Source organism: Rhodanobacter sp. TND4EL1 (assembly GCF_054061035.1).
Genome location: NZ_JBSSDT010000001.1, coordinates 1187120 through 1243232 on the forward strand (window position 1 = coordinate 1187120; position 56113 = coordinate 1243232).

The 56113-nt window shown below is 64.7% G+C and carries 56 protein-coding genes and 1 tRNA gene (2 of these 57 cut by a window edge); 16 read left to right on the top strand and 41 right to left on the bottom strand.

The genetic code is table 11. From position 1 onward, the window contains the following. The 32 genes from fliR to ACVWWQ_RS05780 all read right to left on the bottom strand — a co-directional run. Window positions 1–377: the start of a flagellar biosynthetic protein FliR gene (gene fliR, locus ACVWWQ_RS05625; RefSeq protein ID WP_133951085.1), read on the bottom strand. It extends 394 nt beyond the left edge of the window; only the first 377 of its 771 coding nucleotides appear in the window; its start codon is at window positions 375–377; its stop codon lies beyond the left edge, outside the window. Next, a complete protein-coding gene (gene fliQ / locus ACVWWQ_RS05630) occupies window positions 374–643 on the bottom strand; it encodes a flagellar biosynthesis protein FliQ (RefSeq protein WP_099654165.1) in 270 nt (89 codons plus the stop codon). The genes fliR and fliQ overlap by 4 nt, the downstream gene beginning before the upstream one ends. A 208-nt stretch (window positions 644–851) precedes the next feature. Continuing rightward, window positions 852–1598: a flagellar type III secretion system pore protein FliP gene (fliP, locus tag ACVWWQ_RS05635; protein ID WP_133951087.1), complete on the bottom strand. Its 747-nt coding sequence runs from the start codon at window positions 1596–1598 to the stop codon at window positions 852–854. Then, a complete protein-coding gene (locus ACVWWQ_RS05640) occupies window positions 1595–1987 on the bottom strand; it encodes a flagellar biosynthetic protein FliO (RefSeq protein WP_133951089.1) in 393 nt (130 codons plus the stop codon). The genes fliP and ACVWWQ_RS05640 overlap by 4 nt, the downstream gene beginning before the upstream one ends. Then, window positions 1987–2331, bottom strand: a complete 345-nt coding sequence (fliN, locus tag ACVWWQ_RS05645; RefSeq protein ID WP_099654162.1) for a flagellar motor switch protein FliN — start codon at window positions 2329–2331, stop codon at window positions 1987–1989. The genes ACVWWQ_RS05640 and fliN overlap by 1 nt, the downstream gene beginning before the upstream one ends. After that, entirely contained in the window at window positions 2328–3344 is a 1017-nt protein-coding gene (fliM, locus tag ACVWWQ_RS05650; RefSeq protein ID WP_099654161.1) for a flagellar motor switch protein FliM, read from the bottom strand. Before fliM ends, fliN begins: the two co-directional genes overlap by 4 nt. 14 nt (window positions 3345–3358) lie before the next feature. Continuing rightward, the gene (locus tag ACVWWQ_RS05655) at window positions 3359–3859 is read right to left on the bottom strand and encodes a flagellar basal body-associated FliL family protein (protein WP_133951091.1); all 501 of its coding nucleotides are present in this window, start codon (window positions 3857–3859) and stop codon (window positions 3359–3361) included. 234 nt (window positions 3860–4093) lie between these two features. Continuing rightward, complete coding sequence (locus ACVWWQ_RS05660) at window positions 4094–5257, bottom strand: flagellar hook-length control protein FliK (protein ID WP_133951093.1); 1164 nt, start codon at window positions 5255–5257, stop codon at window positions 4094–4096. Between the two features lie 97 nt (window positions 5258–5354). Continuing rightward, window positions 5355–5777, bottom strand: a complete 423-nt coding sequence (gene fliJ / locus ACVWWQ_RS05665) for a flagellar export protein FliJ (protein ID WP_133951095.1) — start codon at window positions 5775–5777, stop codon at window positions 5355–5357. Then, window positions 5774–7102: a flagellar protein export ATPase FliI gene (gene fliI / locus ACVWWQ_RS05670; protein WP_457383336.1), complete on the bottom strand. Its 1329-nt coding sequence runs from the start codon at window positions 7100–7102 to the stop codon at window positions 5774–5776. The genes fliJ and fliI overlap by 4 nt, the downstream gene beginning before the upstream one ends. Window positions 7103–7137: 35 nt before the next feature. Then, on the bottom strand, window positions 7138–7767 hold the full coding sequence (locus ACVWWQ_RS05675) for a flagellar assembly protein FliH (RefSeq protein ID WP_133951099.1): 630 nt from the start codon (window positions 7765–7767) through the stop codon (window positions 7138–7140). Beyond that, window positions 7767–8756, bottom strand: a complete 990-nt coding sequence (fliG, locus tag ACVWWQ_RS05680; protein WP_199107531.1) for a flagellar motor switch protein FliG — start codon at window positions 8754–8756, stop codon at window positions 7767–7769. The genes ACVWWQ_RS05675 and fliG overlap by 1 nt, the downstream gene beginning before the upstream one ends. Window positions 8757–8772: 16 nt before the next feature. Next, the gene (gene fliF, locus ACVWWQ_RS05685; RefSeq protein WP_133951101.1) at window positions 8773–10491 is read right to left on the bottom strand and encodes a flagellar basal-body MS-ring/collar protein FliF; all 1719 of its coding nucleotides are present in this window, start codon (window positions 10489–10491) and stop codon (window positions 8773–8775) included. A 46-nt stretch (window positions 10492–10537) separates the two neighbouring features. After that, window positions 10538–10879, bottom strand: a complete 342-nt coding sequence (gene fliE / locus ACVWWQ_RS05690) for a flagellar hook-basal body complex protein FliE (protein ID WP_099654153.1) — start codon at window positions 10877–10879, stop codon at window positions 10538–10540. Between the two features lie 140 nt (window positions 10880–11019). After that, complete coding sequence (locus ACVWWQ_RS05695) at window positions 11020–12444, bottom strand: sigma-54-dependent Fis family transcriptional regulator (RefSeq protein WP_133951103.1); 1425 nt, start codon at window positions 12442–12444, stop codon at window positions 11020–11022. A 369-nt stretch (window positions 12445–12813) separates the two neighbouring features. After that, window positions 12814–13368, bottom strand: coding sequence for a PilZ domain-containing protein (locus ACVWWQ_RS05700; RefSeq protein ID WP_133951105.1), 555 nt, complete (start codon window positions 13366–13368; stop codon window positions 12814–12816). A gap of 123 nt (window positions 13369–13491) precedes the next feature. Then, on the bottom strand, window positions 13492–13791 hold the full coding sequence (locus ACVWWQ_RS05705) for a flagellar protein FliT (RefSeq protein ID WP_099654150.1): 300 nt from the start codon (window positions 13789–13791) through the stop codon (window positions 13492–13494). Then, the gene (gene fliS, locus ACVWWQ_RS05710; RefSeq protein WP_099654149.1) at window positions 13791–14204 is read right to left on the bottom strand and encodes a flagellar export chaperone FliS; all 414 of its coding nucleotides are present in this window, start codon (window positions 14202–14204) and stop codon (window positions 13791–13793) included. Before fliS ends, ACVWWQ_RS05705 begins: the two co-directional genes overlap by 1 nt. A gap of 12 nt (window positions 14205–14216) precedes the next feature. Beyond that, window positions 14217–15608 (bottom strand): flagellar filament capping protein FliD, encoded by a 1392-nt coding sequence (gene fliD, locus ACVWWQ_RS05715; RefSeq protein WP_133951107.1) that lies wholly within the window; start codon window positions 15606–15608, stop codon window positions 14217–14219. Window positions 15609–15669: 61 nt separating this feature from the next. Beyond that, window positions 15670–17151: a flagellin N-terminal helical domain-containing protein gene (locus ACVWWQ_RS05720; RefSeq protein ID WP_457383324.1), complete on the bottom strand. Its 1482-nt coding sequence runs from the start codon at window positions 17149–17151 to the stop codon at window positions 15670–15672. Between the two features lie 131 nt (window positions 17152–17282). Then, a complete protein-coding gene (flgL, locus tag ACVWWQ_RS05725) occupies window positions 17283–18485 on the bottom strand; it encodes a flagellar hook-associated protein FlgL (protein WP_133951109.1) in 1203 nt (400 codons plus the stop codon). 3 nt (window positions 18486–18488) lie between these two features. Beyond that, on the bottom strand, window positions 18489–20363 hold the full coding sequence (flgK, locus tag ACVWWQ_RS05730; protein ID WP_133951111.1) for a flagellar hook-associated protein FlgK: 1875 nt from the start codon (window positions 20361–20363) through the stop codon (window positions 18489–18491). Between the two features lie 117 nt (window positions 20364–20480). Then, a complete protein-coding gene (gene flgJ / locus ACVWWQ_RS05735) occupies window positions 20481–21551 on the bottom strand; it encodes a flagellar assembly peptidoglycan hydrolase FlgJ (RefSeq protein ID WP_133951114.1) in 1071 nt (356 codons plus the stop codon). 15 nt (window positions 21552–21566) lie between these two features. Next, window positions 21567–22688: a flagellar basal body P-ring protein FlgI gene (locus ACVWWQ_RS05740; protein WP_133951116.1), complete on the bottom strand. Its 1122-nt coding sequence runs from the start codon at window positions 22686–22688 to the stop codon at window positions 21567–21569. After that, the gene (gene flgH, locus ACVWWQ_RS05745) at window positions 22688–23371 is read right to left on the bottom strand and encodes a flagellar basal body L-ring protein FlgH (RefSeq protein ID WP_133951118.1); all 684 of its coding nucleotides are present in this window, start codon (window positions 23369–23371) and stop codon (window positions 22688–22690) included. The genes ACVWWQ_RS05740 and flgH overlap by 1 nt, the downstream gene beginning before the upstream one ends. Before the next feature lie 11 nt (window positions 23372–23382). Next, window positions 23383–24168: a flagellar basal-body rod protein FlgG gene (gene flgG, locus ACVWWQ_RS05750; RefSeq protein ID WP_099654142.1), complete on the bottom strand. Its 786-nt coding sequence runs from the start codon at window positions 24166–24168 to the stop codon at window positions 23383–23385. Window positions 24169–24235: 67 nt separating this feature from the next. Further along, window positions 24236–24976, bottom strand: a complete 741-nt coding sequence (flgF, locus tag ACVWWQ_RS05755) for a flagellar basal-body rod protein FlgF (RefSeq protein ID WP_099654141.1) — start codon at window positions 24974–24976, stop codon at window positions 24236–24238. A gap of 73 nt (window positions 24977–25049) precedes the next feature. Further along, window positions 25050–26270 (bottom strand): flagellar hook protein FlgE, encoded by a 1221-nt coding sequence (flgE, locus tag ACVWWQ_RS05760; protein WP_099654140.1) that lies wholly within the window; start codon window positions 26268–26270, stop codon window positions 25050–25052. 36 nt (window positions 26271–26306) lie between these two features. After that, window positions 26307–26954, bottom strand: a complete 648-nt coding sequence (locus tag ACVWWQ_RS05765; RefSeq protein WP_133951120.1) for a flagellar hook capping FlgD N-terminal domain-containing protein — start codon at window positions 26952–26954, stop codon at window positions 26307–26309. 40 nt (window positions 26955–26994) lie between these two features. Beyond that, window positions 26995–27414: a flagellar basal body rod protein FlgC gene (gene flgC / locus ACVWWQ_RS05770; protein WP_099654138.1), complete on the bottom strand. Its 420-nt coding sequence runs from the start codon at window positions 27412–27414 to the stop codon at window positions 26995–26997. Further along, entirely contained in the window at window positions 27414–27815 is a 402-nt protein-coding gene (gene flgB / locus ACVWWQ_RS05775; RefSeq protein WP_133951122.1) for a flagellar basal body rod protein FlgB, read from the bottom strand. Before flgB ends, flgC begins: the two co-directional genes overlap by 1 nt. A 167-nt stretch (window positions 27816–27982) precedes the next feature. Beyond that, on the bottom strand, window positions 27983–28924 hold the full coding sequence (locus ACVWWQ_RS05780; protein WP_133951125.1) for a chemotaxis protein: 942 nt from the start codon (window positions 28922–28924) through the stop codon (window positions 27983–27985). Window positions 28925–29092: 168 nt separating this feature from the next. On the opposite strand from ACVWWQ_RS05780, the gene ACVWWQ_RS05785 reads away from it, so the two are divergent. The 5 genes from ACVWWQ_RS05785 (at window position 29093) to ACVWWQ_RS05805 (ending at window position 33391) form a co-directional block, all read left to right on the top strand. Next, the gene (locus ACVWWQ_RS05785) at window positions 29093–30397 is read left to right on the top strand and encodes a methyl-accepting chemotaxis protein (RefSeq protein WP_133951127.1); all 1305 of its coding nucleotides are present in this window, start codon (window positions 29093–29095) and stop codon (window positions 30395–30397) included. Next, complete coding sequence (gene flgA / locus ACVWWQ_RS05790; protein WP_133951130.1) at window positions 30394–31119, top strand: flagellar basal body P-ring formation chaperone FlgA; 726 nt, start codon at window positions 30394–30396, stop codon at window positions 31117–31119. Before ACVWWQ_RS05785 ends, flgA begins: the two co-directional genes overlap by 4 nt. Window positions 31120–31228: 109 nt before the next feature. Continuing rightward, entirely contained in the window at window positions 31229–31552 is a 324-nt protein-coding gene (flgM, locus tag ACVWWQ_RS05795; RefSeq protein WP_099654133.1) for a flagellar biosynthesis anti-sigma factor FlgM, read from the top strand. Continuing rightward, window positions 31549–31995, top strand: coding sequence for a flagellar export chaperone FlgN (locus tag ACVWWQ_RS05800; RefSeq protein ID WP_133951132.1), 447 nt, complete (start codon window positions 31549–31551; stop codon window positions 31993–31995). Before flgM ends, ACVWWQ_RS05800 begins: the two co-directional genes overlap by 4 nt. Window positions 31996–32092: 97 nt before the next feature. Continuing rightward, window positions 32093–33391, top strand: a complete 1299-nt coding sequence (locus ACVWWQ_RS05805) for an HDOD domain-containing protein (RefSeq protein ID WP_133951134.1) — start codon at window positions 32093–32095, stop codon at window positions 33389–33391. A gap of 97 nt (window positions 33392–33488) precedes the next feature. On the opposite strand, the gene ACVWWQ_RS05810 is transcribed toward ACVWWQ_RS05805, so the two are convergent. The 6 genes from ACVWWQ_RS05810 to rsmD all read right to left on the bottom strand — a co-directional run bounded on the left by ACVWWQ_RS05810 (window position 33489) and on the right by rsmD (window position 38407). Continuing rightward, window positions 33489–34520, bottom strand: coding sequence for a TMEM43 family protein (locus tag ACVWWQ_RS05810; protein ID WP_133951136.1), 1032 nt, complete (start codon window positions 34518–34520; stop codon window positions 33489–33491). A gap of 101 nt (window positions 34521–34621) precedes the next feature. Next, window positions 34622–36346 carry a gamma-glutamyltransferase gene (gene ggt / locus ACVWWQ_RS05815; RefSeq protein WP_133951138.1) on the bottom strand — a complete coding sequence of 575 codons (1725 nt, stop codon included), beginning with the start codon at window positions 36344–36346 and terminating at the stop codon, window positions 34622–34624. Next, entirely contained in the window at window positions 36343–36603 is a 261-nt protein-coding gene (locus ACVWWQ_RS05820) for a YfhL family 4Fe-4S dicluster ferredoxin (RefSeq protein WP_133951140.1), read from the bottom strand. Before ACVWWQ_RS05820 ends, ggt begins: the two co-directional genes overlap by 4 nt. 147 nt (window positions 36604–36750) lie before the next feature. Continuing rightward, entirely contained in the window at window positions 36751–37254 is a 504-nt protein-coding gene (locus ACVWWQ_RS05825) for a hypothetical protein (protein ID WP_133951142.1), read from the bottom strand. Next, window positions 37247–37786 (bottom strand): pantetheine-phosphate adenylyltransferase, encoded by a 540-nt coding sequence (gene coaD / locus ACVWWQ_RS05830; RefSeq protein WP_099654126.1) that lies wholly within the window; start codon window positions 37784–37786, stop codon window positions 37247–37249. The genes ACVWWQ_RS05825 and coaD overlap by 8 nt, the downstream gene beginning before the upstream one ends. 39 nt (window positions 37787–37825) lie before the next feature. Continuing rightward, window positions 37826–38407, bottom strand: a complete 582-nt coding sequence (gene rsmD, locus ACVWWQ_RS05835; RefSeq protein ID WP_133951144.1) for a 16S rRNA (guanine(966)-N(2))-methyltransferase RsmD — start codon at window positions 38405–38407, stop codon at window positions 37826–37828. A gap of 89 nt (window positions 38408–38496) precedes the next feature. Between rsmD and ftsY the strand changes: the two genes are divergently transcribed. Genes ftsY through ACVWWQ_RS05855 form a run of 4 tightly spaced genes read left to right on the top strand, consistent with a single transcriptional unit; the run spans window position 38497 to window position 42093 of the window. Next, the gene (gene ftsY / locus ACVWWQ_RS05840; RefSeq protein ID WP_133951146.1) at window positions 38497–39636 is read left to right on the top strand and encodes a signal recognition particle-docking protein FtsY; all 1140 of its coding nucleotides are present in this window, start codon (window positions 38497–38499) and stop codon (window positions 39634–39636) included. A 27-nt stretch (window positions 39637–39663) separates the two neighbouring features. Then, entirely contained in the window at window positions 39664–40734 is a 1071-nt protein-coding gene (locus tag ACVWWQ_RS05845; RefSeq protein WP_133951148.1) for an AsmA family protein, read from the top strand. Continuing rightward, window positions 40731–41783, top strand: coding sequence for an A/G-specific adenine glycosylase (gene mutY / locus ACVWWQ_RS05850; RefSeq protein ID WP_133951150.1), 1053 nt, complete (start codon window positions 40731–40733; stop codon window positions 41781–41783). Before ACVWWQ_RS05845 ends, mutY begins: the two co-directional genes overlap by 4 nt. Window positions 41784–41814: 31 nt before the next feature. Next, window positions 41815–42093, top strand: coding sequence for an oxidative damage protection protein (locus ACVWWQ_RS05855; RefSeq protein WP_099654121.1), 279 nt, complete (start codon window positions 41815–41817; stop codon window positions 42091–42093). A 171-nt stretch (window positions 42094–42264) separates the two neighbouring features. Here ACVWWQ_RS05855 and ACVWWQ_RS05860 read toward each other — a convergent pair whose 3' ends face one another. After that, window positions 42265–44379, bottom strand: a complete 2115-nt coding sequence (locus tag ACVWWQ_RS05860; RefSeq protein WP_133951508.1) for a TonB-dependent receptor — start codon at window positions 44377–44379, stop codon at window positions 42265–42267. Between the two features lie 409 nt (window positions 44380–44788). Here ACVWWQ_RS05860 and ACVWWQ_RS05865 point away from each other — a divergent pair. The 4 genes from ACVWWQ_RS05865 to ACVWWQ_RS05880 all read left to right on the top strand — a co-directional run bounded on the left by ACVWWQ_RS05865 (window position 44789) and on the right by ACVWWQ_RS05880 (window position 47732). Continuing rightward, a tRNA-Phe gene (locus ACVWWQ_RS05865) sits at window positions 44789–44864 on the top strand. A 317-nt stretch (window positions 44865–45181) separates the two neighbouring features. Then, window positions 45182–45547, top strand: a complete 366-nt coding sequence (locus tag ACVWWQ_RS05870) for a hypothetical protein (RefSeq protein WP_133951152.1) — start codon at window positions 45182–45184, stop codon at window positions 45545–45547. A 129-nt stretch (window positions 45548–45676) separates the two neighbouring features. Beyond that, complete coding sequence (locus ACVWWQ_RS05875; protein ID WP_099654110.1) at window positions 45677–45967, top strand: hypothetical protein; 291 nt, start codon at window positions 45677–45679, stop codon at window positions 45965–45967. Window positions 45968–46079: 112 nt separating this feature from the next. After that, a complete protein-coding gene (locus tag ACVWWQ_RS05880) occupies window positions 46080–47732 on the top strand; it encodes a M28 family metallopeptidase (protein ID WP_133951154.1) in 1653 nt (550 codons plus the stop codon). Window positions 47733–47812: 80 nt separating this feature from the next. Here the strand turns inward: ACVWWQ_RS05880 and ACVWWQ_RS05885 are convergent, their stop codons facing one another. Continuing rightward, window positions 47813–48799: an alpha/beta hydrolase gene (locus ACVWWQ_RS05885; RefSeq protein WP_457383325.1), complete on the bottom strand. Its 987-nt coding sequence runs from the start codon at window positions 48797–48799 to the stop codon at window positions 47813–47815. Beyond that, complete coding sequence (locus tag ACVWWQ_RS05890; protein ID WP_133951158.1) at window positions 48796–50415, bottom strand: alpha-glucosidase family protein; 1620 nt, start codon at window positions 50413–50415, stop codon at window positions 48796–48798. The genes ACVWWQ_RS05885 and ACVWWQ_RS05890 overlap by 4 nt, the downstream gene beginning before the upstream one ends. 432 nt (window positions 50416–50847) lie before the next feature. On the opposite strand from ACVWWQ_RS05890, the gene ACVWWQ_RS05895 reads away from it, so the two are divergent. The 3 genes from ACVWWQ_RS05895 to ACVWWQ_RS05905 all read left to right on the top strand — a co-directional run. Continuing rightward, a complete protein-coding gene (locus tag ACVWWQ_RS05895; protein WP_133951160.1) occupies window positions 50848–53736 on the top strand; it encodes a TonB-dependent receptor in 2889 nt (962 codons plus the stop codon). 124 nt (window positions 53737–53860) lie between these two features. Beyond that, window positions 53861–55417 carry a tryptophan halogenase family protein gene (locus ACVWWQ_RS05900; protein ID WP_133951162.1) on the top strand — a complete coding sequence of 519 codons (1557 nt, stop codon included), beginning with the start codon at window positions 53861–53863 and terminating at the stop codon, window positions 55415–55417. Between the two features lie 9 nt (window positions 55418–55426). Further along, window positions 55427–56113: the start of an alpha-amylase family glycosyl hydrolase gene (locus tag ACVWWQ_RS05905; RefSeq protein ID WP_133951164.1), read on the top strand. The gene runs 873 nt beyond the window's last position; only the first 687 of its 1560 coding nucleotides appear in the window; its start codon is at window positions 55427–55429; its stop codon lies off the right edge, out of view.

The window sequence follows — 56113 nt, forward strand, 5'->3', positions numbered from 1 at the left end:
TGGCTCAGCACGGTGGAGCTGCCGCCGGCTTGCGGATTGACCACCTCGGCAAAACCCAGACTCATGCTCTGCGCCACCAGCTCACCGCCGAACGACACTGCTTCAAACACCAGCTTCAGCACGAATCCGACCGCCGCGCCGATCAGCACCTGACCGGCCAATGTAGCCACGCCCGCGCCGCTGCCCGGATCGATGGTTGCCGGTGCCAGCGGCGCCAGCACCATGGTCACCACCACGACCAGACCCACACGAACCCGCGCGGGGATCACCGTCGCGCTGAAGATCGGCGCAATCAGGAACAGCCCGCTGACCCGGCCCAACGCCCAGAACAGGCTGCCCAGCCAAGTCTGCAGTTGTGCCAGATCCAGCGCTGTCATCTGACCGCGCCGGGAAGACTTTCAATCAGCTGGGTGGTGTATTGCACCAGCATGCGCAACATCCACGGACCGGCGATCAGGCCCACCAGCGCCATCGAGATCAGCTTGGGAATGAAGCTCAGCGTCATCTCGTTGATTTGCGTCGCCGCCTGGATCACGCCCACCAGCAAACCCACCGCCAGCGCGGTGAGTAGCAACGGGGCGGCCACCATCATCGCCACGTACAGCGCGTGCTGGCCGATCTCCATGATGGATTCGGGGGTCATGCGAAGTCTCCCGCGCGGTGAGCAACGGAGAGGTTCCGTCCCCTTGGGTCCGCGGGAGCGCACCCTGTGCGCGATGCTCCGGCACTTGCCGCATGCAAGGCGAAAACGGCATGGCGCACAGGAAGCGTTCCCAGGGGCGCAAGAAGGCAAAAGGCCTTGGTCTTCAGGTCCGCAGGAGGAAAACCCGAGATGGCGCGCGAGAGCGTATTCACAAGTAGAAGCTCCCGGCCAGGGTGCCCAGCAGCAACGTCCACCCGTCCACCAGCACGAACAGCATGATCTTGAACGGCAGCGAGATGATCATCGGCGACACCATCATCATGCCCATCGACATCAGCACGCTGGCCACGACCAGATCAATGATGAGAAACGGGATGAACAGCAGGAAGCCCATCTGGAAGGCCGTTTTCAGCTCGCTGGTGAGAAACGCCGGCATCGCCACCTTGAACGGCACGTCCGCCTTGCCGGCATACGGCTTTTCCTTGGCCAGACGCGTGAACAACTGCAGATCGGCCTCGCGCGTCTGGTCCAGCATGAACTGCTTGAACGGGTCCGAGGCCGCGGGCAATGCCTGCTCGGCGGTGATCTGGCCATCCATGTACGGTTTCACGCCGTCCTGGTAGGAGCGAGTGAGCACTGGCGACATCACGAACAGGGTGAGGAACAGGGCCAGCCCCAGCAACACCTGGTTCGGCGGGGTGGACTGGGTGCCCAGCGCCTGGCGCAGAAAACCCAGCACGATGATGATGCGGGTGAACGAGGTCATCATCAGGACGACTGCCGGCAGCAGGGTCAACGCCGTCATCAACGCCAGCATCTGCAGCGACAACGTCCAGCTCTGTCCGCCGCCGGGCGCGGATTGCACGTTCACCAGTGGAATGCCCGGCGGTCCGGCCAGCGCCGCCAACGGCAAGACAAGCAACAGCAAGGCAATGATCCAGCGCCAGGTCTTCATGCGCGTGACGTCCAGCGGGCCAGCAGCTCGGCGAAGGCCGGCTTGGCCGGTTCGGCCTCGGGCGTCGTGGCAAATTCTTCAGGGACGGCACCTTCGTACACGTGCAGGGTACGCATGCCGCCAGGACCAAGGCCGATCAACAGACGCTTGCCGTCGGCATCCAGCAGCAACAGGCGTTCGCGCGTACCCAACGCGAACGATTCCACGCAACGGATCTTTCGGCCACCCGCGCCCGGCCGGCGCTGCATGCGGCGGGTCAGCCAGCCGGCGGCCACGATCATCGCGATGATGCCGACCAGGCTGAGGACCACGCGCAGCAGTTCACCGGCGGCATTGAATTCGGGCGCGGCCATTGGCGCGACGGCGAACATGAGGGCAACGGTAGTCATCAGCGCAGCTTTCGCACCCGTTCGGCCGGACTGATCACGTCAGTCAGACGGATGCCGAATTTTTCATTGATGACCACCACCTCACCGTGGGCCACCAGGGTGCCGTTGACGAAGACGTCCAGCGGTTCACCGGCGGCGCGGTCCAGCTCGACCACCGAACCCTGGTTCAGTTGCAGCAGGTTGCGGATGCTGATGCGGGTGCGCCCGACTTCCATCGCCAGGGTCACCGGCACGTCGAGAATCATGTCGAGATTGACGTCGCCGCCATCGACCGGCGCGCCACGCAGGGCGTCGAACTGAACGCGTTCGCCTTCGGCGACCGCACTGTCTGAGGGCTGGTTCATGCTGGGATCTTCTCTCTGGAGTGGTCGCTGGCCGGCGCGTTGTCGCGACGTCCGGTCTGGGCAAGAAAGCGCACCGCATTGCGACCGTTGGACTGGCCATAGCGCGCGCGGAAAACAGGTACGTCCTCGGCATAGACCACCGCCGACTCGGGCAACTGCACCGGAATCACGTCACCCGGACGCAGGTGCAGGAATTCGCCAAGGCTGAGTCGCGCTTCGAGCAGCAAGGTGCTCAGGTCAACCTCGGCATCGAGCACTTCGTCGCGCAGCAATTCGGCGAAACGGTCGTCGCCATCCATGCGGTCACTTTGCACACCGGCATCGAGCAGGGTGCGAATCGGTTCCACCATGGCGTACGGCATGGTCAGGTGGATTTCGCCGCCACCGCCATCGAGTTCGACGTTGAAACGCGACACCACCACCGTTTCGGTGGGGCTGACGATATTGGCGAACTGGGGATTGATCTCGGAGTTGAGGTATTCGAACTGCAGTGCGAGCACCGGTGCCCAGGCTTCCGCCATCGAGGCGAACAACTCGGCCAGCATGATCTGGATGACGCGATTCTCGGTGGCGCTGAAATCACGCCCTTCGATGCGTGCGTGATAGCGACCATCGCCGCCGAAGAAGTTGTCGATCACGGTGAACACCAGGCGGGGCTCGAACACCGCCAGCGCCGTGCCGCGCAACGGCTTGATGCGCACCAGGTTCAGGTTGCTGGGAAGCGCCAGGCCGTGCACGTACTCGGCGAACTTCACCATTTTCACGCCCAGCACCGAGACTTCGCAGGTCTTGCGCAGCACTCCGAACAACGCGCTGCGAAAGAACCGGGCAAACCGGTCGTTGACCATCTCCAGCGTGGGCAGCCGGCCACGCACGATGCGATCCTGCTGAGTGAAGTCAAAAGTGATCACCGAGCCGGGCGGCAACGGCTCATCGCTGCCGGTGGCCACGGCGCCGCCGGTGACGCCGTCCATCAGCGCATCGATTTCATCCTGGGAAAGCAGGTCGCTCATGCGTGTGGCCTCGGTTACTGGATCACGAAGCTGGTGAAATACAACGCGTCGATGCCGGGGCGACCGAGGCGTTTCCGGACGATCTTGCGCACCGCATCCAGAGCGTCCGCCTGCAGCTTTTCGCGACCAGCCGTCTGGGTGACCACGTCAAATTTCTGGCTGCTGAGCAGCGAAACCAGACCGTCACGCAGAACCGGATCGGCACCCTTGGCGATGTTGATGGCCGCCTGGTCGTGAGCCATCAGGGTGATGCCCACCTGCAGGTAGCGCAGTGCATCGGAATCACCCTCGCGAAACGTCACCACGAAGGCCGGCTCCAGGGCCAGATAGATCTCCGGCTTGGCGTCTTCGATCGCGACGGACTTTCCGTCCCTGGCATGGGTGGCCATACGGGACTGCCAGACATAGCCGCCACCCGCGAGGCCCAGCACCAGCAGCACGGCTCCGATCAGCAGCGGCGCGCGACTGCGCTTTGCTGTAGCGGCGGCTTCGTCTGGCTGCACATCGTTGTCCATGAAAACCTCTTGTCGCGTTGAGCCGAATAGGAACGCCAGTACTGGCACAAGCGATCAATGCAATCCGCGTGCCACAAGAAAATAATGTTTTTCATCAGACGTTTGGGCCGCGATCAACGAGGCAACGTACACGCGGCGGCGCTTTCTTGACGCGCGTCGGTTTGCCGTTGCCGGCGTTCCCGCGGCGTCTTTCCGGTCGCCCGGGCGGCAACGGCACGGGTGGTTCAATCGCGGTCAGGCAAACGCGTCGAGCAGACCCATGGGCGTGAGCGCGATGACCGCCTGCGCCGGACCTTCCACCCCGTCGGGCGCAGCGGACTCCTGTCCGGCCTGACCCGACGGATCGCCGCGACCATGCTGACCCACCTCGGCATGGCCCAGCGACAGTCCGTGCTGGGCCAGCATGTGTTCGAGTTGCGGCAAGCTCTGCTGCACCGCATTGACGGCGCCGGGGTGCTGGACGTGAAACACCACGTCGACCCGTCCGTGATTCACGCTGATCTTCAGGTCCAGCGAACCGAGTTCCTCGGGATGCAGGCGGATGCGCGCCTGTTTCACGTCGTGACTGACAAACCACGCCACTTGCTGGCCGAGCTCCTGCGAAAACGCATGGCTTCCCACCGGCGACGTTGTCGTCACGACCAACGGTGCCTGCGGCGAGGCCGCGACCGGCAGCGTCACGCCGGTCGCCACGGCCGCATCGGCGTCAGCCAGGTGTCGCGCGGCTTTTCCGGACAGCGGCAAATCGAGCACGGTGGCCGCCAGCTCAGGTGACGCAAGCGCGTCGGTTGCCAACAGTGTGACGGTCTCGACGCCCGCACCTCCGCTGGCCATCAACCCGGCCGGATCCAACGGCGCCGCACGCGACGCGGGCATGCTCGACGAAGACACTTTGGCTGCCGCCGGATCGAGCATGGCGAACAACGCACCGACCAGGGCGGAAGCTGCCACATCACCGTCGTCATCGATTTTTTCACCGGCGGCGAGTTCGCTGCCGGCGGCACCGGCCAGCATGTCCGCGGCGGGTGCGGCGACCGTGACGACGTCGGCCGCGTTCGGCGCGCGATCGGCTGGCAGGCAAATGGGGGCGCTGGCCGGTGTTGTCTCCATGTAGCGCATCTTCGGGCGAGTGGAGCCGTCATCCGGCTGAGGTGCATCGCGCCCCATGGACGTCCGATCGTGGGGCGGCTCGCTGCCGTGTACCGCATTGTGTCGCGGGCGTGCGGCATGGGTGGCGCCTGCGTCGTGCGTACCTTCGCCCTGCTGCTGGCGCGCGGCGTGCAACTGGTGTCCGAACGGCAACGCCGCGGAGGTGGCATGAGGGCTCGCCGCGGTGGATCCGGCGCGGGGCGGCGGTGGCAGTGTGGACGGCGACGCACCGACGACATGCGTGGTCATGGGATGGTGACTCCGGCAAATGACGACCGCACGCCGCGGTGAACACGCGTTTCGGAAGCGGCGTGGCGGCACAATGGGGGTCCGATGCGCGCCTGCATCAGGACCGCCGGTACTGGGAGCGCTCGTCGAGTTCGGCCTGCTCTCGCCGTTCCTCCGCGCGACGCTCCCGTTCGAGATGTTGGGCCACCACACTGTCGAGCGCGCTCTCGCGCGCGTGGCTGTGCTTCCAGTGATCCCGCACATGCTCGAGCTGGCGTTGGTGGCGTGCAATCTCGGCGAGCTGCTGGGTGATCGCCTGATCGATCCGCTGGACAAAACTCTGCCGGTTCAGCATGGCGTTCACACTCAGTGTCGCCTCACCGCTGGCGGCATATTCCGCGCGATAACGCCGCAATTCGCTCAACTGATGTTCGGCCCGTGCCAGCGCCTGTTGCTGCGTCGCCAGCTGGCTCAACGCATCCTCGCTACGCTGCCGGGCCTGGTCGACGGCCGGTTGCAGCTGGCTGGCGCGGGAATTCATGCAGTCACCTGTTCGGCCAGTTGCGCCAGCGCGCTGATGGCTTCATCGATGGTCATCGGCTCATCAACCTCCTGCTGCAGGAAGGCGCGCAATTGCGGCCACATGTCGATCGCCAGATCCACCTGCGGGTCGGAGCCCTTCTGATACGCACCTACCGCGATCAGGTCGCGTTGCTGGCGATACGCCGAATAGATCTGGCGGAAGCGTTGCGCGGACCGCATGTGCTCGCGCGTCACCACGGCCGGCATCACGCGACTGATCGACGCCTCGATATCGATCGCCGGGTAGTGACCGGCCTCGGCCATGTCCCGCGACAACACGATATGGCCGTCCAGGATCGCGCGCGCCGCATCGGCGATCGGATCGTGGCGATAGTCGTCGCCTTCGGTCAGCACGGTGTAGAAGGCCGTGATCGATCCACGGCCGTCCGCATCGTTGCCGGCACGTTCGACCAGCGCCGGCATCATGGCGAAGACGGACGGTGGATAACCTTTGGTTGCCGGTGGTTCGCCGATGGCCAGGGCGATTTCACGCTGCGCCTGGGCGTAGCGCGTCAACGAATCCATCAGCAACAGCACGCGCTGGCCGCGGTCGCGGAACCACTCGGCGATGGCGGTGGCGTACTGGGCACCACGCAGGCGTTTGAGCGGTGGCGCATCGGCGGGGGCCGCCACGATTACCGCGCGACGGCGACCTTCTTCGCCCAGCGTGTGCTCGACGAATTCCTTCACCTCGCGGCCGCGCTCGCCGATCAGGCCGACGACGACCACGTCGGCGTTGGTGTAACGGGTCATCATGCCCAGCAGCGTGGATTTGCCCACGCCGGACCCGGCGAACAGGCCCAGCCGCTGTCCGCGACCGACCGTCAACAATGCGTTGATCGCGCGCACGCCCACGTCCAGCGGCGCATCGATCGGTTTGCGCGCCATCGGGTTGATCGGCTCGCGCTTGAGTGACGCGTGCTCATTCGAGTCCAGCGGGCCCATCCCATCCAGCGGCACGCCGTCGGCACCAATCACGCGGCCCAGCAGACCGGCACCCACCGGCAATCCACCGGTGTGCGCGCAAGGGCGTACCCGGGCATTGGGCAGCACGCCATGCATGTCACCCACCGGCATCAACAACAGGCGCTCGTCGGCAAAGCCGACCACTTCGCTATCCAGCGTGGCGCCATCGGCGGTGTCGACCAGGCAGCGTGCACCCAGGGCCGCTTCACAACCTTCGGCCTCCAGCGTGAGCCCGACCACGCGGCGCAAGCTGCCTTCGACCGACAGCAGACGTGCCCGCTCCACGCGTTCGCGGCGGGCCGCGAACCGGGCCTGCATGCGCGTTCGCCGGGCCTGCGCAGTCACTTCGGCACTCATGCGTGGTCCCCGGACGGTGCAGGCTCGTCATCCAGCGCCGCATCAATCAGCGCCGCCAGCCGTGTTTCCACGCGCGCGTCCAGACGCGAACGCTCGCTCTCGAGGCGGCAATCCCCGCGGGCCAGCGTGGCATCGCCGTGCAGTTGCCAATGCCGTTCGGCGCTGCCCAGCTCCTCCAGCAACACGAGGTCCTCCGGGTGCAGGTAAACGCGCAACTCACGAGTGGCCAGCGGCAAGGCCGCCGCCGCTTGACGCACGATGTCGGTGATCAGCCCGGGTGAAACACGCAGTTCATGCATGATCACCCGGCGCGCCACGACCATCGACAGCTGCGCCAGTTCCTCGGCGGCCTGGTCATCAAACAGCTGCAAAGGCCGCGCGGCAGACATGCAAAGCGCATCGAGTTCGGCCATGCGCTGGCGCAGCTGCTGCTGTGCTGCCGCCCTGCCCTCGGCCAGACCGGCGGCGTAACCTTCATCGCGGGCCTGCTGGTGCAGCGCTTCCAGCTCGTGCACCGTGGGCTGTGGTGGCGCATTGGCCGCCTCCACCACCACCGGCTGGGGGCCCACATGGGGCAGCTCCCAGCGCTGGAAGTTTTCGGCGGCGGAGTGGAAAACGCCGGTCATCAGACGAACTCATCCCCGCCGCCGGCCAGACTGAGCTGACCGGCGTCGGACAGTTTGCGGGCGATGCCCAGCACTTCCTTCTGGGCCGCGTCGACCTCGCTGAGCCGCACCGGCCCCTTCACCTCCAGATCGTCGCGCATCATGTCCGCGGCCCGCTTGGACATGTTGGCGAAAATCTTCTCGCGGATCTCGGGCTCCGCGCCCTTGAGCGCGGTGACCAGCGTCGCGGAGGAAACTTCGCGCAGCAGGGTTTGCATGCCGCGGTCGTCCAGGCCCACCAGATCGTCGAAGACGAACATCAGGTCTTCGATCTTTTCTCCCAGCACTTCGTCCTGACTGCGGATCGCCGTCATCAGCTCGGTCTCGCGCGCGCCTTCCATCGCGTTGAGAATGTCGGCGGCCGCCTTGAGTCCACCCACATTGGCCGACTTCAGTTTCTTGTTGTTGCCGGAGAACTGGCGCTCCATGATTTCATCCAGCTCGTTGAGTGCGTGTGGCTGCACTCCGTCCAGCGTGGCAATGCGCATCACCGCGTCCGAACGCACGCGAGCTGGCAGGTAACCGAGCACTTCGGCCGCCTGATCGGGCTCCAGGTGGGCCAGCACCAGCGCGATGATCTGCGGGTGTTCCTGGTTGATCATTTCGGCGATGGCCCGGCTCTCCATCCACTTGAGCGATTCCAGGCCCTTGCTGCTGCGCCCGAGCAGGATCCGGTCGATCAGGCCACCGGCCTTGTTCTCGCCCAATGCGTTGACCAGGATCTTGCGAATGTAATCCTCGGTACCGACACCCAGGGAGGTCTGGCGACCCATGTCTTCGCTGAGTCGCTCCAGCACTTGCTGGACATGCTCGCGCGAAACGCTGGCCAGCGCCGCCATGGCGGTACCGATGGTCTGCACGTCGCGAGCACTGAGGTGCTTGAGCACTTCGGCCGCATCCTGCTCACCCAGGGTGAGCAGCAGGATCGCCGCGCGCTGCGCGCCGCTGATCGGTGCCTCGTGATGATTAATTGCCATCTTCGCTCACCCAGTTTTTCACGACCTGTGCCACCTGTTTGGAGTTCTCGCCCACCATCCGGCGTGCCTGGCCGATGCGCTGTTCGTATTCGAGTGCGGGGCTGGCACCGGAAAGTCGCGCCGGCTCGTCCATGTCAGGCGTGTCGTCGACCTTCACCGAGATCTTGGGCAGCGGCGCCGGCAACGCGCGCGCCGCGTTGTCACCGCGGGTCACGCCCTTGAGCAAGGGTCGCAGCAAACCGAATGCCACCAGCAACGCAATCAGCACGCCGATGGCTTGCTTGATCAGATCCATCGCCCCTGGACGTTCCCACAACGGCGGACTGGCCGGCGCGTCGAGTGCCGTGGGTCGGTGGAAGGGCTGGTTCACCACGCTGACGCTGTCGCCACGCGCCGCGTCGAAACCGACCGCATTCTTGGTCAGCTCGGTCAGGCGCTGCAGTTCCTGGGCACTGAACGCGACACTGTCGCCAGCGGCCGCAACACCCGCGCTTCCTGCCGGCGCAGGGCCTTTTTCGATCAGTTTGTTGTCCAGCACCACCGCCACCGTCAGGCGCGCCAGCCGGCCGGCGGGGTCACTGACATGGCTGATGGTGCGATCCAGCTCGTAATTTCGCGTGGCGCTGCTTGACGTGTCACCGCTGGCGTTTGCCGTGCTGGTGCTGGCGGCGGCCGCATTGGCCTTGCCGGCAGCCTGGCCTGCATCCGGCTTTGCGGCGGTGGGCTGGGCGACCAGCGAAGGGGGCTGGTTGCTCAGCGCACCGGGAACACCCCCGGCGGACGAACCGGCACCACGCTGCTCGCTGCTGGTCTGTTCGCTGCGCAAGGCAGGATGATCATGGCCAAAGCTTTCGGTCGCCTTTTCGGTCTGGCTGAAATCCAGATCGGCATAGACCTGTGCACGCACCCGCCCCGGCCCGACCAGCGGTGTCAGCAATTCCTCGATACGCTGGGCGTAGGTATTCTCGATGCGCGTGGCCATGCGCAAGCGATCGTCGCCCACGGCGGCGGGGTTGTTGGGATCGGCCGTCAGCAATTGGCCCTGCTGATCGATCACCGACACCTGACGCGCATCCAGCCCCGGCACGCTCGACGCCACCAGGTGCACGATCGCGGCAACCTGGCCGGCATCCAGCTGACGACCGGAATAAAGCGTGACCAGCACCGAGGCGCTCGCTTCGCGATTGTCGCGAATGAACGCGGAAGGTTTCGGCAGTGCCAGATGCACGCGGGCCGCGCGTACCGATTGCAGGCCGCCGATGGTGTTGCTGAGGTCGGACTCCAGCATCTGCTGATAGCGGGTGCGCTCGGCCAGATCGCTCATGCCGAACGGGGAGTCCGTCGCAGGCATGACGCTGCCGGCGGTATTGCCCTGTGGCAGTCCCTTGCCGGCCAGCCTCAGGCGCAGCGCGGGCAGATCGGCGGCGGGCGCCATGATCGACGAACCGTCGCTGCTCAGCTGGAACGGTGTATTGGTGGTCTGCAATTCCTGCGCGACCGCTGCGGCATCCTTCTGATCCAGGCCTGCATACAGCAAGCCATAGTTCGGGCCACGCGACCACAGCACCACCGCCACACCGAAGGCCACGGCTGCAGCGATCGCGACCAGCAACAAGGCCTGGCGCGTGGCCGGGCTGCGGGCGATCTGCTTGAAGGGGTCCGGTCGCGTACCGTTGTTGTCGCTGGTCGCGATGGCGTTTTCTGCCATGGTGTGGCTCGTCTGGTGAAGGCGGAAGAGGACTGACGCGTTGGCGTCAGACCGGCATGTTCATGATGTCCTTGTAGGCGTCGACCAGCTTGTTGCGCACCTCGACCATGGTGCGCAGCGAAAGGTCGGCCTTTTGCACCGCGATCATGGTGCGACCGAGGTCGGCGCCCGGATCACCGCGCTCGAAACTGGCGGCCATTCGCCCCGCTTCCATCTGGCTGCGGCCTACGGCGGAAATGGACTGCTTGAGCACGGACGAGAAATCCGCGGCACCGCTGGCAGCCTGTGCCCCGATCGGCGCTGCCTTGAAGGCGGTTTCGGCGGGTCGCACCTGCGCCGTCATCTGGCGCATCTGGGAAAGCAGGTTGTTGACATCGATCGTGCTCATCGGGAGAGCCTCCTCATGACGGATTCCCGACACATGACGGGTTCTGGATCTGTGACTGCACGAGCCGTGCCATGGACGTGACTACGCCGTCAAAACACGCTGGAAGACTGGCGCAGGCGACGAACAACGGAATGGCCGGATTACGCCGCGAGACTGCTCTGCAGTCCGTATTTGCGCAGCTTTTCCACCAGGGTGGTGCGCTGCATGTGCAGCAACCGGGCGGCATGGGCCACCACGCCACCGGTGGCATCCAGCGCCTGGCGGATCATGCCCACCTCGATGTCGGCCAGGTGATCCTTGAGATCCAGCCCGTGCTCGGGCAGCAGTCGCTCCGATCCACAAGCCGCGCCGGCCGTGACTTCGTTCACCACCACGTCGTCGTCCATCATCGCCAGCAGGGCAGCTCCGTGGACTTCATCGGTCTCCGCCGCGACGCGATATTTTTCCGGCAGATCACTGCTGCGCACTTCGCCATGGGGAAACAGAATCGCCATGCGTTCGACCAGGTTGGAAAGCTCGCGCACGTTGCCCGGCCATGCGTGTGCCCGCAGCGACTGCATGGCGCCGGCGCTGAAACGCACCACGCTGAGCCCGCGCCGCGCCAGGCGCATGTTGAATTCGGTGATCAGGGTGGGCAGATCTTCCAGACGCTCGCGCAGGGAAGGAAGTTCCAGCGGGAAAACGCTCAGGCGGTAGTACAGGTCTTCACGGAAGCGATCCCTGGCAATCGACTCTTCCAGGTTCCGATGGGTGGCGGCGATGATACGAACGTCGCAACGCTGGGTCTTGTTGCCACCCACGCGTTCAAACGCACGCTCCTGCAGTACACGCAGCAATTTCACCTGCATCGGCAGACTCATGTCACCGATCTCGTCCAGGAACAGGGTGCCGCCCTCGGCCATCTCGAAACGGCCCTTGCGCGCACTGATGGCGCCGGTGAAAGCGCCCTTTTCGTGACCGAACAGCTCGCTTTCCAGCAATTCGGCCGGAATCGCGCCGCAATTGATGGCGACGAACGGCTTGTGCTTGCGCGGAGAATGTTCATGGATGGCGCGGGCCACCATCTCCTTGCCGGTGCCGGACTCTCCCAGCACCAGCACGCTGGAATCGAAGGGCGCGACCTGGCGGATCAGGGCGTTGACGCGGACCATGGGCCTGGAATTGCCGACGAAACGGGGAACGCCATCCTGTTCACCCAGCAGGCGTGCGTAGACGTTGCGCATCGCCTCGGTCAGCTTTTCGTAGCTCAGCGGAAAGCTCACCATCGCCACGCGTTCGGCAAACGTCGAGCGGCTCGAGCCCAACCGCTCGGCCCACGGCGAACCTTCAGCCAGCAGCACGGGCACATGGGCTGCATGGGCACCAAGCAGGGAAAACTGGTGCTCGGCCTCGGCCGCATCATCGACACCTCCCACGTAGACCGCTCGCCATGCGTGGGTGGAATCGCTGATTTCGTCGCAGGCGGCGCCGTGTTGCGGGTGGTATCCCAGGAACTGCAACGCCGACATCACCGCATGGACGCGGGTCTCGTCGGATTCAATTACCAGGAAGTCGAACTTCTGCATACCCTTCTCCGTATTTCACTCATGGCTCGGACCGCTGCTTCCCGCAGTGCCGCTTTTCCCCGTCAGCGCCAGCGATCCCTCGGAGGCGTGATGAACCATGAGCAACAACGAGGCCAAATTTTGGCGCAGGGGCGACGTCAAAACGTCACATGTCGGGCCGGTGACGGAAGGTCAGGTCGGGAAGGCACGCGAAGTTTCGCGCGTGATCGCCTGTAACTGACTGATGGAACAGGCGACAAAAAAACAGCGTCGGCGAAAACGCGCTGCCGCTGCCGGCTGGCGGGGCCATGCCAGGGAGAAAAACGCAGGTGCAAGAATTTTCATTTGTGCGAACTGCATCACACGGGAGCGGACCATACCGTCACGAATTCACACGGCCGGCTGGCGCAGATCTGCCACTTTGCGTCGGTGATGGCGGAAAACGAGACGCTCGATTGCGTCACATGACGCGTCACCCAGCGTGGTGAAAGACACGAACGTACGACCATCGTCGAATGGACTTTCCACTTGGGCGGGAAGTTCCAGTGCCAGGCTCCGACAATGGTCAAAACGCAGGCTCAACAACATCGCATCGCCGCCGGGCACCAGGTCGGTCGGGATCACTGCACCCCGCGCGTTGAAGCGCACCAGCCGCTGCGTGGGCAAGGTGCTCTCCGGTGCCAGCAGCCGGTTGACGATATCCACCAGGGCGGTGAGCTTGGCATCCATCCGGCGCATTTCCTGAAGCAGCGGAATGTCGTCGTCCGTCACCTCCACCCGACGTTCCTCCAGCGCGGCAATCGCGGCCAAGGCATTGGCATTGCGTTCTGCCAGCCACAGGGCTTGCGCCTGCGGCACGGGCCAGGCCAGCGGTTCGGCGGCGACGTGAAGCAGTTCTTCGACGCTGACCCTTTGCTCGAACTCTTCCAGCCTGATCTTGCTCATGGTGCCGCTCCCGACCCGAGGTTCAATGTGCCCGAAAATGCGTGCGCAGAGTCAGGTCGCAGGGTGAAGCATCCTTGACGCCGGTGCTTCGGACAACCTCGCGCGGAGGAACCGGCGCAGAAATCAGGATTGTGCGTAGGCAGCGATGGCATGGACGCGGCCACGCTCGCCCTGCCACTCCCGGGCAACCGCATCACGCGCGGCCACCACCAAAGCCTGCACCTGACGATCGTACGTCAGCACCTGTCCCACCTGCGCCCGGCTTTCCTCGTCAGCCGGATGTTGCTGGTGCAACAACGGCCGGCGGATTTCTTCCAGACGCTGCAATTCGGTCCAGTCGGCGCCCTGCGCAGCGACCAGCATGGCGTACGTGATCACCAATGCACGGGTCAACGGTGTGCCGCTCGACGTGGTCGGCGACATCAGCGCCCGGCTCCGACCGCAAGGTTTGCCGGCGCCGGGGCAATCTGCACCCAGCTGTCGCGCACCTGCTGCAACAGCCGGCTGACTTCGTCGATGATGCCGGGGTCGTTGCGCAGGTTGGCCTGCAGCAAACGACGGCTCATGTATTCGTAGAGCGAATCCAGCCGTCCGACCATGGCCGGCTCGACTTTCGGGTCAAGGCTGTCGCGCAAGCCGCCCACGATCTCGATGCAGCGACTGATGGTTTCGCCCTTGGGGCCCACTTCGCCGCGCAGCATGTGACCGCGAGCCTTCACCATGCGCTCCAGCGCGCCATCCATCAGCAGCGTGATCAGGCCGTGCGGATCGGCCGACTCCACGCCACCGTGGGAACGGACCTGTTGATAAGCGCCTGCGCCGTAGCCGAATGCCATGATCGTGTCCCCTTACTTCTTGTTGCTGTTGTTGAGCGCGTCGAACTGCTGGGTCAAATAGCTGCTGGTGCTGTCCAGCTTGGACATCAGTGTGTCGAGCGCGGTGAACTGCTTCTGGTAACGCGCGGTAAGACTGGCCATGCGTGCATCCAGCGCGGCCTGGCGGTCATCGAGGTCGCTGAGCTGGCTGGTCAGATTTCCAGTGCGCGTGGCCAGGATGCCGGTGGAGCTGTTCCAGCTGTCGATGCGGCTGCCGAGTTTGGTCGCAAAACCGTCGTCGCCGGTGAACATCGCCTTGACCTTGGCGCCACCGTCGGACAGCGACGCGGTGAGCTTGTCGTTGTCCAGCGCCAACGTGCCGTCGACCTGCAGGGTCACGCCGATGGCACTGAGCGTATTGCCGTCCCCGCCTGGCCCACCGACGATGCCGGCCAGAGTGCTCTTGATGCTGTTGAGGGTCGCGTCACCGATCAGCGCACCGGCGGTTTTCGCCGTGGGATCGTATTTGGTCAGGTTCTTGTAGATGCTGACGAAGCTGTTGTACGTGTTGACCAGGTTGGTGATCGCACTGGTTGCGGTGGAACCGTCGTTGGTCACGCTGAGTGTGCTGGTGCCGATCTTCGACAGATTGAGGCTGACTCCGTCAATCGCGTTGGCCACCGTGTTGCCGGCGCTGGTGGCAGGCATGCCATCGATAGTGAACGTGGCGTCCTGCGCGGCGGTGATCAGCCTGGCGCCGCTGCCGCCGGGGACGTCCGGACCGTAGTCGAGCGCCGCCAGGCCGCCGTCGCCGGTGCTGCTGACGGTAAATCCATTGGCGGCGCCCGTGCGGCTGCCACTCATCACCAGATGCGCGCCGTCGGTGCCGGTGACGATGGTGGCGGTGACGCCGGGGTTGTTCTTGGCGTTGTTGATGGCGTCGCGGATGGAAGCGAGCGAGGAGTGGGCCTCGTCGATATCCAGCTGCATCTGCTGGCCACCCACCGCAATGGTGAGCGTACCGGTGCCGACCTTGGCGGCATCGGCGACCGGCGCCGACGACACTTTGAGAGCACTCGCCAACGCGGTGACGTCGATGTTGTAACTGCCCGGTACCGAACTTGGACTGGCCGTGGCAGAAAAAATGGTGTTGTCGCTGCTGTTGACCTTGCGACCGGCGAACGCACTGCCGTCCTTCAACGAGGCGAGTGCGGACTGCAGGGCCGAAAGGCTCGATCCGACCACGCCCAGTGCGGACAACTGGGTCTGCGCGGTGTTTTGCTGGTTGGTGATTTGCTTCTGCGGTGCGTCTTTCTTGGCATTGACCAGGCTGGTCACCAGCGAGTCCACGTCCAGGCCCGAACCCACACCCGTTGCGGTGAGAACGCCGGTGGATGGAGCGGTACTGCCTACGGTGATCGCCATGGTCAAGCTTCCTCAAAAAAAGGGGAACGGCCGCGGCTGTCCGCGACCGTCCCCAGGGCTGTTACTGCAGCAGCTTCAACACGCTCTGGGTGCTGGAGTTGGCCTGTGCCAGCACCGAGACACCGGCCTGTTGCAGGATGTTGGCGCTGGACATGTTCGCGGTTTCCGAAGCGAAGTCGGCGTCCTGGATCTGGCTGCGCGACGAGCTGAGGTTCTGCGAGATGGTCTGCAGGTTGGAGATGGTGGAATCGAAACGGTTCTGCACCGCGCCGAGGTTGCTGCGCAGGTCGCTGACGGTCTGCAGCGCCGCGTCGATACGATTCATCGTTTCGTTGGCGCCGTTCATCGTGCTGATGTCGACGTTGTCGAGCGAGCCACCGGCTGACGCCAAACCTGCGGTAAAGCCGAGAGTCGAATTGGCCTTGCTGCCGCCAATAGTCATGTCGGATTGCGACGCCAGCTGGATCTTGCCGTCCTTGTCCACCGAAGCGGACAGCCCCTGCACGCCCTTGCTGTTGATCGCGTCAACCAGCGAGGCGGCGTCCTTGTAGCTGCCAGCCATATCGACCGTGGTCGATCCAACCGTCAACGTGAACTCGCCGTTATCAAGCTTCAGGTTGCTCTGGGCCGGAACGGCAGCCTTGGCAGCGACGCCTGTCGTCGCTGCCCCGGGGGTTCCAAGGGCACCGGCCGTATCGGTGACGTTGATAGCGCCATCTTCGCCGGTCGTCTGATTGAACGTGATGGTGCCGTCGGCGTTGCCGGTTGCCACGATGTTCTTGTCGCCGTTGGTGGACGCCTGAAGTGCGGTGTTGATCTCACCGGCTGCGGCGGTTGCGGCGGCGGCGGCATCCGAAGAACCCGTGAGATCCGTGAACGTCACTTCCGTAGCGCCTACGGTGATCTTTGCACCTGCGGTGAGTTTGGACTTGTCCACCGTGCCAGTGGTGGACGAGCCTTTGACCTCGGCAACCGCATCCGAACCGGCCGACGCGAAGACGCCGCTCACGTCGCCGCTGCCCGCGGTCGCCAGCTTGCCCATGTCCTGGGTGCGGGTACCCTGGCTCAGATCGATGCTGATGGACTCGCCCACGTTGGCGCCGACCTGGAAGCTGGTGCTGCCGGCGGTGCCGTTCAGGACATGCTTCCCGTTGAAGTTGGTCTGGCTGGAAATGCGGGTGACTTCAGCCAGGCGCTGCTGCACTTCCTTGTTGAGTGCGGCGCGGTCGGTGTCGGAGTTGGATCCGTTGGCCGACTGCACCGCCAGCTCGCGAATGCGCTGCAGGTTGTTGGTCACTTCGTCCAGCGCGGACTCGGTGGTCTGCGCCATCGAGATGCCGTCGTTGGCATTGCGCACAGCCTGGTTCAGGCCGTTGATCTGGGTGGTGAAGCGGGTGGAAATGGCGAGGCCGGCGGCATCGTCTTTCGCGCTGTTGATGCGCATGCCCGAGGACAGGCGCTCGATCGCGGTGGACAGCTTGCTCTGCGACTTGGCCAGGTTGTGCTGGGCATTCAGCGAGCTGATGTTGGTGTTGACGCTCATGACCATGGGAATTCTCCGAATCGGGGTGATGTGCCGGCGTGGGCCAGCTCAGACAATCCGGCGGGGATTCACCATTGAATGCATCCGCCTTGTGTACTGTTTCGTCCCGACATATCAAAACTTGAGCATTGTCAACGCAAATAATCGAACAATTTTGAGCCCTGGATCTTGGTGAAGACTTGCTGCGCGGCCTGCAGTGCCGTGGTCTGCGTACTGAGTTGGCTGAGCGCGTCGTAGTAGTTCAGATCCTGCACATCGGAAAGCGACGACTTGTACTGCAGGGTCAGGTCATCGTTGAGCCCGCCCTGCTGATCGAGCGCATTCATCCGTGCGCCCACCATGCCGCGCGTACGCGTGATGGAGTCGATCGCCTGGTCGAGATTGGCGAACTGGGTATTGATGTCGTTCTGCATCTGCGCGTTCCCACCGTTGGGCGTGCGCAGTGTCTTGATGATGTTGTCCAGCGTGGTGAACACGTCCTGCCGCGCGGAAGCACCCAGCGTAAAGGCATCACCTGCAGCGGGCGTGCCACTGAAGGCGACCTGTGCGCCACGGAACGTCACGCCGCCGCCTTTGTCGGCGTCGTAACTGCCGCTGTCGAGCACGGCACCGGAACCGTCGCGCACTTCGTAGGCATTGGACGCGGTAAACACGATGCTGTAGTCGCCGCCATCCCATGCCGATGGCTTGGCGGAGTGATCACTGACGCTGGTTGCGCCGGCGACGGCCGAACCGGTGTTGGTGCCGGCGGCACTGACTGCGAAGGTCCCGTTGCCGGTGGCAATGTCCATGAATACCGCACTGCCTGCATCCCCGGTGGCGACCTGCAGGCCGGCACCGGCCGCCACCATGCGCTGTCCACCGTCGCCCAGGTAAGTCACGCCACCCTGCGATGCAAACGGCTGGGTGCCGGTGCGATTGCCGGCGAAGATGTATTCGCCTTGCCCATCGGTGCTGTTGGCCTGGCCCAGCAGCTGCTGGCGCAACTGCACGATCTCGGCCGCCATGTCGCCGCGCGTTTCGTCGGTCTGGCTGCCGTTGGCAGCCTGCAGCAGCAGGGTGCGAACACGACCGAGCACGTCGCTGGTGTTGGACAGGGACTGATCCTCCAGCCCCAGTCGCGCATTGGCCGAGGTGATGTTGCGCTGGTACTGCGCCGCGTCCGCAACCAGATGGGTCAAGTCCAGCGCACGCGCCGCGCCCACCGGATCGTCGGATGGCTGATTGATCCGTTTCCCGCTGCTGAACTGGGTATTGAGATCGGACAGGTCACCTTGTCGGCTCATCATGCTGCCGACGGATTGCTGCTGCATCCAGCTGGTGGAAACGCGCATGGCTTATCCCCGTACCGCGCCCAACAGGGCGCTGAAAATGCTGTTGGCCGTACTGATGATCTGGGCGGAAGCCTGGTAGGCCTGCTGGTAACGCACCAGATTGGCTGCCTCTTCGTCCAGGTTCACGCCGGAGACGCTTTGCTGCGAACTCATTGCCTGGTTGTACACGGCCGTTTGCGTGGTCATGTCGCTCTTGGCCAGTTCACCGGCGCTGCCGACCTGGCTGACCAGCTGGCTGTAGGCGCGGCCGGCGCTGGTGACGCCACCGTCAAGCACGCCCAGGCTGGCCACCTGGCCCAGCTTCAATGCATTGGCGTTGTCGCCCTGCGCATTGCTGTTCGGCTGCACGCCAAAGCTGTCACCTGCCTGCGGCGCACCACTCAGCTGCATGCTCCAGCCGTTGTGCACGATCGGCTGCCCGGCGGTGAAGGTTTGTGGCGCACCACCGTCGATGCTGTAGCTGGTCGACGAGATGAACACGATCGAGCTGGCCGTCTGCATTGCGGGATTGCCGCCATCGACGACGTTGACCCTGGGCGATGCCGCGCCGGTATTGGCGTCGCCGGCGCTCACCGACAGCGCAGCCGCCGCCGCGATCTTGTCGGGATCATCGATGGCCAGCGAAAAACCGTCTGCCGCTGCGCGGCTGGGCTGCACCCGGAAGCTGTCGCCGGCACTGGCACTGCCGCCGACCACCAGGCTCAAGCCGGCCGCCGTGAACGGGTCGTCCGCCGTGCCGCTGCCGCTCAGCGGCACCGCCGTGCCATGGGTGTCACGCATGCTCCAGCTGCTGCCGTCGTAGCTCAGCACATAGTCCTTGCCGCTGAGTGCACCCAGATCGCTGATTTGGGCATCGAGGCTGCCGCTGCCGCTGTTGGTGGAGGCACCCTGCACCAGCGGGCCGCCGACATTGAAGAACGTGCCGCCGACATCGCCCTTGAGGTCCACGCCTTGCGCATGTTGCGCGTTGAACGAGCTGGCCAGCGCCTGCGCCGAGCGACCCAGCTGGGTTTGTGCCGGATCGAGCACATTGCTGCGGAAATCCAGCAGCGCGCCCAGTGCGCCGCCGCCGATACGACCACTGATCACGCTGCCGGAACCCGCTCCGGTCACTTCCACCCGGCTGGCATCATAGATATTGCTGGTCGTGCCCAGGGCGTACGCCTCGGTACCGGTGACCAGCGCCTGTCCGTTGCCGACAAACACGCTGATCGTGTTGTCCTTCTGTGGCACCACCGTGACGCCCACCTGACCGGCCAGCTTGTTGACCAGTGCGTCGCGCTGGTCAAGCAGGTCCGACGGCGCGCTGCCATCGGTGGCGGAGCGAGCCTGGATCAACTGGTTCAGCTTCGCGATCGACTGGCTGTCGCTGTTGATCGAATTCACGGTGTCGCCGATCTGCTGCTGGACCTGACTGGAAAGCTGGTTGAACTGACCGGACAGCGCACGAAACGTACTGGCCAGGCCACCGGCGCGCGCCAGCAGCACCTGACGCGAGGCGGTGTCGGACGGCGCATTGGCCATGTCCTGCACGGCGCCGTAGAAGCTGTCCAGCGAGGTCTGCAGGTTGCTGCTGCCAGCAAGCTGGTTGTTGAGCTGGCCGGTAAGACTGGCCATGGTGCCCGCCCGGCCCTGCCCGGAACTGGCCGACCACAACGAGCTGTTGAGGAACTGGCTGTAGGCACGCTGCACCGCCACCGTATTGACGCCGGTGCCGATGTAAAAGCCGGCCTGCCCTTCGGGTTGCCGGGTGCCGAACGAGACCTGCTGGCGGCTGTAGCCATCGGTGTTCACATTGGCCACGTTGTGGCCGACCGTGCTCAGCCCGATCTGCGAGGCAAGCAGGCCGGATACGCCGGTCGAAAGCAGGTCAGCCATGGGACATCCTCAACAACGGGGGCGCCGCGGAGTGCACGGCGCACGTGATGACGGTAACGGCGGGAAAGCCGATCTCTTGAAACGTTGCCCGCAAGGCATGGAGTGGCATGCGTCCGCTCATTCGGAAACGCCGCCTGCATGAAGACTGGCCAGCGCCTCGCGCATCTGCGCGCTGTTGGCAATGGCGGTGATCTTGGCCACATAGGCGGGATCAGTGGCGTAGCCACCCTGCACCAGACCACGGGCAAACCCGGCGATGTTCTCGCCCTTGCCCAGCGCCTGCGCGTACCGCGGGCTCTCCGCGATCAGCCGCGCGTAATCGGCGAACGAATCGGACGGCGAGTCATACGCGCGGAATGCGTCGCGCTTGCGTACCGCCACGCCGTTCTCGTATTCGACCGTGGGCACGCTGACCTTGTCGCCATTCCAGCTGCTGCCCGCCTTGATGCCGAACAGGTTGAAACTGGTGCTGCCGTCGCCGTGGCTGGGCAAATGTTTGCCCCAACCGGTCTCCAGCGCCGCCTGCGCCAGCAACGCACGCACCGAGACACCCAGCTTTTTTGCTGCTGCCGCCGCGTGCGGTGCCAGTGCCCGCACGAAACCCACCGGATCACCACCGGGAAGCACGTTCGCCGCCGCTCCGGCCACATCAAGCGCGCCGTGCGCCATGCGATCCAGCGTCTGATGCCACGGCGAGCCCACGTCGGCGGTGGATGGCATGCCGGCCAGATCCAGCCCGGAGCGCGAAGCGCCATCATCACCAGACTCATCGGCACCCAGTTGCAACAAGGCACGCACATTGGCGTTGAACACGCTGGCGCCGGGCGGCGTTGGCTGTGGGGAAGCGGCGGCGGCATCGACGTCCGGCTTGCCGCCGAGCTGGCGCACCAGCAATCTGGCAATGCCCAATCCATTGTGACCGTTGGCGAGGCTCAACGAGAGTTGCTGATCGAACATGTCCCGGTAGGAATTGACCTGCTCGCTGCCGGCGATGTCGCTGCCCATGCTGGCATTCGCGTCGCGCATGGATTTCAGCATCATCTGGGTGAAGATCGCCTCGAACTGCTTCGCCACCGCCGGCAACGCGCTCTTGCCGCCATCATCACGCGCCTGCGCCCGCAGCTGATGAAACCCGGACAGTTCAGTCCAGGTATCCAGTGCGGGTGAAGTGCTGTTGATGGGCGTCATGATTTTGTCACCGGCTCAGATCACGACCAGGTCTGCATGAAGCGCGCCAGCCTGCTTCAGCGCCTGCAGAATCGAGATCAGATCGCTCGGCGTGGCGCCCACCTGGTTCACCGCGCGCACGATGGCATCCAGGCTCACGCCCGGACCGAACTTGAACATGTGTGCACCGTCCTCGCTGACCTGAACGCTGCTGTTCGGCACGATGGCCGTCTGGCCCTTGCTGAACGCGGCGGGCTGGCTGACCTGCGGCTGTTCGGAAATCGTCACCTGGATCGCGCCGTGCGCCACCGCGGCCGCGGTTACCCGCACGTCCGATCCGATCACCACGGTGCCGGTGCGCGAATTGACCACGATGCGTGCTGGTGCGTCGCCCGGCTGGACGTCGAGATTCTGGATGGCGCCAAGCCAGGCCACTTTCTGCGCCGGGTCCTGCGGGCCGCGCACCGTGACCGTGCCGCCGTCCAGCGGCTGCGCGGTACCGGCGCCATAAGCCTGGTTGATCGCGGTGGCGATGCGCGTGGCCGTGGTGAAATCGGCGGTGTTGAGGTTCAACATGAGGTCGCCGCCGCTGGCGAAGGACGACGCCACCACTCGCTCGACCGAGGCCCCGTTGGGAATGCGTCCGCTGGCGGAAATGTTGACCTGCACACTGGAGCCGCTCTTGCCCTGCGCGCTGATGCCGCCCACCACCACGCTGCCTTGCGCCACTGCATACACGTTGCCGTCCGCACCGCGCAGCGGTGCCATCAGCAACTGGCCGCCACGGATGCTCTTGGCATTGCCGATCGATGCCACCGTGACGTCGATGGTCTGGCCGGGCTTGGCGAACGGTGGCAAGTCGGCCGTGACCATCACCGCCGCGGCGTTCTTCAGCTGCGGCCGCGCGTTGGCCGGCACCGTGATGCCGAATTGCTGCAGCATGTTCTCCAGGCTCTGGGTGGTGAACGGCGCCTGCGTGGTCTGGTCACCCGAACCGTCCAGACCCACCACCAGGCCGTAGCCGATCAGCTGATTGCTGCGGACGCCGGCGACCTGGACCAGGTCACGAACCTTGTCGGCATGCGCGAACATCGAGATCAACAGCAACGCAAGGAAGCAGAGCGCGCGCGTGGCGGGCTGACTGTGGCGGGGGCTCATCAGAACGGCATCCATCTGGAATTGAAGAAGCGTGACAACCAGCCGCGCGTGTTCGCGTCGGCGAGCGTGCCGCGACCGGTGTAGCTGATGCGTGCGTCGGCCACGCGGGTGGATGGCACCACGTTGTCCTGGCCGATGTCCTGCGGGCGCACGATGCCGGAGATGCGCACCAGTTCCTGACCCTGGTTGATGGTCAGCCACTTTTCGCCGCGTACCATCAGGTTGCCGTTGCTCAGGCGCTGCGCCACGGTGACGGTGATCTGGCCGGTGAGCTGGTTGCTCTGGCTGCTGGATCCGGTGCCGTCGAAACTGCGCTCGCCATCGAGGCCGGTGTCGGCGGTTCGACCGGCGATCGAGAGCCCCTGCCCCAGGATCGTGGGCGCGGCGATCTTGGCCTTGTCGGTCTTGCTGGTGCTGGTGGTCGCCTTCTTGGTTGCCTGCGTGCTTTCGACCAGTGCCACGGTGAGAATGTCGCCCACGCGATGCGCGCGTGGATCGGCGAACAATTCCATGTTTTGCGCGTCGTGGTAAATCGAGCCGTCGGCCTGCACCGGAGCGACTTGCTGCACCACTGGCGGAGTGGCCGCCCACTCGGCGTCCTCGTGTGCACGCGGCACGCTGGCACAGGCGGCCAACAGGGCAAGTGCGCCGAACAGCAGCGGCAAGCGCAGGCAATTCTTCATCGCGGCGAGTCTCAGGTCTTGTTGGTGAGGAACTGCAACATCGAGTCCGCAGCGGACACGGCCTTCGAGTTCATTTCGTAGGTGCGCTGGGTTTCGATCATGTCGACCATCTGCTCGACCACGTTGACGTTGGAGCTTTCCAGTGCCCCCTGCGACAAGGTGCCCAAGCCGTTGAGGCCGGGCTGACCGATCTGCGGCGAGCCGCTGGAGGCGGTTTCCAGATACAGGTTGTCGCCGTTGGGCTGCAGGCCGGCGGGGTTGATGAAATCGGCCAGCTGCACGGTGCCGATCTGCTGCGTGGCCGCCTGGCCGGGAAGGCTCACGCTCACCGTACCGTCGCTGCCAATGGTGATGCTCTGCGCATTGGCCGGCACGCTCAGCGCCGGATCCAGCGCGTAGCCGTTGGCGGTCACGACCTGCCCGTTCTGATCCATGTGCAGCGAACCGTCACGGGTGTAGGCCAGCGTGCCGTCGGGCATGGTCACCTGCAGAAAGCCGCGGCCCTGGACGGCCACGTCCAGCGAGTTGCCGGTCTGCTCGATGTTGCCCTGGGTGAACAGCTTCTCGCTGCCGACCACGCGAACACCGGTGCCAAGCATCAGGCCCGAAGGCGACTGTGTCTGCTCGGTCGTCTGGCCGCCGGGCTGGCGCAGGTTCTGGTAGACCAGGTCCTGAAACGCCGCGCGCGCGCTCTTGAAACCGGTGGTGTTGGCGTTGGCGAGGTTGTTCGAGATCACGTCCATGCGCGTCTGCTGCGCATCGAGACCGGTCTTGGCTACCCACAGGGATGAAAACATGTTGATGGACTCCGTCTGGACGTCTGGATGTCTTTGCTTGAAGTGCGTGCGAGTCGACTGACCGTGATCAGGTCATCTGCAGCAGGCGCGAGGCCGACTGCGCGTTTTCGTCGGCGCTGTGGATGGAACGGATCTGCAACTCGTACTGACGCGACAACTGGATCATCTGCACCAGCGTCTGCGACGGGTTGACGTTGCTGGACTCCAGCACGCCGGATTTCAGCGTGACCGAGGGATCCGCATCGGCGCTGGCTGCCCCGTTGAGATGCATCAGCCCGTCGCTGCCCAGCGAAAGCTGGTCCATCGCCGGATTGACCAACTTGATGCGACCCACCGCGGCAATGGTTTCCGGGGATTGGCCCATCGGCACCACGGACACGGTGCCATCCGCGCCGATGTTCATCTGACTGCTCTGCGGCACGCTGATCGGGCCACCATCACCCAGTACCAGGTTGCCGCGCGAATCCGTGAGCAGGCCATCCGAAGTGAGCCGCAACTCGCCGGCACGGGTATAACCCTCACTGCCGTCAGCGCCTTGCACCGCGATCCAGCCGCTGCCCTGCACTGCCACGTCGAGTTCGCGACCGGTCTCGATCTGGCCGCCCGCGCGCATGTCCACGCCCAGGCCCTGCGCCACGCCATTGACCCGCGTGGCCAGCCCGGGTCCCTGCACCGCCAGCGGCTGGAAGGCCGACAGCTGCGCCTTGAAGCCGACGGTGTCGGCGTTGGCCAGGTTGTGCGCCACTTCGGACTGCTCGCGCATCATCTGCGTGGCACCGGTCATGGCTACATACAGCGATCTGTCCACGGATTACACCTCGGTTGTTCGGCTTCACGGGGCACCGGCGCAAACCGGCACCCCTTGTCCACGCGCACGCGGATCAGTTGCGGATGTTGATGATGGTCTGGGTCAGCTGGTTGTCGGTGGAGATCACCTGCGCATTCGCCTGGTAGTTGCGCTGCGCCTTGATCATGTTGACCAGCTGCGCGGTGAGATCCGCGGTATTGGAAGCTTCCAGCGCACCGGCCTGGACGCTGCCAAACGTGCCGTTGCCCGCCGCACCCATCACGGCGGTGCCCGAGTCGTAGGACGCCGCCCAATTGGTGTTGTCGAGCTGGCGCAGACCTTGCTGGTTGGAAAACTGCGCCATCGCCAACTGGCCAATCGAAGTGGTCTGACCGTTGGAATACTTGGCCTGCACCACGCCCTCACCGGAAACGTCGATGCTTGACAGGGTGCCGGTGGGGTAACCGTCCTGGTTGATGGCGGTGACGGCGTAGCTGTTGCCGAACTGGGTGGCCTTGCCCATGTCCAGCGTCAACTGGATCGGCTCGGAGCCGGGACTGACGGTCACCGCGGGAAAATTGAGCTTGCCGTTGGCCGGAGCCACCAAGGCACCACTGCTGCTGAAGGTGAGCTGCTGCGGAGCGCCGACCGAGGCCCCGTCCACATACAAGTTGGCGTTCCAGGTATTCGCAGCCGCGTCCTTGACGTAGTAGACCGTTCCGCTGTGGGTCGCTCCCAGCGAGTCGTACAGGGTGAATGGCGTGGACTGGTTATAACTGTCCGGATCCGTGGTCGGATCAAACGCGGTGGCCGGCACCGTCGCATCCGACGGCAAGTTGACCGACATCTTCACCGTACCGGTGGCCTTGGCCGCATTCTGTGCGGTGAGCAGTTGCAGATCGACCATGGTGCTGTTGTCGAAACCGTTGGCGGTGGGCGGATACACCTGCAGGCGCTGCTTGGCGGCGTTGGTCACGTAGCCATCGGGATCTTTCTGGAACGCACCGGCACGGGTGTAGGAATAACCCTTGCCGTCGCGCAAGGTGAAGAAGCCGTCGCCGCTGATGGCAAAGTCCAGGCTGTTGTTGGTGGTCTCGACGCTGCCGGCGGTGAACTGCTGCGCGACATTGGTCAGCCGAACGCCGCTGCCGGTCTGACTGGAACTCAAGTTGGGTCCCGCGGCGCTGAACAGCTCGGCAAACTCGGCGCGCGAACCCTTGAAGCCGGTCGTGGCCGTGTTGGCGATGTTGTTGGCAGTGACCTCGAGGTCCTTGGATGCGGCGTTGAGTCCGCTCAGTGCGATATTGAATGCCATCTGGATAATTCCCGTATGTTGGGGCCGACCGGCCCGTCAATTGACCTGCGCGACCTGACTCAGCAGGACCCCACCAAAACCATCCACATCGAGATAGGCACCGTCGGCTCCCGTCATCCCCACGCCGCTGACCTTGCCGCTGACATACGTCGCCACCGCGGTGTTGCCGGCCTGTGCCTTCAGGCCGTAGGTGCCATTGGGCAGCACCGCACCGTCCTCGCCCTTGCCATCCCAGTGGAACGGCACCAGCCCGGACATCGGCGTACCCAGATTCAAGGTGCGCAGCACGTTGCCGTCCGTGTCAGTGATCTGCACGAGGACCGCGTTGCCGCCGTCGGGTACGTTGACCGCGCCATCCAGGCCGGTGTCCTGCAATTGCCCGGCCGCTGAAGGCACCGTCACCTTGTGCCCGACCATGCTGCTCGCCTGCAGCAGCTGATTGCCCTGCAGGGACTGGCTCAGGCTGTCGAACGACACCTGCAGCGACTGCGTGGCCGAGACCTGGCTGATCTGCGCCAGCTGGCTGACCATCTGCGATGAATCCATCGGCTTGGTCGGATCCTGATTTCGCATCTGCTGCGTCAGCAGGCTCAGAAAGTCCGCCTGGTTGAGGGTCTGGCTCTTGCCCGCGCTGACGGCCTTGGCCGCGCTCGAACCCACGCCCTGGATACCCATGTCACTCATGTTGCGCTCCTGGTCTGCCGGGAAATCATTCGGGTAGGCCTCACTTGCCCAGATCCAGCGTTTTCTGCATCAGCTGGCGCGTCGAATTCATCACTTCGACGTTGTTCTGATACGAGCGGGAGGCAGAAATCATGTTGACCAGTTCATCAACCGGATTGACGTTGCTGGCATAGACGTAGCCGTCGGCATCGGCCAGGGGGTTGCCCGGCTCGTAGCGGCTCGGGATGGCGGCCTGGCTTTCGGTGACACCCAGCACCTGCACACCTTCGCCGGAGGTCTGGCCGCTGGAGTCCAGCTGGCCCTTGACGGCGGCAAACAGCGGCTCGCGCGAGCGGTAGGCACCTTCGGCGGTGCTGGCGACGCTGTCGGCGTTGGCCAGGTTGCTGGCCACCGTGTTCAGGCGCGTCGACTGCGCAGCCATGCCGGAACCGGCCACGTTGAATACGGAGAACAGTGACATCAGCCCTGCCCTCCGCTGATGGCCGTCCGCAGCATGCGGATCTGGGCAGTGATGAACGAAAGGCTGGCCTGGTAGTGCACGCCGTTGGCGGCAAACGCGGCCTGCTCCACCTGGGCATCGACGGTATTGCCGTCCATGCTGGGCTGGCTCGGCACGCGGTACGCCAGCGATTCACCGGGGGCACTGCCAGTGCCGATCTGACCCGGCATATCGGTGTTCAACGTCAGGCCGTCCGCCTGGCCGCTGGCCGCCGCCAGCGCCTTGCGAAAATCGACATCGCGCGCCAGATAGCCGGGGGTATCGGCGTTGGCAAGATTGTTGGCCAGCGCCTCGGTACGGCGCTGCCATACATCGAGTGCCGAGGTGTGGATGCCGAATAGATTGTCGGTACCTGGATTCATTGCTTCGCTCCGCGTGCGACTGCCGCACGGAGCAAAAGGCAAATTGCATGCCACCCATCACAAGCACTTGTTGTGCAAAGACTTTATGTCCTCGTCACGCCACTGCCTTCACCGCGAACGAAGCGGAAGACGGTTTGTTGACGCCGTCGCGACGGCCGCTCGTGCCGTCAGCACTCCGACGCGGTGACGGGGATCTCGCCCAACAGCTCCATCACCGCCTGCGCCAGCAGATCGGGCTGGAACTTGGCAATGAAACGATCGGCCTTGACCTCGGCCACCATCGCTTCGTTGAACATGCCGCTCAGTGAACTGTGCAGCAGCAGCTTGAGATGGCGCAGGCCCGGCGTCTCGCGAATCGCACGGACAAGGGCATAACCGTCCAGCCGTGGCATCTCGATGTCCGACACCACCAGTTCGATGGCTCTGCCGGAGTCGCCCCGAGCCAGCTCGAGCAGGCGATCCAGCGCTTCGCGACCGTCTCGGGCGACCTCGCATTCCATCCCCATCTGCCGAAACAGGCCGACCAGCCGTCGCCGCACGATGCCCGAATCATCCACCACCAGCACCCGACGTTGCGCCAGCGCACGGCTGGACGCCTCTTGCTGCAGCTGACCGGAAAGCTCCGCTGGCGTGGCATCGATGCTCGCCAGCACATGCTCCACGTCGACCACCGCCAGCAGCGCCCCGTCCACGCGGGTGACCGCATTGACCCGCGCGCCAAAGCCCAGCGAAGTTTGCGGAGCGGCCATCGCCTCGCCTTCGCAATGCACCATGCGCTGAAGGTCGGCGACGAGGAATCCCTGCACCGAGCGACTGAATTCGGTGACCATCAAATGCGCCGACTCCACGTCGCGCAACGGGGCGTAACCCATCGCTGCCGCAAGATCGATCACCGGAATGGTCTGCCCTCGGTAATCACAGCTGCCGGCGATCAGTTCATGGACACCGGGCATGCGCTCCATCGATGGGCGTCGCAAAACTTCGCGCACCTTGAAGACGTTGATGCCGAACAATTGCTCGTCGCCCAGCCGGAAAAGCAGCATGGCGATCCGGTTGTGACCGGCCAGCCGCGTATGCCGCTCCACCTTTTCCAGCAATGTGCCGCCCATGCGGCCTCCCGGGATGCCTTGTCGCGATCGCGACGCTCTGCCGGAGGTATCGACCATCTCGCCGGCGGCTTTAGTCAGGATGCTGGCACGTGACTTGCTTGCTCAAGTTTTGAAGATTTTCGACGATGCAGCTGTTGTACCCATCCTATTGAAGATGATGCCCGCCTCATGAGTTTGATCTGGAATCAGCACATCACCGCGCTGGTGGACGCCGCCGCGCGGGGCAACGATGCCGAGGTGGCCACCTTGCGGCGCAGGCATCCCCGCGCGGCACAACTGCTCGCCCCCTTGCTCGCCCGCGTGGCCAGCCGGCCGCCGGCGTCCGTCGCGCTGCAGACGCTGGAGCAGCAAAGTCTGGTGCTCGGAGCGGTACAACAGTTGTCACGCGAACAAGGTTCGCTGGAGAAGGCGGCCGGCGACAGCCGCAGCAGCGTCGATCGCTTGACGGATGGAAGCGCCGGAATCTCGACGGCCCTGCAGCAGGTAGGTGTCTATCTGGACCTTGCCAGCCAGGCCGGCACCGCCGGCAGCGACGGGGTGAAAGAACTGGATGGCCAGTTGCGACTGCTGCGGGCGGCATTGACGGCGATGAATCGCAATCAGAGCAAACTCGCCGAGCAAGTGGCGCAGATCCGCAAGCTGACCGGCAGCGTGCAGGAAATTGCCCACCAGACCAACCTGGTGGCATTGAACGCCGCGATCGAGGCCGCCCGCGCGGGCGATGCTGGTCGCGGCTTCGCCGTGGTCGCCGACGAGGTCAAGCAGCTGGCCGAGAAGACCGCACTGACCACCACCGAAATTGAAACCGTCACCGGCTCCATCGGTGACTTCTCCCTGCAACTGGATCGTGACGTCGGCCATGGCCTGCAGCAGCTTGAGCGCGCGCAGGCCAGTGCAAACCAGTCCGGCACCCTGTTGAACGAAGGCAGCACCACGTTGCGCCACGCCAGCGAGCGCATCCAGAGCCTGCAACAAGGTCATGACACCCAGCATGCGCGAGCCACCGCGACGCAGGCTGCGCTGGGCGCCTGGCAGCGCCGCTGCAGCGAGGCGCGACGACAATCCGAATCGCTGCGTCGGGCCGCCCTGCTGGCCCATCGGCTGGGCCTGGACTGGCTCGAGGGCGAAAGCGGAACTGATCCGGCCAGCCTGAGCCTGACCGCGCGGGAAGCGGCACTGAACTTGCGCCAGGCGATGGAATTGGCCTTGCTGGAGCCCGGCGCCGTCGACCGGCGCTGGTTCGACACCCGCACCCTGGTACGCAGCATCGACCGGCTTGCCGACGTGCGCCGCCATGCCGGCGACACCACGGCACTCAAGGACGCTGGCACGCAACTGGGCGAACAAGGCAGCCAGTTCATCGCCCTGCTTGGCGAAGGCCAGCTGGAGCAGGCCGGCGAACTGGCGCAGAAAGTCGAGTCCGGCCGCGAGGCCCTGCTGGCTCAACTCGGCGCCGCACTGGCCGACGCATGACGCTGCGCCTTTCCAAGGCAAGCCTCGGATGCGCGCTCCTGGCGGGGCTGGTCGTGCCGTGCAGCGCACGATCCATGAACGCCGACAACGCCACCCAATCGCTCGTCGCGGTGCGCGAAACCGCCGAACAGGCCGTGCGTGCCCACTATGCCCAACCGGGCAGCCGCATCGAGATTGCCAGCGGGCCGATGGACTTGCGCCTGCAGTTGTCCCGTTGCGAGGGGCCTTTGCGCGCCACCATCGCCGAACACGCCCCGCTCAGGTCCGTCATCAGCGTGCCTGTGCAATGCACCGGGCCTGGCGGCTGGACCGTACGCGTGCCGGTACGGCTGCATGTGTTCAGGCAGGTACTGATAACCAGCCGGGCCTTGTTGCGCGGTGATGGCATCAGTGCCGCCGACGTCCAGGCCGAGGAACGCGATGTCACGCGACTCGGTTACGGTTACATCGAAAATTTCGAACAGATTGCCGGCCGGTCGCTGTCCCGCGCGATGGCCCGCAATACGGTACTCAGCCCCGCCGCGCTCGGCGGGCGACGCATGGTCCGGGCCGGTGACCACGTCCAGATGCTCGCCCAACTGGAAGGAATCGAGGTGCGCGCGGACGGCATTGCGCTGGGCAGCGGCGACAATGGCGCCCGGTTGCGGGTTCGCAATGCGAACTCGGGCCGGATCGTCGACGCCATGGTCAGCGCACCAGGGGTCGTGGTGGCCTTGCCATGACCCTCGGCAGACCAGTCATCATCCGGGCATGCTTCAAAGGCCGCCCTAAAGCTTTCACAAAAGCGGTCGATAAACAGGTTACAGGGCACACTCCAGTGGGAATGGATCCATGAATACGACAATTACCAACAACGGTTTGCCAAAGTTTCCCCAGGCCAGCAACAGCACGAGCAGCGGTTCCGCCGCCACTTCGGGCACGCTGGCCGAGAAGGCCGTGGCGGCGCCCCGAAACGGCGACCAGCTGAAGCTGACCGATTCGGCGCGGGCATTGCAGGACGTGGCGCGCGCAAATGACGCTTCTCCGATCGACGCCAAGCGCGTGGAAGAAGTGCGTCGCGCGCTGGCCGATGGCAGCTACAAGGTCGACGCCGGCCGGATCGCTGATCGCATGATCGCCATGGACCAGCAGCTCGGCGGCACGGACAAGGCATGAACAGCGCGCTGCAGCACGAACTGAACGATGCGCTTGCGTCCGTTCTGGGCGACATGCAGCACGCCGCCGGTCAGTGGCTCCAGGTGCTGGAGGACGAGCGCGCCGCGCTGGGCAGCGCCAGCACCGAAGCGCTGGATCAGATCGGCGCACAGAAGCAGGGGCTCTTGCAGCAACTGGAACAGCTCGATGCCGAGCGCCTGATACTGTGCCGCGAGCATCCATCCCGAGAGGTCGCGCTGGCATCCGAGTGGAGTCGGGTGGCGCAGGCTCTGCGCCAGTGCCATGCGCTCAACCAGCGCAACGGAGCGATGGTCAATCAACGCCTGAATCAGGTACGTCAGGCGCTGGCGATCCTCACCGGGCACTCCGGCGAAAACGAACTTTACGGTCGCTCCGGCGAATTGCATGGCAGCCTGCGCTCGCAGGTGCTGGCGGCGGCCTGAGCTCCATGACGCATCACGTTGACTGTCCCCCCGGACGAATCCCCCACTGACAGCGAGGCAGCCCTGCTTGCTTTCGCGCCGACCGCGATGACCGATCATGAGCAACCTTCACGCCTCCCCCACGGCCTCTTCTGCCCGCTCAACCACCACCGATGCAGCGTCCGGCTCGGCTCCGGTCACCGGCTCGACGCCCTTGCCGGTGTTGCGTACTCCGATGCTGGACCGCGAGCGTGATCTGTTCGCCTACGAAATCGTTTTCCACCACGAACCCGGCGATGAGCAAAACCTGCTGCGCAGCGTGCTGTCGACGATCACCGATGGCGCACTGACCCGGCTGGCCCGCGGCAATCGTGCCTTTCTCAACCTGCCCTGCGAATTGCTGCCGGAAGACTCCGACGTCCTCCTGCACCAACCCCGTCTGGGTGTCGTGTTGTCGCCGATGGTGGCAAACGACCCGGCCTTGATGAAGCGCCTGCAACAGATGGCCGCCCGCGGCTGCCAGTTCCTGCTGGACGCCGGCGGCATCGATCTGGACAGCACGCTTTCATTGCAGGCCTTGTTGCAGATGGTCCAGCTGGTGCGACTGGATGCCACCGCGCTCAGCCCGGACGCCATGAAGGCCCGCACCGAATCCCTGTTCGCACGGGGAATCCGCGTGATCGCCGGCCGGGTCGACGATCATGCAACCTACGAGCGCTGCCTCGAGTTGCCGGTGCAGGCGATCCAGGGACGCTACCTGCTGATTCCGCAGCCGGTTGCCTTGCCCGTGCTGACCGCCAACCGCATGAGCATTCTTCGATTGATGGGAGCGCTGCAGGAGAACAATCCGGGACCGGTGGAACTGGGCAACATCATCCGCGACGACGCGGTGCTCAGCTACAAGTTGCTCAGCTGCGTCAATTCCGCCTACTTCGCCCTGCCACGCCAGCTGAAATCCGTCGAGCAGGCGGCGATCTTTTTCGGTGTGACGCGCATGCGCAACTGGATCGAGACGATGTCCCTGTGCAGCATGGACGATCATTCGCCTGAACTGCTGCGTGCTGCGTTGATCCGTGCGCACATGTGCGAAAAGCTGGCGGCGGGCATGCCCAACGGCGCACCCCAGACGGCATTCACGGTGGGGCTGTTTTCACTGCTCGACACCTTGATGTGCGCACCGATGGACTTCCTCCTGAGCCATCTGCGGCTGGTGCCGGAAATCAGCGATGCGCTCACCGATCGCAGCGGCCCGTTCGGCGCCTTGCTCAAGGACATCCTCAGCTGGGAAGCCGGTGAGATGACCAGTGCGCGCGCCACGCCACAGCGCATCCAGCGAATGGCCACGATCTATCTCGGCGCGACGCAGTGGGCTGACCAGGTGTTTGCCGCGGCCGGCGAGAAGCAGAAGGCCGCCTGACGGGAAGCCAGCTTCGCAGGAGCGGCACGGCAGATCGGCTTCGATGCCGCGCCGGAGCATGCGGCGACGAACCGATCCGCCATCGGGAAGCGACCACTCAGCGCGAGCGTTTCAACCGCCAGGCGACCAGAACGAGGCCGCCCAGCATGACCGCAAGCCAGCCGCTCATGTCGCTGCCACCGGCGTGAATCCACAACACGCTGGCCACCACGCCCACCACTGCCGCACCAAGACCGACGGCAAGCAGCGGATCACTGCGGCGCTGGGCTGAAATCAGGACGAAGGCGCCAAGCGAAGCCAGCAGCAGCGAAAGGACCCGCCAGCTCCATACGAACTCCGGCGGCTCGGGCAGGTCGGCGAAGATGTCCAGCACCGGCACGTCGCCCACCTGCACCACGTAGCCCTTGCCATCGGCAGCGTCGCCGGCAGCCTCCAGCCGGTCGCCATTGATCCGTCCCACCACGGTCAGTTCCTGCAGTGGCACTTCGTTCCAGCTCACCCGCACATCGCCCAGCCGCGGATCACCGGGCCGCGCGCTGGTGACCAGATAGTTCTGGTAACGAGAAAAACTGGCCGCCAGGTTTTCCGGCAGCACCGCGGCATCCGGCGCCACCTGTACCGACCCGGGCATGGCATGCAGCAGCACGCGATCCAGCTTGAATCCGCCCAGTTGCACCAGGCCGGCATCGAATTGTTTGCCGTCGACCGGGAAAGCGACCGGGTTGGCGTGTCCCTTGGAGTCGGCGAAATGGCCGGCGTCGAGCAGGTGATCGACCCAGTCCAGTTCATAGTGAACGCTGTCGCCCACCCGTATCTCGCGCCACTGGAACATCTCCACGTGACGCACCAGCACCGGCGTGTTCACGCGGAGATTGAAGTCCGGGTCACGCGGCGCCTCGACCACTCGGGGCGTGCCGGTCACGCGCGCCATGGTGCCGTGCTGGCCCGCTTCCGGGCGGGCGTTTTCGCCCAGATCCATCACCTCGCCACCGTGCTGGCTGGCAGCGTTTCGGTAATCCTGCAGACCACGCGCCGTGTTTGCCATCAAGCCGATGCCGGCCAGCACCAATACCGCGCCAATGACGTTCAACGCCAGTGCTCGCGCCGAGATCCCCTTGCCCAAATCCATCAAACTGCTCCGATCGCGTCCGGTGACGGCTTGCCGCTCGCCATGACCACATCATGCAGCATCTGAGGACCACAGCGAATCCGGCGCGCATGCATGCCGCGTTACTGCACTTTGCCCAGGCCGGATGGCCGGCGCGGATCGCTGGCGGCGTCGAGCTTGTTCAACTTGCGATCCCAGGTCACCACGTTCATGAACCCCCAGGATTCGCGCGGCTTCAGCGTGTAACCCATCTTCGTCAGGGCGTCGCTGGTGGACGCGTCGAACACGCCGTCTTCGACATCGACCACATCGGGCATGTACTGGTGATGGAAGCGCTTGTGGGCGGTGATCTGCTGCGCGCTTTCGCCATCGATGAAATGCAGGATGCCTTCGAGCACCTGGGTGATGATGGTCGAACCACCCGGCGAGCCGATGACCGCCGTGCGGTCGGCGCCGATCACGAGGCTCGGCGACATCGACGACAGCATCCGCTTGCCGCCCACCGGCGCATTGGCCTTGCTGCCCAGCAAGCCGTAGACGTTCGGCTTGTTCGGCACCAGCGCGAAATCATCCATCTCGTCATTCAGCAGCACGCCGGTGCCCTCGGCGACAAAGCTCGAGCCCATTGTGTAATTCACCGTGGAGGTCACCGCCGCCATGTTGCCGTCGGCATCGATGATCGAGAAATGCGTCGTGTGCATGCCCGGTTCGGCCGCTTCGGCACGCGGCAGCATCGACGAAGGCGTGGCCTTGTCCGGCAGAATGCTCTGACGCAGGCCGTCGGCGTAGAACGGCGACAGCAGCATGTCCAGCGGCATCTTCACGAAATCCGGGTCACCCAGGTAATCGTTGTGGTCGCGGAACGCGCGGCGCATCGCCTCGACGATGTAATGCACGCGCTGGGCCTGGCCCATCTTCGTCAGGTCGTAGCCGGAAAGGATGTTGAGGATCTCGGCAATCGCCACGCCGCCCGAGGAGGGCGGCGGCGCGGTGATGATCTGGTAGCCGCGGTAGTCGACCGTGATCGGCGTGCGTTCCTTCGCCTTGTAGTTCGCCAGGTCAGCCAGCGTCCAGTTGCCGCCGGCCGCCTTGACGGCAGCGACGAGCTTCTGCGCGGTCTCCCCGTGATAGAAACCCTGGTCGCCGTGGCTGGCGATCAGCTCCAGCGTGCGCGCCTGGGCCGGATCCTTCCAGATCACGCCTTCCGCCGGCGGCTTGCCACCGGGCAGGTATTTCGCGGCGGACGCGGGCCAACGCTGCAGATCCTTCTGCATGCCGGCGATCGCACCCCGCAGCCGCTCGTCCGGCTGGAAGCCCTCGCGCGCAATGCGAATGGCCGGAGCCAGCGATTGCGCCAGCGGCAGTCGGCCATAGCGCCTGGCGATCAGCACCAGTCCGGCCGGCTCGCCCGGAATGCCGGCCGATAGCGGCCCCTTCAACGCGGTGTCGCGATTCGGGCTGCCGTCGGGGTTGAGGTAGTCCTTGGCGTTGACCGCCGCCGGCGCGGTTTCGCGCGCGTCGATGAAAATGTTGCGGCCATCGCTGGCCCGATGCAGCACGGCCATGAAACCGCCGCCGATACCGGAGCTTTCCGGCTCCACGATCGACAGCGTGGACGCGACGGCCACCGCGGCATCGAATGCGTTGCCGCCCTTGGCCAGCACTTCAAGACCGGCTTCGGTGGCGTGGAAATTCGCACTGGCGATCGCTGCATGGCCTGGTCGCTGGCTCGAGGCGTGGGCGGCCGGGGCCGCTGTCTTCGCCGGGACCCCATCGGCCGCGAAGGCGCCGCCGGCAACCAGCAGCAGACTCAACGTCGCTGCCCGCCAGTTCATGGACATGCTCATGCCGCTGACTCCTTGGCCATCAGGTGGTGGTACTTCAGTTCAAGCTGTTCGTTGGATTCGGGATGTTCCGGGTCGCTGATGATGCATTCGACCGGACACACCACCACGCATTGCGGTTCGTCGTGATGGCCCACGCATTCGGTGCACAGCGCGGGGTCGATCACATAGAACTCCTCACCCAGCGAGATCGCCTTGTTCGGGCAGGCAGGTTCGCAGACGTCGCAATTGACGCAGGTGTCGAGAATTTTCAGGGACATGGATCGATACTACAGCCGGGTTGCGACGCCATGGCGGGCGTTCCGAGCCGCCGGGACATTCACGGCGGGCAGTCACCCGGCGCCCGCGCAACGCTGCGGGGCGACGGTACTTCTCGCCGCGCCGGAATGCCGGCGCGGCGATGTTGCTTACATGGCGACGAAACGCACCGTGGCGCCGGTCGGCTTCAGCACGTCGTCGACGCGCTGTTCGTCGGCCTTGTCACCGATGAACAGGACGATCACGTCCTTGAACGAGCCAGGCTTGGCATCCTTGAAGGCCGCGGCAATCAGGTCGGCGGTCTTGGCCGAATCCGGACCGGCGAACACCAGCATGTTGCCCGGCAGCACGCCGCGAGCCACGGTGTCTTCCACGTTTGACAGCTGACGACCACGACCGGCAACCGCCTCGTCGGAATCGCCCGCCGGCACCAGGTACGGGTACGGACGATCGGCCTTCATGCCCTGCATGTTGTTCTGCACGATCTGGCCAAGATAGGCATTCCACGCCTTGACGTCGTTCGGATCGGTCGGCTTGGTTGCCTGCTGGGTGGCCTGCGGACCGGCCTGCTGGGCATCTTCGTGCTTGCCGCAGGCGCTCAGGGCCAGGCTGGCGGTCAGTGCGAGGGCAGCAATGAGAGCGAACTTACGCATGGTTATCACCTTCTGTTTCGGGTTGTTTGTTGGAGCCGGTGCGGCTCTTCTGCCAGCGCTGCCGCATGGCCTGTTGTACTGCCGGATGCACGAAACCGGAAATGTCCCCGCCGAGGCGGCCGATCTCGCGTACCAGCGAGGAGGAAATGAAACTGTATTGCTCGGCCGGCGTCAGGAACAACGTTTCGGCCTGGGGAATCAGATGCCGGTTCATGCTGGCCAGCTGGAATTCGTATTCGAAATCCGACACGGCACGCAGCCCGCGGATGATCACGCCGGCTCCGACCTGTTCGATGAAGGTCGCCAGCAGGCAATCGAAGCCGCGCACTTCCACGTTCGGCAGATCGGCCAGCGCCATCCGTGCCAGCGAAATCCGCTCGCCGATGCTGAAGCCCGGCCCCTTGCTGGAACTGTCGGCCACGGCCACGATCACGCGGTCGAACAGCGGTGCGGCGCGAGTCACCAGGTCGGTATGACCGTTGGTGATCGGATCAAAAGTACCTGGATACACGGCCAGGCGCGGATTGCCCAAGGGTTTGCTCACAAGACGAAAGCGGCAGCGGAATTGACCCTAGCTTAACGGAAGCGCGCGCCGATAGAGCGCGAAATGCACCTCACCCGCCTGGCCTTCCCGCTGCAGCTGCCAGCTCGTCGGCAAGGCGGGTAGCCGACCGCGCGGCGATTCCACGTAGATCCACGCTCGCTCAGCCAGCCAGCCGCCTTGTTCCAGTCGCGCAGCCAGCACCGTCCAGAGCTCGAGCGCAAACGGCGGATCGAGGAAAACCAGCTCGTGGGGCTGCCCCGCCTGTTGCAGAAATCGGGACGCGTCCGCGGCAACCACCTGCCCCGCATCGACCTTCAGTCGCGCCAGATTCGCCCGCAGCGCCTGTGCCGCCGAAACGTCCCGCTCGATGAACTGCATCGCCGCGGCACCGCGCGACAAGGCCTCGATGCCCAGTGCGCCGGTACCTGCGCACAGATCCAGGCAACGCATGCCCTGGATGACCGGGGCCAGCCAGTTGAACAGGGTTTCGCGAACCCGCTCCGCGGTAGGTCGCAACCCCGGCAGATCCGGCACGTCCAGCCGCGAATTGCGCAGGTGGCCGCCGATGATCCGGACCCGCCCCGGGCGACTGGTGCGCGCCGTGTTCATGCGATCGCACCGGCGGCGTGCGGCCCCTCAGCGGCCAGTACAGGTTGGAGTGTTAGCATGCCGCCCATTGTCTTTGAATCACGCACGCAATGCTCAAGTTCTGGAAGAAAAAGCCCGCTGAAAAGGAAGCGGAGAAGCCGGCGCCCAGCCCGCCGCCCGAAACCATCGTGCCGGAAATCGAGGCACCGGCCCTGCGTGAGGCGCTGGCCGAGGTAACGTCGCCCGCCGACAATCCGGTGGATATCGAGCGGGTCGAGGTCCCTGCCGCGCCGGCTCCCCTGGAACATCCCGCGACACCGGTCAAGCGCAGCTGGCGCGACCGGCTTTCCGGCAACGTGTTCTCACGCAGCCTGAGCTCGCTGTTCGTACGTCATGCCAAGCTCGACGACGACCTGCTCGACGAGCTGGAAACCACCCTGATCACCGCCGACGTCGGCATCCAGGCCAGCACCGAGCTGGTCGAGAACCTGCGCAAGCGCATGCACAAACGCGAGTTCGCCGATGCGCCTGCGCTGCTGGCCGCGTTGCGCGAGGCGCTGGTCGCCATGCTGAAGCCGGTCGAGCGCCCGCTGGACGTGACCGGGCGCAATCCGTTCGTGGTGCTCGTCGTGGGCATCAACGGCGCTGGCAAGACCACCACCATCGGCAAGCTGGCGCGACGCTGGCGCGATGAAGGTCGCGCCGTGATGCTGGCCGCCGGCGACACCTTCCGCGCGGCTGCGGTCGAGCAGCTCAAGACCTGGGGTGAGCGCAACCAGGTACCGGTGATCTCGCAAGGTCAGGATGCCGATTCGGCCAGCGTGATCTTCGACGCCTTGCAGGCAGCACGTTCGCGCGGCGCCGGCGTGTTGATCGCCGACACCGCTGGCCGCCTGCATACCCAGGGCGGCCTGATGGACGAACTGGGCAAGATCGCCCGCGTGCTGAAGAAACTCGATGCCGACGCGCCACACGAAGTGCTGATGGTGATCGACGGCACCACCGGCCAGAACGCCGTCAACCAGGTCCGCCAGTTCCGCCAGATCGTCGGCGTCACCGGCCTGGTCGTGACCAAGCTCGACGGCACCGCCAAGGGTGGCGTGGTGTTTGCGCTGGCGCGCGAGTTCGGCTTGCCGATCCGCTATGTCGGCTTGGGCGAAACCGCCACCGACCTGCGCAGTTTTGACGCCGCGGCCTTCGTCGACGGCCTGCTCCCGGCCAGTCTGGGCATCGAGTCACAAGGCTCGTGACCGGGCCCCAACGACGGAGCTGAACGTATGTCGCGTCGATGGCGGTTGATCCTGATGGTGATCGGCGGACTGGCTCTGGCATTGGTGCTGGCGGCAATCATTGCGGTCTACCTGTTGCTGCAGCCGGACCGCTTCACCCGCATGCTGCAGGCCCAGGCACGTACGGCAGGACTGCAGTTGAGTCTGGCCAGCCCGGCCAGCCCCACGCTGTTTCCCCGCCCGGCCCTGCAACTGGACGGCATCACCCTGAGTGCCACCCAGGCCAGCGCACCCATCCTGCTGGCCGCGCACGGCCAGCTTGCCTTGCCGTGGCATACCCTGCTTGGTGGCCCCACCGTCATTTCGCAACTGGAAATCGACTCGCCAAGAGTTGATCTGAACGCCCTGCAGGACTGGCTGGGCTCGCTGCCGGCTCAACCGGCCGGAGCGCCGCCGAACATCCCGCGGATCGACACCGGCGTCAGCATCAGCCGCGGCAGCGTGGTGCGTGGCAATGAAGTGTTGCTGGGCAACGTGTCGCTCGAAGCCGGCAGTCTGGTGACCGGCCAGCCCTTTCCGCTCGATCTTTCCGCGGTTACCGCAGCCGGCACGCCGGTGCAATTGCACTTGTCGGCCACGCCCCGCATTGAGGGCAATGCGCTGCGCCTGCAGAACATCACCCTGAATCTGGCGCAAGGCAAATCCCTCAAACTGGCCCTCAGCGGCAGCGCGTACTGGCATGGCGCGGCCGACGCCGCAGCCAGTCTGGCCGGCAAACTCGAACGCGCCAACGCGGATCAGTACGACATCTCGCTGCGGCTGACTCCCGCCAACGAGGTCAATCCCCTGTTGCTGGCGCTGAAGCTCGACGGCCCCGCCAATCATGCCGACCTGCAACTGCCGCCGCTGGCTCTGGCTCACTGGTGGAGCGGACTGGGCGACCCGCAGGGACCGCAGCTGAGCGTGCCACCTGGCAGCGGCCACGCGGAAATCGCCAACCTGGAAACCGCGGGCATCAGCATCGATGGACTCACCATTGATGCCGGCGTCGACGCCCCCGCACCCGCCAGCACAGTCGCTGCGCCCACGGCAAAATCCGCGGCCAAAAAGAAACCATGAGCGCCCGGTTCGCCCAACGCCTGCTGCGCTGGTTCGACCAGCACGGCCGCAAGGACCTGCCGTGGCAGCAGACGCGTGCGGACGGTCGACGCGACGCGTACCGTGTCTGGCTTTCCGAAGTGATGCTGCAACAAACCCAGGTAGCCACCGTGGTCGGCTACTTCGAGCGTTTCGTCGGTGCACTGCCGGCGTTGCCTGCACTGGCTGCCGCCGAGGAAGACACGGTGTTGGCGTTGTGGTCGGGGCTCGGCTATTACCGTCGCGCCCGTTTCCTGCATCGCGCCGCGCAGCTCTGCGTGGAGCAGCATGGCGGCGAGCTGCCGCAGGACTTCACCGAACTGGTCGCCCTGCCCGGTATCGGCCGTTCCACCGCCGGCGCGATCCTGGCCCAGGCGCACGGCCTGCGTTTTGCCATTCTGGACGGCAACGTCAAGCGCGTACTGACCCGTTACCACGGCATCCATGGCCACCCCGGCGAGAGCGCGGTGGAACGGCAACTGTGGCAGCACGCGGAACAACACACACCGGCCCGTCGCGTAGCGGACTACACCCAAGCGATCATGGATCTGGGCGCGACGGTTTGCACCCGCACGCGCCCGCGCTGCGAGGCCTGCCCGCTGGCGTCCGATTGCGTGGCACGCCGCGACGACCTCACCGCGCAAATCCCCGGTCGCAAACCGCGCAAGACCGTTCCAACGCGAGCCACGATGATGCTGATCCTGCGCGACGCGAAGCGCCGCGTGCTGCTGGAGAAGCGTGGCCCGCAAGGCGTGTGGTCCGGCTTGTGGAGCCTGCCCGAGGCGCATGACCCTGACGACGCCTGGCGCGTGGCGAGGCAACATGCGCGGGTCGACGATGCACAGGCGCTGGCGCCTTTCACTCACGTGTTCAGCCACTATCGCCTGAACATCGAGCCGCTGCTGTTCGAACGCGCGACACCCGCCCGTGGCATCGCCGATAATCCGCAAAGTCGCTGGTGCAGCATCGACGAACTTGATGCGCTCGGGCTGCCCGCTCCCGTCCGTACCTTGCTGCAAAGCCTTCCGTAACAGCCGGTATCCGCAAGCCTCGAGGAAAACCATGAGTCGCACCATTCACTGCAGCAAACTCGATATCGACGCCGAAGGCCTCGACTTCGCACCATGGCCCGGTCCGCTCGGCCAGCGCATCTACGCCGAAATCTCCAAACCCGCATGGCAGCAGTGGCTGGCTCACCAGACCACGCTGATCAACGAATACCGGCTCAATCCACTCGACCCGAAAGCGCGCAAATACCTGGGCGAGGAGATGGAGAAATTCCTGTTCGGCGGTGAGTACGCCAAGGCTGCCGGCTTCACTGCCCCTGATGCGGGCTCCTGAGGAAACAAGCGCAACCGAAAACGGCTGCACGCCGCCCCGGGGATTCCAGCCGCGTCCGGCATGACCGCCGATGATCCCGGCAGGCACGCAATACCTAGCGCGATCAGCCGCGTGTCAGTGTTCGAAAGGCGATGAGCATTCGTGCGGGCAACGACGGCACGGACAGACTCGTCAGAACGTCCACTGCGCGCCCAGCATGAAGCTGCGATCCGGACCCGGCTCGTAGTAGCGGCCATTGCCGTCGTTGACGATCACCGAACCGATGTAGCGGCGATTGGCCATGTTGTCGACGCGCGCACTCAGCTGCAGCCGCGAGGTTTTGCCGAGCGCAAAAACGTAGCTCGCGTCGAGGTCCACCAACGCATAGCCCGCGGCGTGCTGCGTGCCCATGTCGTCGACGTTGACTGCGCCCACGCCGCTCAACGTGATGCCCTCGCGCCAACCCAGCTCGTCGCCATGTTCGATGCGCAACGACCCGTAGTTGTCCGGCACGCCGGGAATCGGGGTTCCGGCAGCCACCGGCGTGGTAGCCACCACACACGGCGCGTCGGTGCAGGTCTCGAAACCGCTGCGGAAACGTGCCTGCAGATGGGTGAAACCCGCCCGCATCCGCCAGCGCGGGACCAGTTCCCCGGCCAGCGAAAACTCGACACCCTGGCGACGAGTCTGGCCGACATTCCGGTAGGTGGCGCGACCGTCCTGGTTTGTCGCCACGACAAGCTCGTCGTCAGTGTCGGCGCGAAATGCGGCGGCGTCGAATTCCAGCCGGGGATTGATCTGCCACTTGGCCCCGGCCTCCAGGTTGCGGCTGCGCGCCGGCGTAAGGTTGAAGGCAAGCCCGGGCTGGCCATCACTGCGATAACCCAGCTCGTTGTAGCTGGGCGTCTCGAAGCCTTTGCCGTAGCTGGCGTACAGGCGCAGGTTGTCCGCGGGACGAAACTGCAGCCCGGCCACCGGCGTGGTGGCCTGATACTTGACGCTGCCGCTGTCGTCCGGATTCCGCGTGGTGATGTAGAAATCGTGCTCGTCGAAGCGCACCTCGTCGTGGCGCAGGCCCAGCAACAGCGCCCAGCGATCCGCGAAATGCCAATACCACTGGGCGTATTCGGCGACGTTGTTGACGTTGTCATCCTCATCACGGCGCAGGGCGCCCTTCACTCCGAGCCGGTCGCCGACGAAATTCTCGTAGCCGGTACGGTGCTGGCGCTGGTAGTCGCCGCTGGCGCCGAGCACGAATTCATAGGCCTGTCCGGCCAACTCGCCGCGATGGGTCCAGCGCGCATCCAGGCCGCCATAATCCGTGTCGGGAGAAACCACCGCGCCACCCTGCAGGGGATTCTTTTGCGCGGCGGGTGGAATCGACAGGATCTGTTCGATGCTGCGATGGCCGTAATAGGCCATCAGGCGTATCTGATCATCGGGATGGATCTGCTGCTCGTAGATCGCGCCAAGCTGATTCTGCTGCGAGCTCTTGCGCGTGTCGTACAGGCTGGCCACGGCGGTAGCCTGGCGCGGATCGGCGTCTGCCTGCGCACGGGTCAGGCCCAGTGGATCCTGCGCCTGCGGCTGGCGAAACCGGCTCAGTACCAGGGTCAGCTTGCGCTGCCGACCCAGGTCGATGCCCAATTTCGCATTGTCCGATTCGCGGCGCACGCGGCTGTGTTGGCGATAGCCGCCGGCGAGGAATTGCGATGCGGAAATGTTGTAATCAACCGGCCCCACCATGCCGCGGGTGTCGGCGCTGTACTTGAAGCTGTCGTGACTGCCGCCGTAGATCCCGATCGTGGTCCGCGGCACCGCTGTTCCGTCCGCACTCCACAGTTGCACGACTCCCCCGGCGGCATTGCCGTAGAGCACCGAGAACGGTCCGCGCAACACCTCGACGCGCTCGGCGCTGTCCAGGTTGAAATGCGAAACCTGTCCCTGCCCATCGGGCAAGGTGGCCGGCACGCCATCGACAAACAAACGGATGCTGCGCACCCCGAACGTCGCCCGCGCGCCGAAGCCGCGGATGGAAATCTGTTCGTCCTGTGCGTAATTCTGGCGATCCCGCGCGAGGATGCCCGGTACGCCCACCACCGCCTCGGAAAAGTTCACTCCCGGTTGCCCGGAGTTCGCCGGATCTACCGTCACCACACTGAGTGCGGCTGGCACATCGAACGGTGGAATATCCAGGCGGCTCGCGTTGACCTGCACCGCCGGCAAACTCGTTTGCTTCGCATCCGTCGGCACCACTTCGCCGGCTTCGCACCGCAAAAACGCTGGGCAACACCACCAGGCCACCATCAACCATGCCCACGTCAATCGCCTGTTCCTGCCCACGATCTGGGCTGACACCGCGATCACGGACACGCTTCCCGCACCCCGCGGATCGCCGACCAAGCATGCCTCCACATCATTCCATCTCCGCCCAAGGGTTTCGCAAGGTGATTCAGTCAGCCGCAACAGTTTGATCGCGCCTGCGCGCAGGCGGCAACCACAAACAGGCTGACCGGCTGCGCCATATCCTCCGCGCCGCGATGTGTCAGGAACGTCAGCGCAACCGGTTCCACGCAGCCATGAAAGCCGCCGACAGCACCGTCAAACCTCGAACTGGTCGCTCGAACCGAGCACGCGCTCTTGACGAAACAGCACACATTCGGTCTAATGCGCGGCTCCACGCAACATCAGCAGCCTTCGTGGTTGTGCAGATTCTGGCCGGGTAGCTCAGTTGGTAGAGCAGGGGATTGAAAATCCCCGTGTCGGCGGTTCGATTCCGTCCCCGGCCACCATGTTTTTCAGTACGTTACGAAAGCCGCACTCGTTGCGGCTTTTGTTTGTGCGTCGAATAAGGTCAAGCCTGCCCGGCCCATTCGCGTCGGAGTGGCCGCAACGGCCTCTGGCAACACCGCATCTGGTCGATTTGGGTCACTCAGCGACAAGTTTTGTGTCATCCAACCTGAGCGACGTGCGAGTATCCGTGTGCGCCTCCCCCTTGCCCGGGTGCTTGCTGCGGCCCGCAACTCGCTTTGCGGAAGGTGCTTACCGCAAACCAGCCAAGTCAAACTGTGACTCATCTCACAAATTCGTGAATTGGCACAAATGCTGCTTGCTCGTGATTGAACCTCTACGGTCAGATCGAGTAATCGCCATGGACGAACATTCCTCCAAACTCATTGCAGGCCTCACGCAACGATTGCTGGCCGAACGGCTGCGGCAGCGTTATGCGAGCTGTCGCGAGGCGCTGGAAAGCCGCGCCAGCGGATCGCGCGCGCAAGCTGAGCCAACGGCAGTGTCGCCCCCTCCGTTTGCCGTGAAAACCGCCGGGCATGAGGAATCCGTGGCGCTGCCCTCGCCCGCTTCGGCGGAGCGCTTTTCCACCCTGTTTTCCCAGGCTTACAGCGCCGCGCGCCATTCGCAGGACCAGGCGCTGGCGACCCTTCTTGATCTGGGCAGACGAAACCTGGCCGCCTGAAACAACGATGTCGGCGGCCGCAAAGGCCGCGGCAATCCGGGGTTGCCATGGATGGACATGACGCCATCGGGCCATCGATGAGCGCGGGCATGCGAAAATCGGCCAAACCGACGAAGAACTCCAGAATTCATGACTTCCCCGAAATACGATTTCCGCCAGTTCCAGGAGGAACTTGCCAAGCTCGAACAGAAAGTGGAAAAGCAGCAGGTCGCCAAGCCACCAGGCAAACCACTGGGCAAGAAAGCCTTGGCGGCACAGCGCATGGCGATGGCACGCGAGGAATTTCTCGCCCTGCGCAAGAGACACGAACTTACCGTGGCGGACGTGGTGGCCTTCTTCCCCGAAGAGGAAGGCATCGCCTACCTGGAGCAACTGATCGTCGCGGCACAGGCAAAGCCACGGCGCACGCGCAAGGTCTGAAGCGGAACGTGCGTGGGGGCGAAACCGTCGCCCCATTGCGGCAGCCTTGATGGACCGGTGCGTCGTTGCTGACTAGTATCGGAGCACTCTGCCCTCCGACAGGTGACTGCCCGTGAAGCGTCTACTCCTCAGCGTTCTGGTCATGGCCGCGTTTTCGACCGCCCAGGCCACCGATCAGCCGACCTTCAGTACCGAACGGCTGTCGGCCACCGTGAAGACGCTTTCCTCCGATGCGTTTGAAGGTCGCGGACCGGCCACGCCCGCTGAAGCCAGAACCATCGATTACGTGGTGGCGCAGATGCAGGCGGCCGGCTTGCAGCCCGGCGGCGACCTTGAGAACGGCAAGCGCGGCTGGACCCAGGCCGTGCCGTTGCGGCGCAGCCAGATCGTCGGCAGCCCCTCGCTGAAACTCACGCTTGGCACCCGGCAGGAAACGCTGACCCAGGGCGAACAGATCGCGCTGCGCGCACCGATGGACGGCTCGACCGAGGTCGCCGTCGCGAACGCCCCGCTGGTCTTCGTGGGCTACGGCGTAAAGGCGCCGGAGCGTCAATGGGATGACTTCAAGGGTGTCGACCTGCACGGCAAGATCGCCGTGGTGCTGATCAACGACCCCGACTTCGAGACGGGGCACGGCGACTTCGGCGGCAAGGCGATGACGTACTACGGTCGCTGGACCTACAAATACGAAGAGGCTGCACGCCAGGGCGCGCTGGGCCTGCTGGTGATCCATGAAACGGCACCGGCTTCCTATGGCTGGGCCACGGTGAAGAACTCCAACACCAACGCGATGTTCGACATCGTCCGCGACAAGCCCGCCGCCGTGCACCCGGAGCTGGAAGGCTGGATCCAGCGGGACCTCGCGGTACAGATGTTCAAGCACGCCGGGCTCGATTTCGACACGCTGAAGAAGCAGGCGCAGACACGCGACTTCAAGCCGGTGACGCTGAAGGGCGAGAGCCTTTCAGCGAACTTCAAGGTCGATACCCAGGTGATCACCTCGCACAACATCGTCGGTCGGATCGAGGGCAGCCAGCGCCCGGATGAAACCGTGATCTACAGCGCGCATTGGGATCATCTGGGCATCGGCGCACCGGATGCCAACGGCGATCGCATCTACAACGGTGCGGTCGACAACGCCACCGGCACGGCAGCCCTGATCGAAATGGGCCGGGCCTTCGCACACGGCCCGAAACCCGCACGCTCGGTGGTGTTCCTCAACGTCACCGCCGAGGAAAAGGGCTTGCTGGGTTCGGAGTACTACGCTGCCAATCCGCTCTATCCGCTGGCCACCACCGTGGGCGTGCTCAACATGGATGCACTCGACCCGCACGGGCCGGCGCGCAACTTCACCATCTCCGGCAGCGCGAAGCTGGGCTTGCTGGACGATCTTGTGGCCGAGGCGAAGAAGCACGGCATGACCTATACCGCCGACCCGAAGCCGGATGCAGGCTACTTCTTCCGTTCCGATCATTTTTCGTTCGCCAAACGCGGCGTGCCAGCCGTGTCCTTCGGCTCGGGCAACGACTGGGTCGACGGCGGGATCAAGGCGGGCCAGGCGGCCGAGGACGACTACACCGCGAAGCGTTACCACCAGCCTGCCGATGAGTGGCAGGCCAGTTGGACCTTCACCGGCATGGCGCGCGACCTGCAGGTGCTCTACAGCGTGGGCAACGATCTGGCCAATTCCGACCAGTGGCCGAACTGGAGCAAGGACTCGGAATTCCGCGGTATCCGCGACGCTAGCGCCGCCGAGCGAAAATAAGCTTCGGGGGCAGTCACCTGCACCGCAGGAGCCCGCTGGCGGGCGATGCTCTGTCAGAAGCATCGCCCGCCAGCGGGCTCCTACGGGGTTTGCAAGGGCTGGCCGTAGGCCCAGCGCAGGAACAGCGGAAGCATCTGTTTCCATGAGGCCTGGTTGTGCACGCCACCTTGCAGCAGGTAGAGCGTGGCGTCGGCACGGTGCGATGGGTGGCTGCCGTCACCCATGTCGATCGTATAGCCGAGTTGCTTCAGGCCGCGCAGTTGAAAGCCGTCGGCGCCTCGATAGCCCTGCAGCAAATCCTGGGTGTCGTCGACGGTGTCGTTGATGCCATCGCCGTCGCGATCCTTGGTTTCCTCTGCCGTGCCCACCGCGAACCACATGCGCAGGCCGGCTCGCCGATGGCTTCGATCGACCATCAGCTGCGCCAGCCGCGTGTGCTGGACCGCCGTGGCACTGCTGCGGTCGGCGGCCAGCCAGAACGACGGCGAGAACGCACCGAGCTGACCAAACACTTCCGGGTACTGCCAGCCCAGGTTGAAGGCATTCAACGCACCCAGTGACCAGCCCAGCACGGTGCGACCGCGTGCCGATCGGCGCGTGCGGTAGTGCGCATCGACATAGGGCACCAACACCGTGGCGACCCACGCGGAATAGTCCTGCGCGCGCGTGCCGATCGGACCGATCGGCGAACCGCCGACAAGGCTGCGTCCGCTGGCGCGATCGGAAAGTCCATAGCCGCTAGCGCGATCGGCCAGCATCCTGATCGCCACCACGATGACCGGCTCGATCGACCTGTCCCGATACAGTTGCGCCAAGGTCGATGTCAGGCCCACCGCCGCCATGTCCTGGCCGTCATTCGCATACAGCACCGGATAGCGCCGCAAGGTGCCGCGAGCGTAGCCCGGTGGCAGATAGATCGTGACGTCGATCTTCTCCGGCGCGAAGGCCGTCGCATCCAGCTGCTGATGCACGACGCCGATCTCCTCGGACGCCCGTGCGGGCGACAGGCTTCCCGCGAGCAGGCAGCCCGAACACAGCAGCAGGATGAGTCGCAGGCGTACCGTCATTGCGCACTGGCGAACCATGCGCCATAACCGGGCAGACTCAACAAGCCGCCCTCAAGCGATCCCTGCCGCAAGCCGTGACCATCCAGTGGCCGCGTGTCGCTGAAGGCTGGCAGGCGTACATCGATTGGTGCGCTGCCCAGGTTGAACACCACCAGCATGCTCTGTCCGTCCAGGCGACGAATGAACGCCAGCACCGGTTCGGGCACGTCGAAAAATTCGATGTCGCCCCAACGCAAGGCCGGCTGGGACTTGCGCCAGCGCATGAAGCGCCGGAAGCCATTCAATATCGAATCCGCATCGGCATCCTGGCGGCTCACCGCCAGCGCCTGGTGCTCGGGCGGCACCGGCAACCATGGCTTGCCATTCGTGAAGCCGGCTTGCGCCTCGGCGTCGCTCCACGGCATCGGCGTGCGGCAACCGTCGCGCCCCTTGAATTGCGGCCAGAAGGCGATGCCGTAGGGGTCCTGCAATGCTTCGAACGGCAGCTCCGCCTCGGTCAGGCCCAGCTCCTCGCCCTGGTAGACGCACACCGAACCGCGCAGCGAACAGACCATCGCGGTCAGCAGGTTGGCCAGCTCGGGCGCGGGCTCGTCCCCGCCCCACCGCGTCAGCACGCGCTCGACGTCATGATTGGAAATGGCCCAGCATGGCCAGCCTTCGGTCATCTGCGCTTCCAGCGTCTGCACCGTGCTGCGGATGTGCGCCGCACTGAAATCATCGGTCAGCAGTTCGAAGCTGTAGCCCATGTGCAGTCGACCGGCGCGGGTGTATTCGGCCATCGTCGCCAGCGAATCCTCCGACGAGATTTCGCCCAGCGCAGCCACGTCCGTATAGCCGTCCATCAACGCGCGAAGTTCTTCCAGAAAGGCAAGATTTTCCGGCTGGGTGTTGTTGTAGTAGTGGTATTGGAAGGCGTACGGGTTGTCCGGGCTGAAGCCGCGGCCCACGCGCTTTTCCTTCGGCTTGGGTGGATTGTCGCGAAGCTGCTGGTCATGGAAGCAGAAGTTGATCGCGTCCAGACGAAAGCCGTCCACGCCCTTGTCCAGCCAGAAGCGCACGCTGTCCAGAATCGCCGCGCGCACCTCGGCATGATGGAAATTCAGATCGGGCTGCGAAGTGAGGAAGTTGTGCAGGTAGTACTGGCCGCGACGCGGCTCCCACTGCCACGCCGAGCCGCCGAACAGTGACAGCCAGTTGTTGGGCGCGCTGCCGTCATTCTTCGCATCGGCCCACACGTACCAGTCCGCCTTCGGGTTGTCGCGGCTTTGGCGGCTCTCACGAAACCAGGCGTGTTCGGCCGAGGTATGGCTGAGCACCTGATCGATCATCACCTTCAGACCCAATCCATGCGCCTTCGCCAACAAGGCATCGAAGTCGGCCAGCGAGCCGAACAGCGGATCCACATCGCGGTAGTCGGCGATGTCGTAGCCGAAGTCCGCCATCGGCGATTTGAAGAACGGTGCGACCCAGATCGCATCCACGCCGAGGCTGGCGACATAGTCGAGCCGCGCGATGATGCCCGGCAGATCGCCCACGCCATCGCCATTGGTGTCGAGAAAACTGCGCGGGTAAATCTGGTAGGTAACGGCGCCGCGCCACCAGGGTGCATCACTCATCGGAACGTGTCCCCTGCAACATGAGGCGGGGGCGTTCGGCCGCCCGTCATTGAATGTCGAGCAGCTTAGCGGTGGCCCGGTGGCAACCGTCACCGGTGTGCATACGTATTCATTCGTGCTGCAGTTGCGAGATGTCGCCTGCGCGTCAGGGTCCGTCGCGGCTTTTCCCGGCAGGGTGAAATTCAAGCCACGCATCGGCCGGCCCCGCAACCACCAGCCTTTTTCCAGGGCGATATTGCATCGCACCAAGCAGGATCTTTCGACTCCCATGAATACGTATGCAGGAAGTGCCTGGCTGCAGAAACCCCGGCCTACTATGCGGCCACGCTGTCGAAAAGCTCGGCAGCGCACCCGCCAACGGTCGTCGCCGACGGAAGCGCGGGGAATCAAACAACCAAGATAGACGGCGACATTTTTGCGGGAGGGGATTTCATGGTTCTGAAACAGAAGTTGCTGGCGCTGGCGATCGCATCGGTGTGCTTTGGCGTGAGCGCCACGGCTTACGCCGGAGCCGCCCCGCAGGCTGATCAATCGCAGAGCGCGCAAGATCAATCACAGGCGCACGTGACCGACAAGAGCACCCAGGACGACGGCAAACGCAAGGCGAAGAAACTCAATGCCGTTGAAGTGAACGGGTTCGTCAGCAGCATCGAGAACTCCACGGCGCTCAAGCGCAACTCCAGCACCATCGTCGAGGCCGTGTCGGCCGAGCAGGTCGGCAAGCTTCCCGGCGTGAGCATCGCCGATACCCTCGGCCGCCTGCCCGGCCTCGCCGTGCAGACCGTCAGCGGCCGGCCGCAGGTGTTGACCATCCACGGCCTGGGTCCCGATTTCTCCACGGCACTTGTCAACGGCGGGCAGCAGGTCAGCACATCCAACAACCGGGATGTGCAGTTCGATCAGTACCCCTCCAGCTGGTTCAATGCCGTCGTCGTGCACCTGAGCCCGGAGGCCGACCTCGTTGGCCAGGGCCTGGCCGGCACGGTGGACATGCAGACCATTCGTCCGCTCGAGAAAGACAAGCCGGAAGCGGCGGTGAACGCCCACTACATCTGGGACGGCATGTCACAGCTCGCCAATGGTCCGGGCGTCAGCGACAAGGGCTACAACGTCAACGGCGTGTGGGTGAACCAGTTCGCCGATCACACGGTAGGCGTCACGCTGGGCGTGGACCTGGAGTCCAACCCGGCGCAGATCCAGCATCAGGCACCCTGGGGCTACCCGACCGATGCGGACGGCAATGCCGTGGTCGGCGGCTCGAAGAACTACGGCATTTCCGACACCATGAAGCGCAGGGGCGTGCTCGCCACCGTGCAGTGGCAGCCGAACGAGCACTACACCGGCACGGTCGACATGACGTATGACAACTTCAAGGAAGTGCAGCAGGCCAAGGGCATGGAGCTTCCGCTGTACTGGGGCTCGGCCACGCTGCAACCCGGCGGCACGGTGCAGAACGGCCTGGTGACCAGCGGCACCTACACCAACCTGTCGCCGGTCATCCGCAACGACTTCAACAGCACCAGCGCGCGCGTTTACAACTTCAACTTGGACAACAAGTTCCACATCAACGAGAACTGGTCGGTCGACCTGGTGGGCAACTACTCCCGCGCCACGCGTCGCGACATCAACCTCGAGAGCTACTCCGGCAGCGGCTACAACAAGAGCGGCCCGCTCGGCACGCTGAACTTCAACGAGCAGGGCAATGGCCTGTTGTATGTCAACAACTCGGTCGACTACGGCAGCGGTGCGGTACTGACCGATCCGCAGGGCTGGGGCTCGGGCAACAACGTGGTGCAAACCGGCTTCATCAATGCGCCGCGCACGGTCGACTCACTGGCCAACCTCAAGCTCAGCGCCGAGCGTGATTTCATGAGTGGCCCGTTCTCCAGCCTGGAGTTCGGCGTCGCGGAAAGCACGCGCCAAAAGACCTACAACATCGACCAGAACTTCCTCACCCTCGGTGGCGGCCTGCTGGACCAGGGCGCCGTGCAGTCGGTGCCTTACAGCGGCAGCAGCTGCTCGCCGCTGGCCTGGATGGGCCTTGGCGCCCAGCCTTGCTACGACCCGTTCTCGATGATTTCCAACGGCACCTACACCGAGATCCCGGTGTTCATGTCGAGCCTGCCGCTGCCGCCGAACTGGAAGGTACGCGAGCGTGACACGACGCCTTACTTCCAGTTCAATCTGGATACGCAGATCGGCAACGTCAGCCTGCGCGGCAACTTCGGCATGCAGGCAGCGCGTACTCACCAGACCTCGACCGGTGAGCGCGTGGTTCCGGGCAGCTCCGTCACGGGCGGCCAGACCGCGCTGATACCGGTGGTTGGCGGCACCACGTATACCCGTTACCTGCCAAGCGCCAACCTGATCTTCGGCCTGACCACCAATGACGACATCCGCGTCAGCGCGGCCCGCACCATGGCGCGTCCGCGCATGGATCAAATGAATGCGAGCCAATCGGTCAGCGGCAACATCACTCACTTGTCCTCGACCGATCCGAACCAGTCGTTCTTCAGCTCCAACGGTGGCAACGCCCAGTTGAAGCCGACGATGGCAGACAACTACAACGTCAGCTACGAGCACTACTTCGCGAACGACTCCTCCGGCTTCCAGTGCAACTCGTCCGATGCCAAGCAGTCGGATCTGTGCCGTGGCGGTGGCGGCGGCTACTTCGCGGTGTCGGGCTACTTCCTGAAGCTGAGCGACTACATCAACCCGAACTCGGCGTACCTGTATGACTTCGCCGCATTCGTTCCGTCCTATCTGACGCCGGCGCAACAGGCGCAGCTCGGCACCACCATGGGTATCGTCAGCGGCCCGACCAACGATGGCCACGGCTACGTGAAGGGCGCCCAGGTGACGCTGAACCTGCCTGCCAACCTGATCACCCCGGCGCTCGACGGTTTCGGCGTGATCCTGACCGGCAACCGCACCAAGAGCTCGCTGGTGTACTCCGGCAACAGCAGTCCGCTCACCGTGCCTGGCCTGTCGAAATGGGTGGCGAACGGCACGCTGTACTACCAGCACAGTGGCTTCGAGGCCCGCGTGAGCGACAGCTACCGTTCCAGCTTCCTGGGCGAGGTGTCAGGCATCAGTGCCTCGCGCATCGAACAGACCTTGAAGGGTGGCAGCAGCTTCGACGCGCAGGTCAGCTACACCTTCGAACAGGGTCCGCTGAATGGCCTGACGGTGATTGCGCAGGGCTCCAACCTGGGCAACAAGAAATTCGTCACCTATCAGAACAACGATCCGCGTCAGGTGCTGAACTGGGAGAGCTACGGCCGTCGCTTCGAGGTCGGCGTCTCCTACAAGTTCCAGTAAGTCGTATCGACGCACCTCCCCACGAAGCCCCGCTGCGAACTTTTCAGCGGGGTTTTTTTCATGACTCGCGCCTTTGCCGTGGCGCGCGTGCGATATCCAAGGCAGCCGACGCAGGAGCCCTGACATGAACCAGACCGCTATCCGCGATATCGTCATTGTCGGCGGCGGTACCGCCGGCTGGATGGCCGCCGCCTTGCTCGCCAAGGCGCTGGGCTCGCAGGTGAAGATCCGGCTGATCGAGTCCGACGAGATCGGCATCATCGGCGTGGGCGAGGCGACGATCCCGCAGATCCGCCACATCAACACCTTCCTCGGCATCGACGAAAACGACATGCTCCGGGCCACCCAGGGCACGTTCAAGCTGGGCGTCCAATTGAACGATTTTGGCCGCCTTGGCGATTCGTACCTGCATGCATTCAGCGATATCGGCCTGCCACTGGGCCTGATCGGCTTTCACCAATACTGGCTGCGCGCCGTGCAGGGACGCACAAGTGCCGCGGGCGCAGGATGCGCAGGAGAGGCCGAACGCCCGCGCCATCCCGACAGCGACCTGTGGTCGTATTCGCTCAACACGCAGGCTGCTCGCGCCCACCGCTTCGCCCCCATGGACAGGGTCGGCAGCAGTTCGCTCGGCGGAATCAAGTACGCTTACCACTTCGACGCGGGGCTCTACGGCCAATACCTGCGCCGCCATTGCGACCCCGACGTCGTGCGGCGCACGGAGGGCAAGGTGGTCGATGTGCAACTGCGCGCGCACGATGGCTTCATCGAATCGGTAAGACTGGAGAGCGGCGAGACCATCAACGGCGACCTGTTCATCGACTGCTCGGGCTTCCGCGGCCTGCTGATCGAAGGCACGCTGAAAACCGGTTACGAAAGCTGGCAGCACTGGCTGCCGTGCGACCGCGCGGTAGCCGTGGCCAGCGCACGCACCGAACCGCTGTGGCCCTACACGCGTGCCACCGCGCGCACCGCCGGCTGGCAGTGGCGGGTACCGCTGCAACATCGCACAGGCAACGGCCACGTCTACTCCAGCCAGTTCATCAGCGACGATGAAGCGAGCGCGATGTTGCTGGCCAACCTGGACGGCGAAGCGCTGGCCACGCCGCGTCCACTTCGATTCACCACCGGCATGCGGCGCAAGGCATGGCAGCGCAATTGCGTCGCGCTGGGACTTGCCGCGGGCTTCATGGAGCCGCTGGAATCGACCAGCATCCACCTGATCCAGTCCGGCATCAGTCGCCTGCTGGCGATGTTCCCCGACCGCCATTGCGAGCCGGTGCTGATGGACGAATACAACCGGCAGATCCGCTTCGAATACGAGAGCATCCGCGACTTCCTGATACTCCACTACAAGGCGACTGAACGCGACGACACGGCATTCTGGCGGCAATGCGCAGCCATGGACATTCCGCCCGGACTGGCCCGCAAGATCGCGCTGTTCCGTGGCAACGGCCACCTCTATCGCGAAGCCGACGAACTGTTCACCGAAATGGCCTGGCTGCAGGTGCTGATCGGTCAGCACATCGAACCTGCCGCGCATCATCCGCTGGCCGACAGCATCAGCGACGCACAGCTGGATGGCTTCCTCGGCGACATGCGCACGCTGATCGGGCGCGCCACCGCCAGCATGCCCGACCATGCCCGTTTCGTTGCCGATCACTGCCATGCGCCCGGCTGAGGCAGCGGCATGAGCGGCTGCCGTCGGTGCTCCACGGCGTGGCTTGGCATGCTGCTGGCGCTGGCCAGCCCGACGCACGCAGCGACGCCGGCCTCATCATCCGTCACCGCGGCGAAGGCGCCTTCCGGCGTGTGGTACGAGATCTTCGTGCGCAGTTGGTACGACACCGACGGCGACGGTATCGGCGACCTCAATGGCGTTACTGCCAAACTCGACTACCTGCAGTCACTCGGCGTCAGCGGCATCTGGCTGATGCCGATCAATCCCTCGCCGAGCTACCACGGCTACGACGTCACCGACTACTACGCGATCAATCCGCAGTACGGCACGATGGCCGACTTCACACGCCTGTTGCGCGAGGCGCACAAGCGCCACATCAAGGTGATCATCGATCTGGTGATCAACCACACCAGTGACCAGCACCCGTGGTTCAAGGCCGCCCGTGACCCCTCCAGCCGGTATCACCACTGGTACCAGTGGGCCGGCCCGCGGACGAATCTGCACGCCGAAGATGCCGCCGGATCACAGGGCTGGCACGCCCTTGGCACGGCGCACTATCTCGGCGATTTCTCGCGCGCGATGCCGGACCTCGACTACGACACGCCGGCGGTGCGCAAGGAGATGGTCAAGCTCGGCCAGTACTGGCTGAAAAAAGGCGTCGACGGCTTCCGCCTCGATGCCGCCCAGCACATCTAC

What these genes read in the sequence shown, in the direction of transcription:
- mutY (WP_133951150.1), top strand. Translation starts at nt 40,731, where the DNA reads ATGAGCGCCCGGTTCGCCCAACGCCTGCTGCGCTGGTTCGACCAGCAC.
- ACVWWQ_RS05660 (WP_133951093.1), bottom strand. Translation starts at nt 5,257, where the DNA reads ATGACCACGCATGTCGTCGGTGCGTCGCCGTCCACACTGCCACCGCCG.
- ftsY (WP_133951146.1), top strand. Translation starts at nt 38,497, where the DNA reads ATGCTCAAGTTCTGGAAGAAAAAGCCCGCTGAAAAGGAAGCGGAGAAG.
- ACVWWQ_RS05805 (WP_133951134.1), top strand. Translation starts at nt 32,093, where the DNA reads ATGAGCAACCTTCACGCCTCCCCCACGGCCTCTTCTGCCCGCTCAACC.
- ACVWWQ_RS05705 (WP_099654150.1), bottom strand. Translation starts at nt 13,791, where the DNA reads ATGTCGCCGACCACGTCGAGCGGCACACCGTTGACCCGTGCATTGGTG.
- ACVWWQ_RS05885 (WP_457383325.1), bottom strand. Translation starts at nt 48,799, where the DNA reads ATGACGGTACGCCTGCGACTCATCCTGCTGCTGTGTTCGGGCTGCCTG.
- ggt (WP_133951138.1), bottom strand. Translation starts at nt 36,346, where the DNA reads ATGAGCATGTCCATGAACTGGCGGGCAGCGACGTTGAGTCTGCTGCTG.
- flgH (WP_133951118.1), bottom strand. Translation starts at nt 23,371, where the DNA reads ATGAAGAATTGCCTGCGCTTGCCGCTGCTGTTCGGCGCACTTGCCCTG.
- flgA (WP_133951130.1), top strand. Translation starts at nt 30,394, where the DNA reads ATGACGCTGCGCCTTTCCAAGGCAAGCCTCGGATGCGCGCTCCTGGCG.
- rsmD (WP_133951144.1), bottom strand. Translation starts at nt 38,407, where the DNA reads ATGAACACGGCGCGCACCAGTCGCCCGGGGCGGGTCCGGATCATCGGC.
- ACVWWQ_RS05825 (WP_133951142.1), bottom strand. Translation starts at nt 37,254, where the DNA reads ATGCGTAAGTTCGCTCTCATTGCTGCCCTCGCACTGACCGCCAGCCTG.
- ACVWWQ_RS05675 (WP_133951099.1), bottom strand. Translation starts at nt 7,767, where the DNA reads ATGACCGGCGTTTTCCACTCCGCCGCCGAAAACTTCCAGCGCTGGGAG.
- fliP (WP_133951087.1), bottom strand. Translation starts at nt 1,598, where the DNA reads ATGAAGACCTGGCGCTGGATCATTGCCTTGCTGTTGCTTGTCTTGCCG.
- ACVWWQ_RS05875 (WP_099654110.1), top strand. Translation starts at nt 45,677, where the DNA reads ATGACTTCCCCGAAATACGATTTCCGCCAGTTCCAGGAGGAACTTGCC.
- ACVWWQ_RS05890 (WP_133951158.1), bottom strand. Translation starts at nt 50,415, where the DNA reads ATGAGTGATGCACCCTGGTGGCGCGGCGCCGTTACCTACCAGATTTAC.
- ACVWWQ_RS05860 (WP_133951508.1), bottom strand. Translation starts at nt 44,379, where the DNA reads ATGGTGGCCTGGTGGTGTTGCCCAGCGTTTTTGCGGTGCGAAGCCGGC.
- fliN (WP_099654162.1), bottom strand. Translation starts at nt 2,331, where the DNA reads ATGAACCAGCCCTCAGACAGTGCGGTCGCCGAAGGCGAACGCGTTCAG.
- fliM (WP_099654161.1), bottom strand. Translation starts at nt 3,344, where the DNA reads ATGAGCGACCTGCTTTCCCAGGATGAAATCGATGCGCTGATGGACGGC.
- ACVWWQ_RS05740 (WP_133951116.1), bottom strand. Translation starts at nt 22,688, where the DNA reads ATGAGCCCCCGCCACAGTCAGCCCGCCACGCGCGCGCTCTGCTTCCTT.
- flgL (WP_133951109.1), bottom strand. Translation starts at nt 18,485, where the DNA reads ATGCGCGTTTCCACCAGCTGGATGCAGCAGCAATCCGTCGGCAGCATG.
- flgB (WP_133951122.1), bottom strand. Translation starts at nt 27,815, where the DNA reads ATGAATCCAGGTACCGACAATCTATTCGGCATCCACACCTCGGCACTC.
- ACVWWQ_RS05700 (WP_133951105.1), bottom strand. Translation starts at nt 13,368, where the DNA reads ATGAGCAAGATCAGGCTGGAAGAGTTCGAGCAAAGGGTCAGCGTCGAA.
- ACVWWQ_RS05695 (WP_133951103.1), bottom strand. Translation starts at nt 12,444, where the DNA reads ATGCAGAAGTTCGACTTCCTGGTAATTGAATCCGACGAGACCCGCGTC.
- ACVWWQ_RS05820 (WP_133951140.1), bottom strand. Translation starts at nt 36,603, where the DNA reads ATGTCCCTGAAAATTCTCGACACCTGCGTCAATTGCGACGTCTGCGAA.
- ACVWWQ_RS05785 (WP_133951127.1), top strand. Translation starts at nt 29,093, where the DNA reads ATGAGTTTGATCTGGAATCAGCACATCACCGCGCTGGTGGACGCCGCC.
- flgE (WP_099654140.1), bottom strand. Translation starts at nt 26,270, where the DNA reads ATGGCATTCAATATCGCACTGAGCGGACTCAACGCCGCATCCAAGGAC.
- ACVWWQ_RS05855 (WP_099654121.1), top strand. Translation starts at nt 41,815, where the DNA reads ATGAGTCGCACCATTCACTGCAGCAAACTCGATATCGACGCCGAAGGC.
- ACVWWQ_RS05845 (WP_133951148.1), top strand. Translation starts at nt 39,664, where the DNA reads ATGTCGCGTCGATGGCGGTTGATCCTGATGGTGATCGGCGGACTGGCT.
- flgC (WP_099654138.1), bottom strand. Translation starts at nt 27,414, where the DNA reads ATGTCACTGTTCTCCGTATTCAACGTGGCCGGTTCCGGCATGGCTGCG.
- fliS (WP_099654149.1), bottom strand. Translation starts at nt 14,204, where the DNA reads ATGGCATTCGGCTACGGCGCAGGCGCTTATCAACAGGTCCGTTCCCAC.
- flgJ (WP_133951114.1), bottom strand. Translation starts at nt 21,551, where the DNA reads ATGACGCCCATCAACAGCACTTCACCCGCACTGGATACCTGGACTGAA.
- fliI (WP_457383336.1), bottom strand. Translation starts at nt 7,102, where the DNA reads ATGCAGGCCCGGTTCGCGGCCCGCCGCGAACGCGTGGAGCGGGCACGT.
- flgK (WP_133951111.1), bottom strand. Translation starts at nt 20,363, where the DNA reads ATGGCTGACCTGCTTTCGACCGGCGTATCCGGCCTGCTTGCCTCGCAG.
- ACVWWQ_RS05895 (WP_133951160.1), top strand. Translation starts at nt 50,848, where the DNA reads ATGGTTCTGAAACAGAAGTTGCTGGCGCTGGCGATCGCATCGGTGTGC.
- ACVWWQ_RS05765 (WP_133951120.1), bottom strand. Translation starts at nt 26,954, where the DNA reads ATGAGTGACATGGGTATCCAGGGCGTGGGTTCGAGCGCGGCCAAGGCC.
- fliD (WP_133951107.1), bottom strand. Translation starts at nt 15,608, where the DNA reads ATGGCGATCACCGTAGGCAGTACCGCTCCATCCACCGGCGTTCTCACC.
- flgM (WP_099654133.1), top strand. Translation starts at nt 31,229, where the DNA reads ATGAATACGACAATTACCAACAACGGTTTGCCAAAGTTTCCCCAGGCC.
- ACVWWQ_RS05810 (WP_133951136.1), bottom strand. Translation starts at nt 34,520, where the DNA reads ATGGATTTGGGCAAGGGGATCTCGGCGCGAGCACTGGCGTTGAACGTC.
- ACVWWQ_RS05640 (WP_133951089.1), bottom strand. Translation starts at nt 1,987, where the DNA reads ATGACTACCGTTGCCCTCATGTTCGCCGTCGCGCCAATGGCCGCGCCC.
- ACVWWQ_RS05800 (WP_133951132.1), top strand. Translation starts at nt 31,549, where the DNA reads ATGAACAGCGCGCTGCAGCACGAACTGAACGATGCGCTTGCGTCCGTT.
- flgG (WP_099654142.1), bottom strand. Translation starts at nt 24,168, where the DNA reads ATGTTTTCATCCCTGTGGGTAGCCAAGACCGGTCTCGATGCGCAGCAG.
- fliE (WP_099654153.1), bottom strand. Translation starts at nt 10,879, where the DNA reads ATGAGCACGATCGATGTCAACAACCTGCTTTCCCAGATGCGCCAGATG.
- fliQ (WP_099654165.1), bottom strand. Translation starts at nt 643, where the DNA reads ATGACCCCCGAATCCATCATGGAGATCGGCCAGCACGCGCTGTACGTG.
- ACVWWQ_RS05655 (WP_133951091.1), bottom strand. Translation starts at nt 3,859, where the DNA reads ATGGACAACGATGTGCAGCCAGACGAAGCCGCCGCTACAGCAAAGCGC.
- ACVWWQ_RS05900 (WP_133951162.1), top strand. Translation starts at nt 53,861, where the DNA reads ATGAACCAGACCGCTATCCGCGATATCGTCATTGTCGGCGGCGGTACC.
- fliJ (WP_133951095.1), bottom strand. Translation starts at nt 5,777, where the DNA reads ATGAATTCCCGCGCCAGCCAGCTGCAACCGGCCGTCGACCAGGCCCGG.
- ACVWWQ_RS05720 (WP_457383324.1), bottom strand. Translation starts at nt 17,151, where the DNA reads ATGAGCGTCAACACCAACATCAGCTCGCTGAATGCCCAGCACAACCTG.
- fliF (WP_133951101.1), bottom strand. Translation starts at nt 10,491, where the DNA reads ATGGCAGAAAACGCCATCGCGACCAGCGACAACAACGGTACGCGACCG.
- ACVWWQ_RS05780 (WP_133951125.1), bottom strand. Translation starts at nt 28,924, where the DNA reads ATGGGCGGCACATTGCTGGAAAAGGTGGAGCGGCATACGCGGCTGGCC.